The 57,671-nt window shown below is 37.0% G+C and carries 49 protein-coding genes and 1 other annotated feature; of the genes, 7 read left to right on the plus strand and 42 right to left on the minus strand.

What is annotated here, in order from left to right; translation table 11 throughout:
* From LBD46_00250 to LBD46_00310, 13 genes are all read right to left on the minus strand, one after another.
* Positions 1 to 106: hypothetical protein (locus tag LBD46_00250; protein MDR2425607.1), on the minus strand; the 106-nt coding region annotated here is incomplete at its 3' end.
* A 20-nt stretch (positions 107 to 126) separates the two neighbouring features.
* A complete protein-coding gene (gene fusA, locus LBD46_00255) occupies positions 127 to 2,208 on the minus strand; it encodes an elongation factor G (GenBank protein ID MDR2425608.1) in 2,082 nt (693 codons plus the stop codon).
* A 115-nt stretch (positions 2,209 to 2,323) separates the two neighbouring features.
* Positions 2,324 to 2,614 (minus strand): outer membrane protein assembly factor BamE, encoded by a 291-nt coding sequence (locus LBD46_00260; protein MDR2425609.1) that lies wholly within the window; start codon positions 2,612 to 2,614, stop codon positions 2,324 to 2,326.
* A gap of 94 nt (positions 2,615 to 2,708) precedes the next feature.
* The gene (gene rpsG, locus LBD46_00265; protein MDR2425610.1) at positions 2,709 to 3,188 is read right to left on the minus strand and encodes a 30S ribosomal protein S7; all 480 of its coding nucleotides are present in this window, start codon (positions 3,186 to 3,188) and stop codon (positions 2,709 to 2,711) included.
* 24 nt (positions 3,189 to 3,212) lie between these two features.
* Positions 3,213 to 3,596: a 30S ribosomal protein S12 gene (rpsL, locus tag LBD46_00270; protein ID MDR2425611.1), complete on the minus strand. Its 384-nt coding sequence runs from the start codon at positions 3,594 to 3,596 to the stop codon at positions 3,213 to 3,215.
* A 20-nt stretch (positions 3,597 to 3,616) separates the two neighbouring features.
* Positions 3,617 to 8,359, minus strand: coding sequence for a DNA-directed RNA polymerase subunit beta' (gene rpoC, locus LBD46_00275; GenBank protein ID MDR2425612.1), 4,743 nt, complete (start codon positions 8,357 to 8,359; stop codon positions 3,617 to 3,619).
* Positions 8,356 to 12,132, minus strand: coding sequence for a DNA-directed RNA polymerase subunit beta (gene rpoB / locus LBD46_00280; protein ID MDR2425613.1), 3,777 nt, complete (start codon positions 12,130 to 12,132; stop codon positions 8,356 to 8,358). Before rpoB ends, rpoC begins: the two co-directional genes overlap by 4 nt.
* A 167-nt stretch (positions 12,133 to 12,299) precedes the next feature.
* Positions 12,300 to 12,680: a 50S ribosomal protein L7/L12 gene (gene rplL, locus LBD46_00285; protein ID MDR2425614.1), complete on the minus strand. Its 381-nt coding sequence runs from the start codon at positions 12,678 to 12,680 to the stop codon at positions 12,300 to 12,302.
* A 241-nt stretch (positions 12,681 to 12,921) separates the two neighbouring features.
* Positions 12,922 to 13,437, minus strand: a complete 516-nt coding sequence (rplJ, locus tag LBD46_00290) for a 50S ribosomal protein L10 (GenBank protein MDR2425615.1) — start codon at positions 13,435 to 13,437, stop codon at positions 12,922 to 12,924.
* Positions 13,438 to 13,454: 17 nt separating this feature from the next.
* Positions 13,455 to 13,778 carry a hypothetical protein gene (locus LBD46_00295; protein MDR2425616.1) on the minus strand — a complete coding sequence of 108 codons (324 nt, stop codon included), beginning with the start codon at positions 13,776 to 13,778 and terminating at the stop codon, positions 13,455 to 13,457.
* Between the two features lie 12 nt (positions 13,779 to 13,790).
* Positions 13,791 to 13,913, minus strand: a sequence feature (ribosomal protein L10 leader region).
* A gap of 467 nt (positions 13,914 to 14,380) precedes the next feature.
* Positions 14,381 to 14,995 (minus strand): hypothetical protein, encoded by a 615-nt coding sequence (locus LBD46_00300; protein ID MDR2425617.1) that lies wholly within the window; start codon positions 14,993 to 14,995, stop codon positions 14,381 to 14,383.
* Between the two features lie 101 nt (positions 14,996 to 15,096).
* Entirely contained in the window at positions 15,097 to 18,888 is a 3,792-nt protein-coding gene (locus LBD46_00305; protein ID MDR2425618.1) for an autotransporter domain-containing protein, read from the minus strand.
* A gap of 367 nt (positions 18,889 to 19,255) precedes the next feature.
* A complete protein-coding gene (locus LBD46_00310; protein MDR2425619.1) occupies positions 19,256 to 19,924 on the minus strand; it encodes a SagB/ThcOx family dehydrogenase in 669 nt (222 codons plus the stop codon).
* A 225-nt stretch (positions 19,925 to 20,149) separates the two neighbouring features.
* Between LBD46_00310 and LBD46_00315 the strand changes: the two genes are divergently transcribed.
* On the plus strand, positions 20,150 to 23,929 hold the full coding sequence (locus tag LBD46_00315) for an autotransporter domain-containing protein (GenBank protein MDR2425620.1): 3,780 nt from the start codon (positions 20,150 to 20,152) through the stop codon (positions 23,927 to 23,929).
* Positions 23,930 to 23,948: 19 nt separating this feature from the next.
* Here the strand turns inward: LBD46_00315 and rsfS are convergent, their stop codons facing one another.
* The 8 genes from rsfS to LBD46_00355 all read right to left on the minus strand — a co-directional run bounded on the left by rsfS (position 23,949) and on the right by LBD46_00355 (position 32,014).
* A complete protein-coding gene (rsfS, locus tag LBD46_00320) occupies positions 23,949 to 24,437 on the minus strand; it encodes a ribosome silencing factor (GenBank protein MDR2425621.1) in 489 nt (162 codons plus the stop codon).
* On the minus strand, positions 24,424 to 25,521 hold the full coding sequence (locus tag LBD46_00325) for a LytR C-terminal domain-containing protein (GenBank protein ID MDR2425622.1): 1,098 nt from the start codon (positions 25,519 to 25,521) through the stop codon (positions 24,424 to 24,426). Before LBD46_00325 ends, rsfS begins: the two co-directional genes overlap by 14 nt.
* On the minus strand, positions 25,505 to 26,083 hold the full coding sequence (yqeK, locus tag LBD46_00330; GenBank protein ID MDR2425623.1) for a bis(5'-nucleosyl)-tetraphosphatase (symmetrical) YqeK: 579 nt from the start codon (positions 26,081 to 26,083) through the stop codon (positions 25,505 to 25,507). Before yqeK ends, LBD46_00325 begins: the two co-directional genes overlap by 17 nt.
* Positions 26,084 to 26,233: 150 nt before the next feature.
* Positions 26,234 to 26,980: an SH3 domain-containing protein gene (locus LBD46_00335; protein ID MDR2425624.1), complete on the minus strand. Its 747-nt coding sequence runs from the start codon at positions 26,978 to 26,980 to the stop codon at positions 26,234 to 26,236.
* Between the two features lies 1 nt (position 26,981).
* The gene (locus tag LBD46_00340; protein MDR2425625.1) at positions 26,982 to 28,763 is read right to left on the minus strand and encodes a BatD family protein; all 1,782 of its coding nucleotides are present in this window, start codon (positions 28,761 to 28,763) and stop codon (positions 26,982 to 26,984) included.
* A gap of 1 nt (position 28,764) precedes the next feature.
* Positions 28,765 to 30,030, minus strand: a complete 1,266-nt coding sequence (locus LBD46_00345) for a tetratricopeptide repeat protein (GenBank protein MDR2425626.1) — start codon at positions 30,028 to 30,030, stop codon at positions 28,765 to 28,767.
* The gene (locus LBD46_00350) at positions 30,027 to 31,031 is read right to left on the minus strand and encodes a VWA domain-containing protein (protein MDR2425627.1); all 1,005 of its coding nucleotides are present in this window, start codon (positions 31,029 to 31,031) and stop codon (positions 30,027 to 30,029) included. The genes LBD46_00345 and LBD46_00350 overlap by 4 nt, the downstream gene beginning before the upstream one ends.
* The gene (locus LBD46_00355) at positions 31,028 to 32,014 is read right to left on the minus strand and encodes a VWA domain-containing protein (GenBank protein ID MDR2425628.1); all 987 of its coding nucleotides are present in this window, start codon (positions 32,012 to 32,014) and stop codon (positions 31,028 to 31,030) included. Before LBD46_00355 ends, LBD46_00350 begins: the two co-directional genes overlap by 4 nt.
* 670 nt (positions 32,015 to 32,684) lie before the next feature.
* Between LBD46_00355 and LBD46_00360 the strand changes: the two genes are divergently transcribed.
* Positions 32,685 to 32,759: a hypothetical protein gene (locus LBD46_00360; GenBank protein ID MDR2425629.1), complete on the plus strand. Its 75-nt coding sequence runs from the start codon at positions 32,685 to 32,687 to the stop codon at positions 32,757 to 32,759.
* Between the two features lie 154 nt (positions 32,760 to 32,913).
* On the opposite strand, the gene LBD46_00365 is transcribed toward LBD46_00360, so the two are convergent.
* The 7 genes from LBD46_00365 to clpB all read right to left on the minus strand — a co-directional run bounded on the left by LBD46_00365 (position 32,914) and on the right by clpB (position 42,183).
* Positions 32,914 to 33,795 carry a DUF58 domain-containing protein gene (locus tag LBD46_00365; protein ID MDR2425630.1) on the minus strand — a complete coding sequence of 294 codons (882 nt, stop codon included), beginning with the start codon at positions 33,793 to 33,795 and terminating at the stop codon, positions 32,914 to 32,916.
* A gap of 86 nt (positions 33,796 to 33,881) precedes the next feature.
* Positions 33,882 to 34,874, minus strand: a complete 993-nt coding sequence (locus LBD46_00370) for an AAA family ATPase (protein ID MDR2425631.1) — start codon at positions 34,872 to 34,874, stop codon at positions 33,882 to 33,884.
* A gap of 22 nt (positions 34,875 to 34,896) precedes the next feature.
* On the minus strand, positions 34,897 to 36,162 hold the full coding sequence (locus LBD46_00375) for a glutamate-5-semialdehyde dehydrogenase (protein MDR2425632.1): 1,266 nt from the start codon (positions 36,160 to 36,162) through the stop codon (positions 34,897 to 34,899).
* Between the two features lie 25 nt (positions 36,163 to 36,187).
* Positions 36,188 to 36,643, minus strand: a complete 456-nt coding sequence (locus LBD46_00380) for a pyridoxamine 5'-phosphate oxidase family protein (protein MDR2425633.1) — start codon at positions 36,641 to 36,643, stop codon at positions 36,188 to 36,190.
* 50 nt (positions 36,644 to 36,693) lie between these two features.
* On the minus strand, positions 36,694 to 38,613 hold the full coding sequence (locus LBD46_00385; protein MDR2425634.1) for an aconitate hydratase: 1,920 nt from the start codon (positions 38,611 to 38,613) through the stop codon (positions 36,694 to 36,696).
* A 263-nt stretch (positions 38,614 to 38,876) separates the two neighbouring features.
* A complete protein-coding gene (locus LBD46_00390) occupies positions 38,877 to 39,431 on the minus strand; it encodes a hypothetical protein (protein MDR2425635.1) in 555 nt (184 codons plus the stop codon).
* Between the two features lie 145 nt (positions 39,432 to 39,576).
* Positions 39,577 to 42,183, minus strand: a complete 2,607-nt coding sequence (gene clpB / locus LBD46_00395) for an ATP-dependent chaperone ClpB (GenBank protein ID MDR2425636.1) — start codon at positions 42,181 to 42,183, stop codon at positions 39,577 to 39,579.
* A gap of 252 nt (positions 42,184 to 42,435) precedes the next feature.
* Between clpB and LBD46_00400 the strand changes: the two genes are divergently transcribed.
* The gene (locus tag LBD46_00400; GenBank protein ID MDR2425637.1) at positions 42,436 to 42,981 is read left to right on the plus strand and encodes a flavin reductase family protein; all 546 of its coding nucleotides are present in this window, start codon (positions 42,436 to 42,438) and stop codon (positions 42,979 to 42,981) included.
* A 4-nt stretch (positions 42,982 to 42,985) separates the two neighbouring features.
* Positions 42,986 to 43,207 (plus strand): DUF1232 domain-containing protein, encoded by a 222-nt coding sequence (locus LBD46_00405; GenBank protein ID MDR2425638.1) that lies wholly within the window; start codon positions 42,986 to 42,988, stop codon positions 43,205 to 43,207.
* Between the two features lie 182 nt (positions 43,208 to 43,389).
* On the opposite strand, the gene cysE is transcribed toward LBD46_00405, so the two are convergent.
* The 12 genes from cysE to LBD46_00465 all read right to left on the minus strand — a co-directional run bounded on the left by cysE (position 43,390) and on the right by LBD46_00465 (position 53,965).
* Positions 43,390 to 44,067 carry a serine O-acetyltransferase gene (gene cysE, locus LBD46_00410; protein ID MDR2425639.1) on the minus strand — a complete coding sequence of 226 codons (678 nt, stop codon included), beginning with the start codon at positions 44,065 to 44,067 and terminating at the stop codon, positions 43,390 to 43,392.
* A gap of 132 nt (positions 44,068 to 44,199) precedes the next feature.
* Entirely contained in the window at positions 44,200 to 44,541 is a 342-nt protein-coding gene (locus LBD46_00415) for a hypothetical protein (GenBank protein MDR2425640.1), read from the minus strand.
* A 33-nt stretch (positions 44,542 to 44,574) separates the two neighbouring features.
* Positions 44,575 to 44,835 carry a helix-turn-helix domain-containing protein gene (locus LBD46_00420; protein MDR2425641.1) on the minus strand — a complete coding sequence of 87 codons (261 nt, stop codon included), beginning with the start codon at positions 44,833 to 44,835 and terminating at the stop codon, positions 44,575 to 44,577.
* Between the two features lie 189 nt (positions 44,836 to 45,024).
* On the minus strand, positions 45,025 to 46,515 hold the full coding sequence (locus LBD46_00425) for a hypothetical protein (protein MDR2425642.1): 1,491 nt from the start codon (positions 46,513 to 46,515) through the stop codon (positions 45,025 to 45,027).
* A 103-nt stretch (positions 46,516 to 46,618) separates the two neighbouring features.
* Positions 46,619 to 47,218, minus strand: a complete 600-nt coding sequence (locus LBD46_00430; GenBank protein MDR2425643.1) for a 3'-5' exonuclease — start codon at positions 47,216 to 47,218, stop codon at positions 46,619 to 46,621.
* A 1-nt stretch (position 47,219) separates the two neighbouring features.
* Complete coding sequence (locus LBD46_00435; protein ID MDR2425644.1) at positions 47,220 to 47,546, minus strand: hypothetical protein; 327 nt, start codon at positions 47,544 to 47,546, stop codon at positions 47,220 to 47,222.
* A gap of 1 nt (position 47,547) precedes the next feature.
* The gene (locus LBD46_00440; GenBank protein MDR2425645.1) at positions 47,548 to 48,540 is read right to left on the minus strand and encodes a tetratricopeptide repeat protein; all 993 of its coding nucleotides are present in this window, start codon (positions 48,538 to 48,540) and stop codon (positions 47,548 to 47,550) included.
* Complete coding sequence (locus LBD46_00445) at positions 48,533 to 48,949, minus strand: archease (protein MDR2425646.1); 417 nt, start codon at positions 48,947 to 48,949, stop codon at positions 48,533 to 48,535. Before LBD46_00445 ends, LBD46_00440 begins: the two co-directional genes overlap by 8 nt.
* The gene (locus tag LBD46_00450) at positions 48,950 to 50,488 is read right to left on the minus strand and encodes an MBL fold metallo-hydrolase (protein MDR2425647.1); all 1,539 of its coding nucleotides are present in this window, start codon (positions 50,486 to 50,488) and stop codon (positions 48,950 to 48,952) included.
* A gap of 113 nt (positions 50,489 to 50,601) precedes the next feature.
* Positions 50,602 to 52,251: an arginine--tRNA ligase gene (argS, locus tag LBD46_00455; protein MDR2425648.1), complete on the minus strand. Its 1,650-nt coding sequence runs from the start codon at positions 52,249 to 52,251 to the stop codon at positions 50,602 to 50,604.
* Between the two features lie 10 nt (positions 52,252 to 52,261).
* Positions 52,262 to 52,762, minus strand: coding sequence for a nitroreductase family protein (locus LBD46_00460; protein ID MDR2425649.1), 501 nt, complete (start codon positions 52,760 to 52,762; stop codon positions 52,262 to 52,264).
* Positions 52,763 to 52,807: 45 nt separating this feature from the next.
* Complete coding sequence (locus LBD46_00465) at positions 52,808 to 53,965, minus strand: tetratricopeptide repeat protein (GenBank protein MDR2425650.1); 1,158 nt, start codon at positions 53,963 to 53,965, stop codon at positions 52,808 to 52,810.
* Between the two features lie 89 nt (positions 53,966 to 54,054).
* On the opposite strand from LBD46_00465, the gene LBD46_00470 reads away from it, so the two are divergent.
* The 3 genes from LBD46_00470 to LBD46_00480 all read left to right on the plus strand — a co-directional run bounded on the left by LBD46_00470 (position 54,055) and on the right by LBD46_00480 (position 54,886).
* Positions 54,055 to 54,249, plus strand: coding sequence for a hypothetical protein (locus LBD46_00470; GenBank protein ID MDR2425651.1), 195 nt, complete (start codon positions 54,055 to 54,057; stop codon positions 54,247 to 54,249).
* Positions 54,250 to 54,422: 173 nt separating this feature from the next.
* The gene (locus tag LBD46_00475; protein MDR2425652.1) at positions 54,423 to 54,713 is read left to right on the plus strand and encodes a hypothetical protein; all 291 of its coding nucleotides are present in this window, start codon (positions 54,423 to 54,425) and stop codon (positions 54,711 to 54,713) included.
* Positions 54,671 to 54,886, plus strand: coding sequence for an OmpA family protein (locus tag LBD46_00480; GenBank protein ID MDR2425653.1), 216 nt, complete (start codon positions 54,671 to 54,673; stop codon positions 54,884 to 54,886). The genes LBD46_00475 and LBD46_00480 overlap by 43 nt, the downstream gene beginning before the upstream one ends.
* Positions 54,887 to 55,053: 167 nt before the next feature.
* Here LBD46_00480 and LBD46_00485 read toward each other — a convergent pair whose 3' ends face one another.
* Together LBD46_00485 and amt are read right to left on the minus strand one after the other, a co-directional pair.
* On the minus strand, positions 55,054 to 55,596 hold the full coding sequence (locus tag LBD46_00485; protein MDR2425654.1) for a porin family protein: 543 nt from the start codon (positions 55,594 to 55,596) through the stop codon (positions 55,054 to 55,056).
* A gap of 139 nt (positions 55,597 to 55,735) precedes the next feature.
* Positions 55,736 to 57,409: an ammonium transporter gene (gene amt / locus LBD46_00490; GenBank protein MDR2425655.1), complete on the minus strand. Its 1,674-nt coding sequence runs from the start codon at positions 57,407 to 57,409 to the stop codon at positions 55,736 to 55,738.
* Positions 57,410 to 57,671: the final 262 nt, after the last annotated feature.

Consider the following 57,671-nt stretch of genomic DNA (forward strand, 5'->3'; position numbering starts at 1 on the left):
ACACCTTTGTTATCGCCGCCGTCAATGTCGTTTTCCCGTGATCTACATGCCCTATCGTCCCTATGTTTACATGCGGCTTGCTTCTGTCAAACTTTTCTTTTGCCATTTTCTGATCCTCCGGTTTAATTATGCTTTTGCCGTTTTTTCCAATATTTTGTCAGCAATCTGTTTGGGAACTTCTTCGTAGTGCGAAGGTTCCATGCTGTAATTTCCCCTGCCCTGTGTTAGAGAGCGCAAGGATGTTGAGTACCCAAACATTTCTGCAAGAGGAATATTGGCTTTTATATGTTGGACTTTATTTTTCGATTCCATATTCGAAATTTTTCCGCGTCTTGAATTTATATCTCCGATGACATCTCCCATATATTCTTCTGGAACGACAACTTCTGCTTTCATTATAGGCTCAAGTATTACCGGATTTGCTTTTTTACAGGCGTCTTTAAAAGCTATGGAACCAGCGATTTTAAACGCCATTTCCGAAGAGTCAACTTCGTGAAAAGAACCATCTATAAGATTTACTTTAAAATCAACAACGGGATAGCCCGCAAGAACGCCAGAAGTCATAGCTTCTCTGATACCTTTATCAACTGCAGGAATATATTCTCTGGGAATTACTCCGCCGACAATTTTGTTTACAAATTCATAACCTTTACCGGGATCCTGCGGCTCAACCGTAACAATAACATGTCCATATTGTCCACGTCCGCCGGTCTGTCTTATATATTTTGCCTCGGCTTCCTGCATTTTTTTGATAGTTTCACGGTAGGCCACCTGAGGTCTGCCGACGTTGGCTTGAACGTTAAATTCTCTTTTCATCCTATCAACAAGAATTTCAAGGTGAAGCTCACCCATGCCAGCAATAATCGTCTGATTGGTTTCCTCATTTGTTCTCACTCTGAAAGTCGGATCTTCTTCCGCAAGCCTATTGAGAGCATTGGCAAGTTTTTCTTCGTCAGCTTTTGATTTAGGTTCAATAGCGACATCTATAACCGGTTCTGGAAAATCCATAGATTCAAGCAAAATAGGTTTGTCTTCCGCACAAAGCGTATCGCCGGTTGTGGTATTTTTCAAACCTACTGCGGCGGCTATATCTCCGGCGTTTACCGATTTAATTTCTTCTCTGTTATTTGAATGCATACGGACTATGCGCGAAATCCTTTCTTTGGTGTTTTTGCCAGGGTTAAATACGTAGGAACCGCTTTCTAATGTACCTGAATATACTCTAAAATAGGTAAGTTTCCCTATGAAAGGATCCGCCTGAATTTTAAAAGCTAATGCGCTGAAAGGAGCTTTTTCGTCAACATCTCTGGTATCGGCTTCACCTGTTTCGGGGTTTATTCCTTTAAAAGCTGCTCTGTCAAGAGGGGATGGAAGATAATCACAAACCGCATCCAACATAGGCTGCACGCCTTTATTTTTAAAAGCCGTCCCGCAAAGACATGGGATTAATTTTATTTGGAGCGTCGCGTTTCTTATTGCTCTTTTAATTTGGGCTGCAGTCGGCTCTTTGCCTTCCATAAAAGCAAGCATAACTTCATCGTCGTAATCGGCTATCAATTCTATCATTTCGCCGCGCATATGATGCGCTTTTTCTTCAAGTTCTTTAGGTATATCGACAATGTCAAACGTTGCGCCCAATTCTTCGCCGCTCCAAATATAAGCTTTCATTTCGACCAAATCAATTATCCCCTGAAAAGAAGCCTCCGCGCCGATAGGAATTTGTATGGGAAGAGGAACCGCTCCGAGCTTTTCTCTGATATCGTTGACGACCATAAAAAAATCTGCGCCTATTTTGTCCATCTTATTTGAAAAAACTATTCTTGGAACTCCATATTTATCGGCTTGTCTCCAAACGGTTTCAGACTGAGGCTCAACGCCGTTTCCTGAGTCAAATACGACGACTGCTCCGTCAAGAACTCTTAAAGAGCGCTCGACTTCAACAGTAAAATCAACGTGTCCGGGGGTATCTATTATGTTAAACTGCATATCCTGCCATTTGCAATATGTTGCGGCTGAAGTAATAGTTATCCCTCTTTCTCTTTCCTGCTCCATCCAGTCCATAGTAGCGGCGCCTTCATGTACTTCTCCGATCTTATGAGTTCTGCCGGTATAGTAAAGAATTCTTTCCGTTGTTGTTGTTTTTCCTGCATCAATATGCGCTGCAATTCCAAAATTTCTAACCTTGTTTAATGAAAATTCTCTAGCCATTTTCTTCCCTTTTTTTCAATTTATAATTACACTTAATAGTGCCACAAACCATTTAGACGCTTCTATATTATTTAAGTTTTGCCATTTCACAACTTACCATCGGCGTATTACTTTTTTAATCAAACTCTCCTGCATTTTGTCTAGTAATTTGCCCATAAGCATTCACGGCACCATCCGTCAATTTAACAAAATATCTTTTTGTTCTACGAATCCACCAAACCCAATATGAATGATGATATTTGAGAATTTCCACATTCTCTCTTGCGGAAACCGTATCTGGTTTGCCTAAAATACGAAAGACCTGTGATTTCGTCATCCCCACATTTAAATTATTCATCTTAGTAGGAATACTTGCGCAAGAAACTATAAACAAAAAAGATAACAGAAAAAACGCGATTTTTTTCATATTTGTATCTTTTCAGCACAAAACCCTTATAAATATTAATTTCTATCCGACGTCTTCTAAACCCAAACAATCACTATTGCCGCAGCAACAAAAACTACCATCTGTAATGCGCAAAAGCTTTATTTGCCTCGGCCATTTTATGAGTGTCTTCTCTTTTTTTTATTGCTGCGCCTTCTTTTTTGCTGCCGTCAATTATTTCTTGAGCTAGCTTTTCGCACATAGGTTTGCCCGTTTTGCTTCTTGAAATTTCTATAAGCCAATTAATAGCAAGTGTGGTTGAGCGTACCATCGGAACTTCCATAGGAACCTGATATGTCGCTCCGCCTACTCTGCGCGGTCTTACTTCAAGAAGAGGCCGTATATTTTCTATGGCTCTGTTAAATACAGATACGGGATCTTCACCCGTTTTTTGACTTATTATATCGAACGAATCATACATAACAGTTTCTGCTGTACTTTTTTTGCCTTCAAAATTCAGTTTATTTATGAATCTTGCTATAAGAACCGAACCGTATTTTGAATCTCCATCGGGCAATCCTCTTTTTTCTCTTGGTTTTAACGCTTTGCGTGGCATTTTCTACCTCTTTTTCCTCTTTGTTTATTTTGCAACTGCCTTAGCTTTTTTGGCGCCATATTTACTTCTTGACTGCTTGCGACCTTCAACTCCTGTCGCGTCAAGAGTTCCTCTTACGATATGATAACGGACGCCAGGCAAATCTTTTACACGACCGCCGCGTATGAGAACAAGCGAATGTTCCTGAAGATTATGTCCAACACCCGGAATATATGAAGAAACTTCATATTGCGACGTAAGTCTTACCCTTGCGACTTTTCTTAAAGCCGAATTAGGTTTTTTCGGGGTTGTCGTATAAACTCTCGTACAAACTCCTCTTCTTTGAGGGCAGTTTTTGAGAGCAGGTGCTTTTGTTTTTTTTATGGCATCTTTTCTTCCATCTGCAATCAACTGATTAATCGTTGGCATTTTTGTTCCTCTAATAAATTTTATTTATCTTTATCTGCAATCATCAATTTAAGTCCAGTTCCCGCAGGTATCAGATGTCCTATAGAAACGTTTTCTTTCAATCCTCTCAGCGTATCAATCTGCCCTGACACTGCGGCTTCCGTCAGTATTCTGGTAGTCTCCTGAAAAGACGCCGCAGAAATAAACGAATCCGAAGATAACGACGCTTTTGTTATACCTAAAAGAATAGGGTGTGCGACCGGCGGTTTTCCGCCTCTTGCCTTAACTTCTTTTCTGTCCATTTCATATTTGTATCTTGAAACGATTTCTCCGTTAAGGAATTTGCTGTCACCTGAATCCATTATTCTCACATTGGACAACATCTGTCTCACTATTATTTCTATGTGTTTATCGTTAATCGTAACACCCTGCAGCCTGTAAACCTGCTGTATTTCGTTGACCAGATATTCCTGAACTTCTTTAGGACCTTTAACTTTAAGAATATCGTGTGGATTTACAGCTCCATCCGACAAAGCCTCTCCTTCTTTTACCCTGTCTCCTTCGTACACAACTAAATGCCTTCCGGCGGGTATGAGATAATCTTTTTTCATTTTCGTTTCGGGGTTTTCCACTTCGACCTTCACACTGCCTTTCGCCGTAGGCCCGCCCAGATGAACGATACCGTCAATTTCGGAAACAACAGCCGCGTTTCTAGGTCTTCTTCCTTCAAAAAGTTCCGCTACTCTGGGCAAACCGCCAGTAATGTCTCTCGACTTTGAAACTTCCTGAGGAATTTTTGCTAAAATGTCGCCGACTTTTATCTTATCGCCGTCATGAGCGACAAGAGTCGTTTCGACCGGCAGCGGATATTCCGCAACCGTTTTGCCTGCTTTTTTAACAACAATTCTCGGGCTTTTCCTGTCTGAAGGGTGCTCTATAACAACTCTTTCAATCTGCCCGGTAATCTTGGATTTTTCTTTCTGTAAAGTTACACCGTCTTTGATATCTATAAACTGAACGGTTCCGTCAAATTCTGAAATAATAGGTTTTGAATGCGGGTCCCATTTTGCTATAAGAACATACTTTTTCATTCCTGTAGCGGAATCGACTTTCACTTCAACTTTTTGTCCGTCCTGAACTTCAATTATTGCTCCATAAGGAATCTGATAAACATGTCTTCTGTGTACTGGAAATTCTGTATATGCAAGCTCAGTATTTCTGCTTAAAATTATCGTCTCGCCATCTCTGTTTTTAACAGTTTTTAAATTGTAGTAATCCGCCGTGCCATTATTTTCGGCATAAATCTCAGAACGCTGAACGACGCGGCTTGCAGCTCCTCCGATATGAAACGTGCGAAGCGTAAGCTGTGTACCGGGTTCTCCAATAGACTGCGCTGCTATAATTCCTACGGCTTCTCCAACTTCAACCATTTTGCCGGTGGCGGGATTTACTCCGTAACATTTCGCACAAACTCCGTGCTCGGATTCGCAAGTCAAAACACTTCTGATACCGATTTTATCGATACCAGCTTCCACAAGTTTTTGAGCTTTTTCCGGCGTAATTAATTCGCCCCTTCTTACAATCAGTTCGTCGTGAACAATATCTACAACGTTATCAAGCGCAATTCTTCCGACAACGCGCTCGTCAATTTTTTCAACGACTTCATCGCCGCTTTGCAATGTTCCGATAAACACTCCGTTAACAGTTTTGCAGTCGGCATCTCTTACGACAACGTCATGAGCCACATCAACAAGTCTTCTGGTGAGATATCCCGCATCTGCCGTCTTCAATGCTGTATCTGCCAAACCTTTACGCCCGCCGTGAGTAGAAATAAAGTATTCCAAAACCGTCAACCCTTCTCTGAAATTTGAAATAATAGGCGTTTCGATAATCTCGCCGACTCCTCCAGTAAGTTTTTTCTGCGGTTTAGCCATAAGACCGCGCATTCCGGCAAGCTGTCTTACTTGCTGCCTTGAACCTCTGGCGCCGGAATCCGCCATCATAAATATTGAATTGAATCGATTTTCGCCTTTTTTTAAAGTCTCCGTTTCTTCTTTTCTCATCTCATCAAACATTATATCCGCGACTTCATCGGTAACTCTTGTCCAGATATCTATGATTTTATTATAACGCTCGGATTCAGTTATAAGTCCAAGTTTTGCCTGTTTTTCGATTTCTTTAATTTTTGCTTTCGCGTCTTTAACCATTTTTTCCTTTTTAGGCGGAATTTTCATTTCATCTATAGAAATCGAAACACCGGCAAGCGTGGCGTACCTGTAACCCATTTTTTTTATTTCATCCAGAAGAACTACAGTTCTGTACTGGCCGAACTCTTTATAACATCTGTCGACCAAACCGCCGAGCTCTTTTTTTGTCATACTTTTATTCTGGTAACCCAAAGCGTAAGAACCATCTTCATTTTTTGGCAGATTCTCATTGAATATAACTCTCCCAACGGTAGTATAGTTCATAATCTCTCTGCCGTCTTCGGCTTTATAATTTTTCCATTTCGTTATATCTGACTGCTCGTTATCTTTAAGTTTTTCGTCTCTTATATTCGTAAGTCCGACGACTTTAATTCTCGCGTGCAAATCTATCTTCTTGGACTGATAAGCACTTATGACTTCGTCAACCGAAGAAAATATTTTTCCCTCTCCGGAAACTCCGGGTTTTTCTTTCGTCAAGAAACAGCTTCCCAAAACCATATCCTGCGAAGGAACGGCAATAGGTTTTCCTGAAGCAGGAGAAAGAATATTTCTCGTAGCCATCATTAAAACTTTGGCTTCAAGCTGCGCTTCAACTGAAATCGGAAGATGTACTGCCATTTGATCGCCGTCAAAGTCCGCGTTAAATGCCGCGCATGTCAAAGGGTGAAGCTGTATGGACTTACCTTCGACCAAAACAGGTTCAAAAGCCTGAATTCCCAGCCTGTGAAGCGTAGGCGCTCTGTTTAAAAGAACAGGATGATTTTTTGTAACTTTTTCAAGTATGTTCCAAACTTTCGCATCTCCCCTTTCAAGCATTCTTCTGGCAGATTTCAGTGTAGCATTTTCCTGTTTTATCAATTCTCTTATAATAAAAGGCTTAAACAACTCCAAAGCCATTTCTTTAGGCAAACCACATTGATGAAGTTTCAGATTTGGACCAACGACTATAACACTTCTTCCTGAATAGTCGACTCTTTTGCCGAGTAAATTCTGTCTGAAGCGACCCTGTTTTCCTTTAAGTGTATCCGATAAAGATTTTAGCGGCCTGTTTCCAGCGCCGGTTACGGGTCTTGTTCTTGAATCGTTGTCTATCAACGCATCAACGGCTTCCTGTAAAAGTCTTTTTTCATTATTTATCATAACGGCCGGAGCTTTCAACTGTTCAATATGCCGAAGCCTATTGTTTCTGTTAATGATTCTTCTGTAGAGATCGTTTAAATCAGACGTGGCAAACCTTCCGCCGTCCAAAGCGACCAAAGGTCTTAAATCCGGAGGTATTACGGGAAGAGCCGTAAGAATCATCCACTCAGGTCTCGTCTCAGAATTTAAAAATCCTTCAATGACTCTGAGTTTTCTGATAAGTCTGGCTCTTTCTGCATCAGACTTTGTTTTTTTGACTTCTATATGAATATTTTTTGCTTCTTCTTCAAGCTGAATCTCTTCCAAAAGTTTTCTGACGGCGGCTGCGCCTATATCAACTTTAAGATTATCGCCAAAACCATTTTGAAGATTTTTTATGTCGCTTTCTTCAAGAAGAATAAAATTTTCAGGTTTGGAAAAGTTTTTCATGAAAGGAATATCGTTCCTCGATATTTCTACTCTTAAATGCCCTTCATACTTTTTCAGAGCTTCGGGGGTTTTTCTGAGATCGTTAAAAACTTTGTCTTTTTCTATGTCAAAAAATTCTATTCTTATCTTTTTATCCGGTTCCGTAATTGAAACAGTTTCTCCTTTTTTAAAAGAATCAGAAAGCAGTTTCTTAATTTCACCGCGCTGTGAAGAATCCAAATCACCATAAAAATAAACGCTGTGCGGTTTAAAATAACATTTATAATAAGTGTCCCCTTTTTCAATATTTGCTGCTATCTTTTTCGCCACTTCATCAGCAGACATGCCGAATTGGTCAGCCTGATGTTTAACCAAAGCTTTAAGCTGCTTTAAAACTTTATTTGAATCTTCATCCAAAATCACTTCTTCAAAAATGATTCCGTCAAATACGTTTTTGAATTCTTCTTTAACTACGGGACTGCTGATGCCATATTTAAAAAGATCGAACTCTTCTTCTTTCAAAAGCATGCCTTTTTCCACAAAAGAAGACACCTGTGCACGGTCTTTAAGATTATCTGTTACCACATATTTCGTATAATAAATCACTTTTTCCAAATCGGAAATTTTCATATTAAGAAGAATTCCAATTCTTGAAGGCGGCTTTCTTAAAAACCATAAATGTGCCACGGGAACGGCCAAATTTATATGTCCGAACCTTTCTCGCCTGACTTTAGATTCTGTAACTTCGACTCCGCATCTGTCGCAGATTGTCCCTTTATGTTTAATATATTTGTATTTTCCACAATGGCATTCCCAATCTTTTGTAGGTCCGAAAATTCTGTCGCAGAACAATCCGTCTCTCTCCGGTTTGAAAGTTCTGTAATTTATAGTTTCCGGCTTTTTGACTTCTCCGTATGACCATGCTTTTATTTGATCAGGGCTGGCTACGGTAACTTTAACCGAGTTAAAATTCGAGTAATTGAGATTACTTGGTTTTTTCTTTTGGTTTTGAAAATTTATTTTAGTCATTTCTTGCTTACACCTTTAGTTTTTTCCTGTTTTTCTTGAGAAACGGATTCCGCTAAAAGTTCTACATTTAAGCCGAGAGCTTTAAGCTCGCTGACCAAAACTTTAAACGATTCGGGAACTCCAGGTTCTGATATCGATTCTCCTCTGATAATTGAATCGTACATTTTCACTCTGCCGTCAACATCATCAGATTTAACAGTCAAAAACTCCTGTAAAATATGCGCTGCACCATATCCTTCAACTGCCCAAACTTCCATTTCTCCGAATCTCTGTCCTCCGAACTGAGCTTTCCCACCCAAAGGCTGGCGTGTAATCAGTGAATAAGGGCCAGTAGATCTGGCATGCATCTTATCTTCAACCAAATGATTAAGTTTTAACACGTACATGACGCCGACCGTAACTTTTTCCATAAACGGTTCGCCGCTCCTTCCATCATAAAGAGTAACCTTGCAATCGTTGGTAGGCAGAGCTTCTTTTGCGTATTTGTCAAGAGCTTCTTCAAGCTCTTTGCCCTTTAATCCTCTTGCCGTTAACTCTTTTTTCTTTTCGTTTAAAATTTGAGCTTTCGCTTTTTCAACATATTCTTTTATCTGCTCTTCGCTTGCTCCGTCAAATACTGGAGTTACCATTTGAGTGTCAAGCGTTTTTCCCGCCCAGCCCAACATCACTTCCAAAAGCTGTCCCACATTCATACGGGAAGGAATTGCCAGAGGAGAAAGAACACAGTCGACAGGAGTTCCATCCGGTAGTCTAGGCATGTCTTCAACAGGAAGAATCCTTGCGACAATACCTTTATTTCCGTGCCTTCCCGCAAGTTTATCGCCGACTTGGACTTTCGTTTTTGAAGCGATATATACTTTAACTATTTTATTTACTGATACCGGCAGCTCGTCGCCCTTTTTAAATCTTTCTTTGTCATTTTCATAATTCTTTTTAAGAATTTCTTCTTTCTTTTTATATACGTCTTCTATTTTTGCCGCTTCGGACTTATTTGCTTTTGCCAACAGCTCTTTTTTATCCTTACGAAGCTTCTGTTTAGCGGCATCGTAAGCATCATGCATGTCTTCTTGTTTTTTCTTTTTTTCTTTTTCCGTAAGTTTTTCTAATCTTACAAAAGTTCTTACTGCAATGACTTTACCCGATATTCCAGGAGGAACTCTTAAAGAAGCATCTTGAACATCTTCGGCCTTTTTGCCAAACAACACTCTGAGAAGTCTTTCTTCTGGAGTTGTTTGCTGTTCGCCTTTAGGAGCGGTTTTTCCGACCAAAATATCGCCTCTTTGAACCATCGAGCCGACTTTTATGACTCCATCTTCATCAAGATTAAGCAAATCTTCCGAACCGACATTAGGAATATCTTTCGTTATTTCTTCAGGACGACCTTTCGTTTCTCTGGCTTCCGTTTGAAACTCTCTTATATGTACCGATGTGAATTTATCATCTTGAATCAGTTTTTCCGACAACAGCATGGCGTCTTCAAAATTATATCCGTCCCATGGCATAAAAGCTATGAGAAGATTTTGTCCGAGCGCAATCTGTCCGTTTTTCGTAGCAGGTCCGTCAGCGATAATCTGCCCCTTTTTTACTGTGTCGCCCAAATTGACCAAAGGTCTCTGGTTAATGCACGTATCCTGATTAGAACGCGCATATTTTCTTAAATTATAAACATCCGTTTCGCCGCTATTTTTCGAATAAATCATTATTTCATCTGACGATACAGAAACGACTTCACCTTCGGATTTCGCCACCACTACGACTACGGAATCTCTTGCGACTTTTTCTTCTATACCGGTAGCGACCAAAGGAACTTCCGTAACAAGCAAAGGAACGCCCTGCCGCTGCATATTGCAGCCCATTAAAGCACGGTTAGCATCATCGTGTTCCAAAAACGGAATCAATGCAGCAGAAATTGATATGACCTGCATCGGAGATATATCCATATAATCTACTTTTGCCGGCGGCTGAAATAAAAAATCATCCCATTTGCGTCCCTGAACCGAATCAATCAAAATCTTGCCTTTATTGTCAACAGGGGTGTTTGCTTGAGCAACAAAAAATTCATCTTCTTTATCTGCAGTTAAATATTCGATTTTATCGGTCGCTATGCCATTTTTGACTTTTTTATATGGAGTTTCTATCAAGCCGTAAGGGTTTACCCTTGCAAAAGTCGAAAGCGATGTTATCAAACCTATATTAGGACCTTCAGGCGTTTCAATGGGACAAACGCGGCCGTAATGCGTATGATGAACATCTCTGACTTCAAAGCCCGCCCTCTTTCTATTTAATCCACCTGGACCTAAAGCGGAAAGTCTTCTTTTATGTGTAAGCTCGGCCAAAGGATTAATCTGATCCATGAACTGCGAAAGCTGTGACGTTCCAAAAAATTTCCTTATCTGCGCGACAAACTGCGTAATATTCGTAAGCGAACGGGGCGTCACATTGGCTTTATCCTGATTGTTCATATGCTCTTTTACAAGCCTTGCCATCTGAACAAGCCCGATTCTTATCTGATTTTCCAAAAGTTCTCCGACAGACCTTACGCGTCTGTTACCCAGATGATCTATATCATCCAATCCTATTTTAATAGACTGTTTTCCTTCTGTAAATTCACTCTCTCCGTTATAAAGCATCAAAAGATATTTTAACGTAGCAACAACGTCTTCCCTTGTTAAAGTTCTTTTGTTGTCTGCCGGAATGGTGAGTTTAAAGTTTTTTGCGTAATATTCAAAAATTGGAACAAGTTTTTTTAATATTTTATATCTGCCGACCGTAGTCAAATCATATCTTCTTACCGATTTAAAAAGAAGCTCTTCCAAAAATCCCTGAGCTCTTTCCTGCATTATGAATTCCTGCGTTTTTAGTACTCTATATATATGATTAACTGCTTCTTTTTGACTTTTTATAACGTCTTTTTTCAATGTCAGAAGAATCGTAGAATCTTTAAAAACATTTACCGAAGTAAAGCCTTTTCCCTGCAGTTTTTTTACTAGCTCTTCTTTCAACTCTTTTCCCGAATCAGCAATAATTTCACCTGTAGCTTTATCGTAAATGTCTTCTGAAAGATATTCGTTGGCGAGATTAGAAGAAGGAGCATCAAGCTGAACTTCTTTGGATTCTCTGAAAAGACTTAAAATTTCTTCATCGGTTTCAAAACCCAAAGCACGCAAAAACGTGGTAGCAAAGATTTTTCTTTTGCGGTCAATTCTGACAAAAAGTATGCCGTTTTGGTCAAACTCAAATTCAACCCATGCACCTCTATAAGGAATTATTCTCGAAAAATATAAGGGCTTGCCTAAAACAGTAACCCTTTTTTCTTCGTCTTCTTCGAATATGACACCAGGTGAACGGTGAATCTGACTGACAACTACGCGTTCCGCTCCGTTTATTATAAATGTAGCAGTATCCGTCATCAAAGGAACATCTCCGAAGTATACATCTTGTTCGGATAATTCTTTTTCTTTTCCATCTTCTTTTTTATGCAGCAATCTCAGTTTAACTTTTAGAGGAAGCGCGTAAGTGGCATCTCTAGCTATAGATTCTTCGACCGAATATTTGGGCTCGCCAAAAGAGTAAGAAACATATTCCAATATCAAGCTTCCATCGGAATTCGTTAAAGGAAATATGTCTTTAAAAGCACCTTCAAGTCCTTGGAATTTCCTCTTTTCCGCAGAAACATCTTTTTGTAAAAATTCTGCGAAAGAATCTTTCTGCATCTTCAAAAGAAGAGGCGGCTCTATCGGTGCGCCAATCTGTCCGAAGTTTACTTTATTCATTGTATTTAAACCTATTAGAAATTATTGTTCATAAATTACAAATAAATATTTATTATACATAATAAATATCATTTGTCAACTGCTATATAAACCGATGCAACAAGCACATCAGCCTAGAAATCAAAACTACCATTCGGGAACAAATGCTCTTATGCATATTGTTAGGTTTACTTGAGTTCAACTGTTGCGCCCGCTTCGGCAAATTTTTTCTTCAATTCTTCCGCTTCGGCTTTTGCAACATTTTCTTTTACTGTTTTAGGAGCACCCTCAACCAAATCTTTAGCTTCTTTCAAGCCTAAACCACTAACTTCTCTTACCACTTTAATAACATTTATTTTATTTGCACCTGCGCTTGTAAGTACAACATTAAATTCGGTTTTTTCTTCTGCCGCCGGAGCAGCCGCTGCTGACACGGGGGCCGCTGCTGCCACGGGGACCGCTGCCGATACGCCAAATTTCTCTTCCAAAGCTTTTACCAATTCAGAAATTTCGATTAACGACATTCCTGAAATTGCTTCAATCAACTGTTCTTTTGATAATGCTGACATTTTACTATCCTCCATTAACGTCCCAGACGTTTTTTATTAAATTTATTCAAGTAATTTCTATCCTGTGGCATAACATTAACTGAGCCGCATTTTGGATATTTTTTCTTTCCATAAACAGACCTCAATTAAACAAACGAAATGCTGCCTCTTAACCCTCTATTACCACCTTTTTTCACAATTAGTACAAGTTGTACATCTCTCTAACATACCTGAAACTGTCCACTATCTTTTATTTGCCGAGTTATGCCATCTGCTTTTTTGCTATTGCATCTAAAACGGTTACCAGTCCTCTTATGTTTGCGGCCAACACGTTTACAAAACCCGTTATCGGCGCATTCAAGCTGCCAAGCATTTTAGCGATAAGAATTTCTTTTGAAGGAAGCGAGGAGAGTTGTGACACTACAGAAGGTTCTACGAATTTACCATCAAAAAAAGCCGCTTTAATCTTGAGTTTATCGTTGGCTTTTGCAAACTCAACCACGACTTTTGCTGGAGAAACGACATCTCCATTTTCAATTACAAGCGCCGTGGGACCTGTGAAATTATCGCCAGCGTCAATTCCCGCTTCTTTAAGCGCGATTTCGCTTAAAGTGTTTTTTACAACAGCATATTCACTGTTTAAAGGGCGGAGCTTGGAACGAAGTTCGGAAATTTTTTCTACGGTGAGTCCGTGATATTCAGTCAATATCATGCCCTTCATGCTCTTGAACTTCTTGGTTAAGTTCTTAACCTCCTGCTGATTTTTTAAATTTGGCATTTTTGTTCTCCAAACATCTAATATTGTTTATTTTCAAATTCTTTTACTACGGCTTCGGCCTTATCTGCGGCTTCTTGTAGAACTCTTATATATTCTTTTACATAAACGTCGGCGCTGTCAAAATAAGCTTCTCTGTTGCTGCCTTCGACTTTTTTGTACTTGAACTTAATGGATTCTGTCAGCCTGTTTGAAAGTTTTGATAATTTTGAACTTACTTTATTCAATTTAGAACTGTTATCTTTCATAGCTTTGTTAAAACTGCCTACAGACATAGAATATGAGCTAGTCACCATTATCGCAACCAACAAAACTACAACAAATGTTGACTGTACTATTTTCATAAAATTATCCCCATTAGAAATAAAAAACTTCTCTCAAAGACCGTAAAGAGAAGCATAAATAAAAATCTATTTATTTGTCTCGGCAAGATGGGAATAAGTTCCCTTTTTAATGTCTTTGACATCTTGCTGTCTTTGAACGTACAACACTGTGTGGCAGCCAAAAAAACTAAATATTTTAGGATTATATCACAAACTCAAAAATTTGTCAAACAAAAACAATTTGATTATAATTATTTAAAGCTTCACAGGGCTTTAATTTTTAATAACCGACTGTTTTCCCCTATGGAATTCTTTAACCTAAAAAGTGCCAAAGTGGCTTGCCCCTAACGATACCTATCTGGAGACTTCCTATCTTAAAAAAAGGAGATTTTCTCCCAAGTATCCTATGCGGCCCTTTTGGAAAAAGAAGAATTAACGGCACAGACTTTAAAACAAAGTTCTTTTAATTAGCCAATGACGTAAGTTGTTAAAGCTGTTGGAATTCCTTTTGCGCATCTGTTGTATCTAAGCTCAGATTTTTTTGGATTTGACAATATAAAAGCGCGATTTTTGTCTATTTTCACCAAATAAAAAACAAGCTTTGTTCACACTCTATTTTTTAGTTAGTTTCTTCTTAGTCTGCCGAATTTATAACCCACGCCAATACCGAGTCTGCTGTAGGTAAAGTCGCTTTCTTTAGTAGCATAAAAAGATCTTTCTTGCTTAATATTGCCATTATAAAAAGCATAAGTTATATCAAGAAACAGCCCAAACTGAAATTCCCAGCCCGTAACAAAAGCATAGTATAATCCGCCTGTATAGGTCTCGTTCCACCCCGAAACGTCATAGTTTGTGTCAATGTAAAACAAGTTATAACCTAAATTAAATCTAAAAAATAATTCAGGCACAGGTCTGATAGGGTTTGTTTGAATTGAAAGATAAAGAGGAAAAAACCAAAAAACATCGTCAACTTCAACTGAGTTGTATTTATATAATCTTGGAATTAATACTTCAAAACCGCCGCCGATTTTTAAATAGTCACCCAAACCGCCTATGCTTCTAAGATAATCGCCTGAAAAAGTGGCTGAAGTTTCAGCATCAAACGTTCTAACATCCTTTTGCTTATACTCCCCTTGAAAATCAATGCTCGTCCTTAAATTGAACTCTGCAAAAGCCGTTCCTGCCATAAAAGCTGCTACTGCTGCCAAAACAAATTTTGAAACAAAAAGATTCTTCATTTATACCTCCCATTTTAAATTAACTGCCATTATTTATAGAAATCTCCAATATTTTATATTCAAAAAAATTATTTCCAAGTATTTTGTTAAGGTCAAAAATGTTACTCTACAAATATTTCGACACGTCTGTTATTTGCTCTTCCTTCTGCGGTTACATTTGTGTCTCTGGGCATTGTAGGACCGAATCCTATATACATCATTTTTTCTTCAGCAATTCCGTATAATACAAATTCATCATATACGGCTTTTGCTCTTGCTTTTGACAACTCTTTATTAAGCAGATTTCCGCCTGTGGAATCCGTATGACCTTCTATTATTATGCGTTTATAATTAAATTGCTTGATTTCTTCCGCTTCTCTGGCAATGTCTTTTTTTGCTTCGTCGGTTAGCTCCGATTTTCCTACAGCAAAACTCGCCATGTTCAAACTATAAGATTTCAGTATGGGTTTTTCTCTTCTTTTTATTGCTTCTATTTTTTGTTCTTCAACAACTTTTTCATCCATCATATCAATATCTTCTGATCTCTGAACCGCCGGCTCGGGTGTCAGTATTGGTATCGACACCTGTGCAGGCTCAGGTTCATGGTAAGGTTCGCTATATTGTTGTACTCTATCGCTGCGGTCTGTCGGTTTGCAGAAAGTGTATCTCAAACCTACATTTCCATATAAATTTTGGTATCTGGCTGCGCCGTAATAATTTGCGTTGACAAATATTTTTAAGCCTTCAGTAAGTCTTAAAGAAACGCCTGCACCACCGCCAAGTTCAAGATCACCTTCTTTTGCACCTCTGGTTTTAAATGAGGCATTTGTTCCTTCAAAAACATTGTTAATTTCAGGCTCTGTCCCACTAAATAAATATTTAGCTTCAACATTGGCATAAAAATCTAAAATATCCTCTTCATATTGCAGACCGGCTCCTATTCTTCCCGCCGTCCTTAAATAATTTCCGCCTTTAACATCAAGATTGCAAATTCCGGCTGCATTTTCTTTGAAAGCACCGTAACTTGCATTGGCGAACTCAAATCCTGCATACGGTCTAAACTTTGTATTAAATGTAACATCGAGTTTAAAAGCTCCTTCAAGGTCAAAATTCAAAGTAGTAGTTTTAATTTCGGCATCTGCTGCAGCATTTATATAAGGTATATACCTTTTTGTCTCAAAGGAATCAAAGCTGAGTAAAGACAAAGCTTTTAATTCCCAATCTTTTTTTATGTAGCCTCCGTAAATTCCAGCACCGGTTTTTGTTCCGTCGGCTCTATTTTTTCCCTGTTCTATGGAATCATTACCGAATCTTCCGTATATGCCGAGCATTAAATTGCTGTCTTTCATAAATCTGTCATATCCAGCCATAAAACCTGTAGAAATATCTTTATAATCTCCCGGAGAATTGTCATTTTCATAGAAAGTTTCAATTCCGTGTTTTGCCTGCACCCATAAAGCGTTGCTTATAGTATGTTCTTCGCGGCAATGATTTTTTATTCTGTCGTATATCTCATTATTCGGACTGTCCGTCGCTGCATTTCTGATTACGTTTGGAAGAAAATATCCTGCTAAATATGTAAGTATTTCTTTTATGGTTTCATCCCCGCGCGATTCAATATCGGACAAAACAATATCCCACGGATCGTTGCTGTTTACTGTTTCCGATATTTTATCTAAAGCATCTGCCGCTTCTTGCTGATTAAAAGTTTCTCCTTCTATTTTTCCAAAATCAGTGGCATTTTTATTACCCAGTACTGCCAATGTAACCCAATTTAAATAAGCTCCGCCATAACTGACTTCAGGTGTTTTTGTTAAAACCGCGGGAGATAAAACATTTACCGCGCTGAAACTTCCTGTATAAGTTTCATAATTTATAAGTCTGTAGATTTTTTTCCTGAATTCCTCGTTGGTTATATGATCGGCCTTTACTTCCAGAACGCTTGATGTTTCGTTATCTAAATTTCCAGATATGATTATTGTATCGTTTGAACCTTGAAAAATATCTATAGCAAGCGTTCCCTTGTTATTCAATGTTTTCATATAAGCCGTATCGCTTATTTCGTTCTGCATATTAAATCTAGCGCCTATGTCATTATTTACTGTGCTTGCGTCCATAAGAGAACCTGCTTTAAGATTAAAATTCCCTTTTGAATTTAAATCCAAAGTGTCAAAAGTGCCGTAAAGATTAAAATCACCGGCTCCAGAAATTTCAAAGTATGTAGCCGCATTTGTGCTCCCTGAGACGCCGTCAACCATTTCAACCGATGTTCCCGCATCAGTATAGAAAAATGCTCTGCTATAGTTGTCAAGATATATGGCATTGCTTACTCCGTCTGCGGAATTGCCGCGAAATATGGTTTTAGCAGCGGCAGACGGCAGAGTACTTGAACGAAATACAGAGAAATCCGTGTCGTTTCCTTTTATATACACGGCTCCGCCTGAAATATTTGCATGGTTGCTTACAAATTCTCCATTTACTACCATGACTTCACTGCCGGCTTCAATGCTTATTGCACCTCCCAAAAGTGCGGCATTGCCATAAAAATATCCACCGGGAGTATTAAATATTACCGATGAATTATTTACCGCAACAGCACCTCCTTTGCCTCCAGCGGTATTATTCATAAATGTGGCGGAAGAAGAAGTCGTAAAGGTAACTACCGAGCCAGTCGTGACATATAACCCACCGCCATCGCGTCCAGCTCTGTTATTTCTGAATATCATATTGGCGCCGTTAAAATTCATTGTGCTCAAATTACCGGCATAAATCCCACCTCCATAATAAGCGACATTACCTTCATCGGCATTAGCTCCACCGACAAGAATATCTCCAAAGAAAACAGTACTGCTGTCTGCCCACAAAAAACCGCCCCAGCCGGTCGCCCCGGCGTTGTTGCCTTGAGCTGTCACCTTTGTTCGAGTAAAATCAGCATATGCATTATATGCTATATCCACGGCACCTGTGCCGTATCTGTTATTTGTCATAAAATTATCTTTAAATACGGTATTGTCTCCACGAAAAAAAATTCTAGCGCCATTTCTTACAAGCAAGGCGCCTACCGCATCTGAACTTTGGTTATCTTGAAACACCGTATTAGTTCCGGAAAAAGTAACCTCAGAGCTGTCTGTTACATACATTGCACCTGCTGAAAATGATGCATTATTTATAAAACTCGTATTTCCCGTAAAATTTATTATGGTTGAACCTCCGCTGGAAAATATAACTCCTCCAAAACCACTTGTGTTTGTTACCGAAAGTGCGGTATTTCCCGTAAACGTTGCCGTGGCAAAATTAATCGTGCCGGCAGAAACTGCCGATAAAAAACCTCCGTTTCCTACTGACGTATGATTGCCTAAAGCTTCCAATTCGCTGCCCAAAAAATCGGCTGAAGCACCAGCGGTAAGAGATATGGAGCCGCCGTTTTGCTCTGTGGAATTATTTGAAAAAATTATTTTTCCCGTAAAATTGAGAGATGAGTTATTTGAAGCATATATTGCTCCTCCTTCATTTGAAGCAGAGTTATTGTTAAAAATTGTGCTTCCGCTGACGTTTAATCTTGAATTTGTTCCTGTTATACTTATTGCTCCACCTGCACCTGTATAGTTTCCGTTGCGTACAGCTGCAGAAGTCAGCGTAACATTTATGCTGTTAGCAGCAATGGTCATCATATTCCCGATTCTATTCATATCAATATTTCGACCGTTTCCGGTAATTGTCAGCGAAGACGGAACGTTAACTGTCAGGGAATTTGAATTGGCTTTAATAATATCGCTTTGAATAAGTGATATATCATTTCCTATTAATAGATTTGTTTGCAACCCATTATAATCAATAACATCAACCGCAAAACCATCTGAATAAAGCAAAAAACATGCCACCCCAACAAAAAAATAAGAAATTATCCGTTTCATTTCATACCTCTTTATATATTTAAGTTTTTCCATAAAAATTACCAAAAACGCACAACCAAACGCATTGTGATTTTGAACTTGTATAATCTATTCTATGTTTTACCCAACTTAGAATTAAAATATAGCTAACTTGCTTTAAATCCGCACAATTTCTTTTTCTAAACAAATTTTTCGCTCTTTCATCATAACAATAGAACAAATTCATCATGCGCTTGATTGTAGCAAAATCCCTGATGGCTTTTTGTGCCGTTTGAAACGATCTTTTCAATTTTTAAACAGCCTTTTTCAACGATTGAAACAAAAGTTTCCACAATCTTGGCATATTATATTTAAATAAATATATTACAGAGATTTTCGGATTTTTCACTTATTTTTTATATCCTACCGATTGCGATAATATAACTTTCTGAGAATCTTTAAGATTTAAAAGTTTTGAAATTGCACCGGCATCCACATACGCCCTTACAACACATGCCAAATCCACAGAAGCACAATATAAATAAACGTTTTCTGAAACGTGTCCCGTGTCAACCGCTATCATCATCATTTTGTGTTCTTCATCTTCACCTTTCATTTTTTCCATATCGGAAACATAAACAAGATTTACGGCGGCTTCCGCAACAAAACTCTGTACTCCAGCAACAGCCCTTTTATCGCCTTCAATTACCAAAATAAGTTTATTTTCTTTAGGCGCATAGAGATATACTCCGTCTTTTAAAAATGCATATACCTCTATTTCCTGACAGTTCATGGCCGTCGGAGCAGTTCTTCCGCCTGAATCTTCCCTATTTATGCCGCCGGCGGCCCACAGCAGCTGCGACAAAGCCTGCATATCAAGCGGCCTGTCAGCAAATTCTCTTGAAGAATGTCTGTCTTTCATTGCCTGCAAAACGGTTTTACCTTTTGAAAAATCTATTTTTTGTAAAATTATTTCCTTTGCCGATTTGGTTTTCGCGGCTTTTTCCTTTGCCTCAACCGCTGAAAATATGCCTGCTGCAACAAACAGTGAAACGGTTAAAATAAACGCTTTCTTCATTTATTGGTTCCTCCTTTTGATACTTTGCCTTTTGATATTATACTCTTTTTTTGCGCTGCTATGAAACAAAATATTTAACAAGCAGAAAGTTTTATTGTACATTTTGAGTATTTTTGAGCATTTAAAGCATTTTTCATTTGCTTTTTTTTTTCTTCTATTATAGACTATTTATATGTATCTATTGCATTTATAATTGTTAGTTGTTTATTCTAAATGGATTTAAATATGAAAAAATTAATCTTTTTTATTTTTCTTTTAGTTTCTGTGTCTTTTGCGAATAAAAATGTCGATGCCGCAGATGCCATCGATTATTCAAGCCTGAACAGCACGATAGTATCGGCGCCAGGCAATCCTTTTATAAGTGATATAAATCTATCGACCGCGTCAATCACTTTGGAAGGAAACCTGTCCGTTATTTCAAGTAAAACAATAGTTTTTAAAAGTTCGGATATTTCCGGAAAAACTATAATCGACGGAGATAACGCTTACAGAGGAATTGTCGCAAATTCTTCTTCTAATTTGTCTTTTATGAATATAAATTTTCAAAATGCCTATAATCCATCAAATGACGGAGGATTTTTACGAATTACAGCCTCAAGCATTTCTTTTGGCGGCTCAGAAACATCATTTAAAAACGGTTTGGCATACAGCGGCGGCGCTTTTGCCGCTGTGGGAAATTCTTCACTACATTTTTCAAGCGCAGCAATCTTTAATTCAAATTCCGCCATTGAATATGGCGGCGCTTTTTATTCCAATAGAACCGTTTTGGTATTCGATGAGGAAACCCGATTTATAAACAATATTGCCGAATACAGCGGTGGAGCCTTTGCAGCGGACACAAATTCAAATATAACTTTTAACGGATACACGCTTTTTGAAGGCAATAAAACCATAGACAATAACGGCGCCGGATTTTTCGCTCATAGGTCTGACATAAATTTTGTAACGTCTAGATTCGAAAATAACGCAAGCTTTGATATGGGAGGTGGCTTTTACTCGGTACAATCTAATATAGTATTTTCTGGCAGTGCAGTGTTTGTAGGCAATTCGGCAAAGTTTTCCGGAGGCGCTTCGGCCATAGGCAGTTATTCCGACATACGTTTTGAAGACAATGCATTCTTCTCGTCAAATACGGCAGTAAACGGCGGCGGCGCAATTTTTATATCCACGTCAAATTTGTCTTTTGCAAAAAATACTATTTTTGAAGATAACGTGTCTTTATTAAGCGGTGGTGCAATTGCCGTGGATCATTATGCAACTGTGCTGTTTAACGGCGAATCTTATTTCAGAAATAACAAAACCGATGAAAACGGAGGCGCGATTGCAAATATAAATGCAGCTGTAATTTTAAGTTCAGCTTCGCATTTTGAAAACAATTCGGCAAAATATGGAGGGGCTATCTATATTTCTTCGGGAAATTTAAGTTTAAGCGATACTGTTTTTGACGGAAATACCGCTTCTAATACCGGCGGCGCAATTTATCTGGCAGGCATTTCGGCTTTGGAAAAAGCTGTTCTTACGGTAAACACAAGCAGCGAAACGTCTTTTATCAACAATAAAGCCGGCAATGTCAGCAATGCCTTATATCTTGGCGACTACAGTTTAGCCGAATTTAATACGGCAGCTCAAGCAGCAGTGCAAATGCATGACGCAATATCCGGCAGCGGATACAATTCCGAACTCATTTTGTCAGGCGCAGGTGAGTTCAATCTTTACAATAGTTTAGACTCTGTTGACATTACACTGGCCGCATCATCAGCCGTATCTTTTAATCTCAAAAACAATGCAAGAATAAATGCAGGAAAACTTACGATTGGTGATACTTCAACATTTAATATGGTAAACAATGCAGCCGATACCGTAAGAGTTTCCACAGCTGACATTGACGGAACTCTATCAATGGAAATTTTAAAAACGGGAAACCACGACCAAATAATATCTTCTGGCAAAATAAATATCAGTTCTTCTTCATCGTTTGAAATTACAACTAATATTACGGATAAGGCTTTCAGAAAAAAAACATATTTGTTGATCAATACGGCTGAAAGCATAAACGGGGTATTTGGAAGCGTTTCTATTACCACACCTACTTTTATATACACTCCGCTGATTAGCTACGGAGATCTTTTTAAAAATTGGATAACAATTACTTTACGCGGAGATAATTTTATCACAGATTTTGCTTCTTCTTTATCCGGACTCTCGTTTAATCAAAGGCAGACGGCAAAAACATACGACTCGCTTTCTTCGACAAGTTCCGGCGATTTGGACATCGTAATTTCACTCATAGACGGCATGGACGATAATGGTAAAAAATCAGCTTTGGCGCAGGCTTCTGGATATTTTCTTGCAAACGTTATCAGAAGCATAGCGGTTGACGTAGAAAACAATGAAATATATGACAGGATAAAAAACCACTGCATCTACGAAAATTCAGAAAACGGCATTTGGGCTCAGCTTAGGGGTGCGGCAGCGACATATTCTAAAGATAAAAATTCGATTAACGATTTTAATGATATTTCAAGCGGCGTAATGATAGGTTTTGACAGATTCATGGAAGATAAGAAGATTATGCTCGGAGCATATGGAAAGTACAATAATCATGATATCAAACAAGGTTCCAATGAAGCCGAAATAACGAATACAGGTCTTGGAATTTACGGAGGACTTATAGAAAAGAAATGGGAAGTTAAAGCTTTGATTTCTGGAGGGTATGACAGTTATAATACCAAAAGATATATCCCTTTTGCCGACAGAAAAACCAAAGCAGAATTTGATGGAACGACTTTTGGCGCAGACATAGAAGGAGCAATAAAGTTCAGAATTGACAAATATTTTAATATTAGACCATATATAGGAGTTGAAGCAAAAAACTCACATTACAACGGATTTAAAGAAAGGGATGGGGAAAGCTTAAGTTTAGAAGTTCATGGAAATTCTTATGTACGTTCCGCTTCCAGATTAGGCAGCGGAGTTGTATATGACAATAATATTTTCAGTTGGCATATAAACGCAGAAGCAAAATATCTTATGAGCGGAGAAGCTCCCGAAATCGAAAGCATTTTTGAAGGAAGCGACATAATATTCAGAAGCAGAGGTTCTACTGAAGGCAGTATAATTTTCGGAGCAGTTGCAGGAGTGTCTATAAGAGTTACAAAAAAACTTAAACTTTTCGTAAACGGAAGTTATTACGGAGCAGACCATTTCCAAAATTTATACGGTAATATAGGTTTGAGATGGACTTTCTGCTCTGAAAAGAAGGAAAAAATTATTAAAACTGAAAAGAAGAATAGTAGAAATAACAATTATGATCCGGCATTATATTTATTGTCTCCGGTTCCTGAAGAGCCTAAAGAAATGGACGCTATAATAACTTTTGAAGACACAACGACTGCATCGACAAAAGAAGATGAATATGACCCTGCCATCGAACTTCTGGCCGCACAGAAAGAAGTTCAGCCAAAAGAAGAAGATGAGTATGACCCTGCTCTTGAACTTCTTTCTGCACAGAAAGAAACTCAGCCGAAAGAAGAAGATGAGTATGATGCCGCTCTTGTTTTACTACAGCTTTCCAAAGAAGCAGAACAGCAGCAGCCTGACATGGAAGATGCAAAAGTTGTAGAACAGCAGCAAAGAGAAGCCGCTTTAAGAAGAAGCAAACCGATGCTTAAATCGTTCAGTCTGAATATGGCGAATTTTGCCGTAGGGAAAGCTGTATTAACCAAAAAAGCAAAAGAAAACATAAGACTTCAATCGGATGAAATAAAGAAATTTAAGTTTAAAAAAATAACAATCGAAGGACATACCGATTCAACTGGAAATGCGAATTTGAACAAAAAATTGTCAAGAGAAAGAGCAAAAGCTGTATTTAACGTATTTGTCAAAGAAGGTATTCCCGCCAGGAAAATGTCGTATATAGGATTTTCTTCACTGCTTCCCGTAGCTACAAATAGCACAAAAGAAGGAAGAGCACAGAACAGAAGAGTGGAAATATTCGTTGAATAAATAAGTGTCGGGCATTAAATCATTTTGTATGGTTTTGTTTTTTTTTCTTTATGGCTTTCACTGCATTTTTTGCAACTTTTCTGCCTTTGCACACGTTTTCGCTAAAGTTTTTTTCTATCTTTTTGGCTATTTTGGGCTTATTCACTTTGATAACCGGTATTTTCATTTTAACAATTTTAGCGTCACTCCAAAGTCTTTCGAGATTATATAACTGCCTGCTTTGTTCAGACATAATATGAACGACAAGCCCTCCATAATCCAATACTCTCCACGCGGCTGAGGGAGTTCCATCTCTCCTTAAAATCTTCATATCTTTTTCTTTAAATATTTTTTCTATTTCCATGCAAACAGCATTAATCTGCGGAATGGAGTGTGCAGTAGTAATGACAAAATAATTAGTTATTTCTGTCAAACTTCTCACATCAAGTATAATGGTGTTTAAGGCCTTTTTATCATCGGCAATTTCGGCGGCTTTTTTAGCCAGCGCGAGAAAATCAATTTTTGCCATTTATGTCCTCCTTTTTATCAAACTTATCATATATTTCACAATCTTTACCTATAAAAACGCTTATGGCAAAAGAATTTTTATTGTCATAGGAATTTATTATCTGACCGTTTCCAAGAATCTTGGCTATTTTTTTTGAAGCTCCGTAATTTCCTTTATAATTTTTTATTAAAGTTTTATTGTAAAAAGTTTTATTGTTGCTCCATTCTAAAACGTCAAATTTATTCTCCCTTAGTTTCCATGCGGCTTTTTCCGCCATTCTTGGTTTTCCTGACGCGTTTTTAATCTCTATAAGACCGTCTATTTTCGGTTCGGTATTTGTCAAAGGATAATATATTGTATAAAGCATGTCTGCGATATTATTTTTATCCGTTTCCATTCTTGCTTTGGCATACTTTAGCGGCAAATCGAAAAACATTATTTCAGCGTTATGTATTCTAAAATACATAATCATATTGGTAAAGGCAAGTTTTGAGATATTCGTATCGAGCAAATCATAATTTTTTCTTAAACATCCTATGCTTGAAAATAGCGAAGTTTTAAATGAGTTTAATATCGTTTGCGCAAATTCTATTTGGTTTAAGCATTGCAAATTTCTGTCTGTAAAATTCTTATTTGAGAGTAAATCTTTAGCCTTTTGATTATTTTGCGCCAGTTTAATCAAAGATTCAAAGCTTGCCGTAACGTAAAAGTCCGGCACAAAACTGTTATTTGCCATCTCAAATATATCCTGATAAAAGTTTGTCAGCGCAAGATTTAAATCTTTTTCAGAAGTTGCATAAAACGAGTGTTTAAGGCTTCTGGCTTTTACATTTTTCTTAAAAACTACTGCTTCGGGGTTTATCGAAAGAATTTTTAAAAGTTTGTTTTCCCTTTCATATAACACGAAATAAGATTCTATGGTTTCCGGAAGAAATTTTTCTGTCCCATAAAAAGTCAAAACAAACTTTATAGGCTTGTTTCCTATAAGAGCGCTTGTAAGAGGATGCGTTAACGAAAAATAGATAAACAAAAAAACAATCGTAAGGAATGCGCTTATTACAGCAAAGTTGCTTATAAGCAATACTCTTTTAATCTTTTTGCGCATAATAATTCCATGTCTCGATTGTCTGCGGGCACAGCCATTTGCCGCAGCCGATGACATACTTTATTTTATTTGACAGAACCCGCATAAACGCCGCGTCAATATCCATCTTGGCAAGACTTCTTAGTTCGTCGACGCCTTTATATTTTCTGTCATACGATACGGCGTCCGATACGAACAATATTTTTTCTGCAATGCTCATCGACGGTCTGCCGAGTGTATGGTATTTAACCGCATTGAGTATTTCTTTATCTTTTATTTTAATTCTGTCTTTTATAATCTGTTCTCCGGCGAAAGAATGCAAAAGCTGCGGAGAATATTTTGCCATCTCTTTAAAGTATTTTATTTCTTTGCCGCGCTGTTTTAAAAATTTTACCAACTCTTTATCGTTCATAGACTTCGCACAATCGTGCAGCAAAGCCGCAGTCTGAATTTTTAAAACATTTGCTTTTTTTATTGAGGCAAGTTCAACAGCAAATTTAGAAACATAATAGGAATGTTCAAAACGTTCAGGAGTTAAATTGCCAGACAAATATTCAAAAATCTTTTTTTCAAGGTTTTTCATTTATATAATTTGTTCTCTCTTTAGAATTGCAGGTATTTTGATTAAAGCTTTTATTTTATCATTAGCTGCTTGACTTTGACAGATATGTTTGGATTTATTTTATAGATTATTTGGCAAAATAATATAAGTCATACGCAAAAGCTGCGACTCTTAACCATTTATTTTTTCTATGCTTCCGCTTTCCGCCCAGCCTGACAATTCTTCTGATTTGGATTTTGTGCTTATATAAGTCCATCCGTTATTTTCTCCTAAAACATAAACTTTGTGACCCTGCAATAAGTTGAAAATTTCAGGATTATTAATTCCGGGACCACTTCTTACAGAAGTATCTTTTAAAGACACAGCCGTTATATTGAATATTTCATTTTTTATTTTTACGGATATTATCACGACAGATAAAATCAGAAACGGAAAAATGCATAATATTACGGTTTTAAATATTTTTCTTTTATTTATAATATAGAGTGCCGCCAAAGATAAAATAATAACGAAAAAAACGGCAGTAATAACGGTAAAATCATTTAATGAGCTTATATTTACAATACCGTTTAAAAATCCGTACAAACCTCGTTCTTCCTGCACGCCGGCCTTTATGCTCAAAAACCGCTTGTTATGTTTAATATCTTTATCACATGGTTTTAAAAGAAAAGCTTTTTCAATATTTACAACCGCCTTGCCAAGCTGCCCGTTTCTGTAATAGGCGTTTGACAAATTATAATAGACAGAAGGGTCGTTAACTTTTTCGATTTGGACAAGCGTTTCATATAATTCTATCACTTTGGCGTAATCTCCGTCGACAAAAGCGTTTTCAGCCGTTTCAAGCAGCTGCGAATATTTGTCTGCACCGAAACACGCCGCCGGCAAAAGTAAAAATAATAAAACTGCAAGTTTTTTCATATCACTGTTTCCTTAAAACGTTTAATATTTCTTTCGTTTGTTCTAAAACTTTTCTCATGGATTTTTCATCCGATTGAACGGAAGCAAACCTGTAAAAATTTATCAAATTTAAAATTTCTTCGACTGCTTTGATTTTATCATCGTCAAATCCGAAATTCTTGAGATTTTCCGAAATTTCCGAAACTGATAATTTATCGGAAGGTATTGCAGTAGCAGCGGTAATTGCCGACAACAGCCCTTCATATATGCTTTCGTAAAAATCGCGGGATTTTTCTTTGCTTATTTTCCCTTCGGCGCTCAGAATACATTTTTGTGAATATTCGTACGCTTGCATTCTCAATCTTGCCAACGGATTATTGTTTTTCTTTTCAATATAAAATTTAAAAAACAGCGCAAATGCAAAAAACAAAACAAAAGGAGCAAGAATTATCCAAAAAAGCCCAGTTTTGACAAAATAATATCTTTTAGAGAATTTTATCTTTTTTATCTGCTTATTATAATTAATGTCATTTTGAATTTTTAAAATTCCCGAACTGCCGCTTGCATCTATATTTTCCGGATTTACCACTGCGGCACCTTCAACTTTAATTTTTAGCGACTGCGTCTGCGCAGAAGAATAAGTTTTTTTTGCAGGGTCAAAAAATGAAAGTTTTAAAGGTTCAATAGTTTTTTCACCCGGGGTAAGCGGCAAAAGTAAAATTTGAAACTCTCTGGAATCTTCCGCGACATTGGAAGAGACAGTATCGTAAACTTTAAAATCTTTTGTCGGCTTGAAATCAATGCCGCTTACACTTTTCATATTGCCTTTCCCTGTAACCTTTACCGTCAAAGTAACAGGTTCATCAGTATGGACTTCGGTTTTATCAGACGCAATGGAAATCGTAAAATTGCCGACAGCACCTTTAAAATTCAACGGAACGTTTTCTTTAGGAAGAGGCAAAACGTTTAATGTAACCGCATCCGATTCAAGCATTTTTTCTCTGCGCTGCCCCATATTGATAAACAAGCTAAAAAAATCATCTATGTTTCCAGGAGAAGAAAAATCCATAACTGCAATTTTAAGTTTTGCTGGGCTTATCGTAATTTTTCCGCTTTCTATAGGATAAATAGTAGTTTCGATTTCGTTTACCAGATAGTTTACGCCGTCAATATTTTCATAACGGTTGGAAGGTTTTGAAGAATCGTTCCAGAACCCTTTGAAGTCCGGCGGGAAATATTCTGGATTTGAAACTAAATCCATATTTGTATAAAAGCTGAATTTATATGTTACCTTTTCATTTACGTAAACAATTTTTTTGTTTGTCGAAGCTTTTACAAAAACATTTCCTTTTATATTTTCAGCGATTCGGCTTGATGGACTTGCCTGCTGTCTTGCGGTCTGCTGCACCTGTGCGGATTGTATTTTAGCAGCCTCGGTAACTTCAATATTTATAGATTCGGTAAAATAAGTTTTTTTATCATATTCTATTTTTGCGGGCGGGATAGTAAAATTACCTATTTTTTTCGGGGCAAGAGTGTAAGTATATGTTATTTTACCACTTCTTTTGCCGTTAATAGAAGAGATAGTTTGCGATTGCCCGCGTCCATAGCTGTTAAAATCGGCAAGCTCTTCAAATGTAGGTTGTGGAAGTTTTGCATCTTCGCCACTTACCATAAGCGAATAAACCAAATACTCGTTTAACGCTATTTTATTTTTGTCTACGCTTGCGGTAAAAGTTATGTCACCCGCATATACATATGCGCAGCTTAACATCAAAAAAATAGATAAAAGGGGTTTTAACATTTTACCAGTCCTGTTCTCCTCGTTCGATTACGGGAGTTAAAGTTTTGTGTCTCATTTTATCAGATTTTTTATCGGATTCATTATAATAATTTAATATTGTATCAATATGAGTGTAATCTGTTTTATCTTCTGGCAGTTTTTCGTCTTTTTTTTGCTGCGCCATAGTCCCGCGTTCTTTTTGGGCTTCTAGTTCGAGCTTTTCTTTTTCTTTCTCCAGCTCTTTTTTCTCCGCTTCTAAAGATTTGCTTTTTTGCTGCTGCTGAGATATCTTCTCATCATTGCGCTGTTGTTGTTTTTGAATTTCTTTTTGAAACTCTTTTTCTTTTTCTATTTCTTTTTTAAGCTCCTCTTTCTTTTTTCTGTTTTCTTCGCTGCCACCCTTTTTGTCCAAATCTTTCAGCTGCTGTTCAAGTTCTCTTTGTTTAAGCTGCGATGAGGCTTTTTGCCGCGACAATTCTTCGTTTTGTTGTTTTGTATTCATTTCATTATATTTATTTTCTTCTCTTTTTAATTCATTTTCTTTTTGTTTACGGGCATTTTCTTCTGTTTTTTCTTTTGTACTCATATTCTTATTTTTATCCGCTGCCTGTTGTAGTTGCCTTTCACGCTTTTGCGCATCTTTTAGCTGTCTCTCAAGGTTTTTCTCTTCCTCCTGCAGCTGCTTCATTTCATTCACAAGTTCCTGCTGATTCTGCTGCTCCTGTTGTTTTTGTCCGCCGCTCTCTTTTTCCTGCAAATTTTTGGACTTGGCTTTATTTTCTTCCTGCTTTTGCTTATTTTTATTCAAATTCTTCTTAATATCTTCTGAATTTTGCTGTTGATTCTTCTGTTCTTTCATCATGTTGGCGATAAATTCAAGATTGTATTTTGCGTCTCCATCATTAGGATTGATTTTTAATGCTTCTTTATAAGCTTTTTCTGCTTGTGCATATTCGCCTTCTTTAAATTTGACATTGCCCATATTGTAAAAAATTTCAGATTTATCTTTATCGGGAAGATCACTTCTTTCAAACAAACTGTCATAGAATTTTTTTGACTGCTCAAAATTTCCGTTTTTATACGACGCTCCTGCTGCGTTTTTTATCATATCGATATTGTCCGGATATTTTTTTGTTTCATTGTCCAAAATTTCTGACGCTTTATCAAATTTCCCTTTGTTAAAAGCGTCAACAGCCGTATTATTCTTTTTTATACTTTTGAAAGATATAAAAAATAAAAGCAGTAAAGTCAATAATAAAATGATAAGAACAGCTATTTTAGTTTTCATTTTCTATTTTTTACGGTTTTAGGATAAAACATCTCTATAACAAATGCCGCCAAAGCCAGAAACAGAAATATCTGAAACCTACTGCGTTTAGCGTTCTCTTTGATTTTACCCTGAATATTTTTATCAAGCCCTTTAATTTCGTTTATAACTGCCGGCGCAATATCTCTACCGTCAGAAATTTCATAGTAGTTGCCACCGGTTTCCAAAGATATTTTTTTCAGCAGTTCCGAGTTTAATTTGCTGATAACCGTTTTACCGCGTTTATCGGACATATATTTCACAAGCGTACCGGAATCCGTTTTTACGGGTATAGGCGCACCTTGATACGTTCCTATTCCTACTGATATTATCCTCAATTCGGATTTTTTCGCCAACTCAACGGCTTCTTTCGTTTTTTTATCGTGATCTTCACCGTCCGTAATCAAAATCATAACTCTTGAATTTGAAGAATTCTCACCAAGAGTTTTAACCACAAGATTTATGGGAGAACTGAACTCCGTTCCTCCGAATGGCAGAGAATCCGTATTTACTCCCTGCAAAAACATTTTTATCGCTTCGACGTCATAAGTCATCGGACACTGCCACATTGCCCCTGCCGAAAATACCATTACACCGATTTTATCGCCTTCGCATTCTTCCACGATTCTCGATATAAGCATTTTCGCTTTTTCTATTCTGGATGGTTTTATATCTTCGGCAAGCATGCTTTTTGAAACGTCCAAAACCGCTATAATCTCAGAACTCATTTTTTCCACTTCTATTTTTTCATCCCCGTACTTAGGCTCAGCTGTCGCAGCAATAAGAAATACAAAACCCGCCAGCAAAAAAACATTCTTAATCACATAAGCTTTAAAATTCACATTGCTTAAAATCGCAAGATTGTTTTTGCTTATCAGAAATCCCAAATCCTTTTTCCTTTTTTTCAGAGAAAAAGCCAAAAATAAGGCGGCCAAAGGGATAAGCAGCAGCAATAATAAAAAGCCTTTATCTGCAAAAATCATGGGAGTTTCCTCAATACCGTGTTTTCCAATAACATAATCAAAAACAATAATGCCAGAGCTGCAAGAGCCAAATTTTTATAAAGTTCTTCATAACTTGTAAATTTTCGTACTTTTATATCGGTTTTTTCGAGATCATCTATTTGTTTCATGCTTTCTTTAAACGATTGTATATCAGTCGCTCTGAAATAGTTTCCTCCTGTATTTTCGGCAATTTCTTTTAAAGCATTTTCATTTAAACCAGAGCGGTTATCCCTTATCTGCCTTTTTCCAAAAAAACCGTCGTCAATTTCATAAATCGCTCCTTCAAGGCTTCCTACGCCTATTGCGTAAATCTTTATGCCGTAATTTGCCGCAATTCTAGAAGCCGTAACTGGATCTACTTCGCCCATATTATTGTTTCCGTCAGTTATCAGAATAACTGTTTTCCCTTTAGCTTTGCTGTCTTTTAACCTATTTACCGAAGTTACTATCGCGGAGCCTATTGCCGTGCCGTCAAGATGTATATCTTCCATACTGATTTTTTTTATAAAATTTAAAAGAGACTCTTTATCTGTAGTAAGCGGACATTGTGTAAACGCAAGTCCTGAAAAAACCACAAGCCCTATTCTGTCGTATTTTCTTTCTTTTATAAAATCAGCTGCTGTATTTTTGGCGGCTTCAAGCCTGTTTAAAGGTTTGAAATCAATCGACCTCATGCTACTTGAAATATCTAAAGCTATCATAATGTCTATGCCCTGCTCTTTGCTGTCTTCAAAGTTTATTCCTTTCTGCGGTCTTGCCAGAGCCGCAATTATAAGAGCAAACGATAGATATTTTAAAATTTTTAATGTTTTATAAAAAAGAGCTTTTTTTGACGGTTTTTCTTTTTCAAAAATTATTCCGCGCGTAAAACGCACAAAGGTCTGCATACTTCCTTTGCCAAAAACCGAAGGAAGCAGAAATAACAAAAATAAAAGTAAAAATTCTGGATTTGCAAATCTCATATCTTTCTTATAAATTCCTTTGTTTTTTCTAGACTTTCAATCATGTCATCTTTTGAAAGTTTCAGTCCTGCATATCTCGCAAGATCAAATATGCCTAAATAATGCTTTATATCTCTCTTAGTCATTGAAATAGCGACTATCTCTTCAAGCTTTTTTAGCAGTTCAGCGGAAGTCATCTCCATGGCATTAAATTTGTATTTTACAGATATATATTTTCTCAATATCTCTGCCGCTCTATAATAAAAAATTCTTGCTTCGCCGTTTTCTATTATTCCACAATGAAGCAGCTCATCAAGAAGATTGAGCGCTTCAAGCTGCGGATTGAACTCAGCGTTTTCTTTGGCAGATTTTTTCAAAACATCTTCTATGATAAAAAATAATAAAATACCGATAAAGATTATCATCACGGCAATTCCAGCGGCATACGCTGGTTTTATCGCAAGTTTCTTAAGAGGTTTTATATCTTTTATATCTTTTCCCCCATCATTAAGCATGCTGTTTATAATGACCTGCGATTGTGGCGTAAAAAACATTCTTTTACTTCCTGATGCATTTATATATGTTATTCCCACAGGCTCTATGTGCAAAGTGCCGGTTTTATAAGCTGCTATATCAAAAGTTATAAGATATATGTTCGGTTTTTCAGAAATATGTTCAACGGAGAATCCTAATATGTCAAAATTTTCAAAAATTATCTCTTTATTTGTGGCTATGTAAGCGTTTTCCGGTAGTTCGGCTTTTATAGTAAATTTTATAATATCTCCGATATATGACTCCTGCTTGTTTAAAGACGCGCTGACAACAGGCTCCAAAACTGACGCAAAAACGTCTGCTTGCGATAAAAATAAAATAAATAAAAATATTTTAAATAATGTGAACAATGTTTTTTTCATTTATCTCTATCCCAAAGTGCTGCGGCGTTCCCTTTCTTTAAAAAATTTTATTAGAGGTCTAATATATGATGTTGCCGTGTTTAAATTTATTACGTCTAGTTTGGCTTTTTTAAATATAGTTTCCGCGGCTTTGTCTAGAGCGGCGCTTTTTTCTTTTAATAGATTGTTGTCATAAAAAGTGTCTATGGTAAAATATTTTTCACTTTCGGGATCGTACATTTCAACAAGCCCGACATCCGGCAAAGCGCTTTCTTTATCATCGTTTATTTTTATGCATATCAAATCATGCCTTTTGGCTGTTATGACCAAATCTCTTTCATAGCCTGTATCATGAAAATCGGATATAAGAAAAACAACGGCTTTTTTGCGCCAGATTTCATTTATGGCTTTTAGCGCCACAGAAAGAGAAGTTTTGCGTCCTGAAGGTTCAAAGTCGAGAATTTCCTTTATTATTCTTAAAATATTGTTTTTCCCTTTTTTTGGCGTGACTATCTTTTCGACTTTATCTGTAAAAGAAAGCATTCCAGCTCTGTCATTGTTTTTTAATGCAGCAAACGCCAGCACCGCGGCTGCTTCGGCCGCAATTTCCGATTTAAGTTTATCGGTGCTTCCAAAATGCTGTGACGCCGAAAAATCTATAAGAAAAATTACAGTAAGTTCCCTTTCTTCTGAGAAAAGTTTTATATATGGCTTTCCATGACGTGCGGTAACATTGCGGTCGATATTTCTTATGTCATCGCCGACTTGATACTCTCTGACCTCCGCAAACTCAATTCCCTGCCCTTTAAATACACTTTGATATTGCCCGGCAAAAACTTCATTTACCAATTTATTCGATCTTATTTCAAGTTTACGGATTTGCTGTTTTAAAATTTCTTTGTCTATCATAATTTTTTAATGTATATTTTCGATATTCAGGATACTTTTTAATTTTAAAAATACCGGCAAACCGTCATAGCCATAATCTTACTAACTTAAGGAACCTCGACGCCACCAAAAATTTTTTCAATTATATCATCAGAACTTACAGAATCGGCTTCTGCTTCGTAGGTTACAAGAATTCTGTGCCTTAAAACATCCGGACCGATAATTTTTATATCTTCCGGCATTACGTATGCTCTTCCCTGTAGAAATGCATAAGCTTTTGCCGCAAGCGTAAGATTTATAGTAGCTCTTGGGGAAGCGCCATAAGCAATCAGATTTTTTAATTCGTCAAGTTTATATTCCTGCGGTTTTCTCGAAGCAAAAACTATATCTATAATATAATTTTTGACTTTATCATCAACATAAATACGTTCTATAAGATTTTTAGCTTCCTGAATTTCAGCTATTGAAACTATCGGTTTTATATCGTCAAGTTTATGCGTCATCCTTTCAAGTATCACTTTTTCATCTTTTTTATTTGGATATTCAACTTTCAGCTTAAGCATGAATCTGTCGACCTGTGCTTCAGGCAGAGGATACGTTCCTTCTTGTTCTATCGGGTTTTGTGTGGCCATTACAAGAAAAGGGGCAGGCAGCGCAAAAGTCGTATCGCCGATGGTAACTTGTTTTTCCTGCATGGCTTCAAGCAAAGCACTTTGAACTTTCGCAGGAGCGCGGTTAATTTCGTCGGCAAGAATGATATTTGCAAAGACAGGTCCTTTTTTTATGTTGAAATCCCTGCTTTGCGGATTATAAATTAAAGTTCCCGTTATGTCCGCCGGAAGCAAATCCGGCGTGAACTGTATTCTTTTGTATGAAGCCTTAACCGCCAAGGCCATACTTTTTACGGCTAAAGTTTTTGCCAGACCCGGAAGTCCTTCCAAAAGTATATGCCCATCGGAAAGAAGTCCTATAAGCATTCTTTCAAGAACATATTTCTGTCCTACAACGGTATTTGAGATTTCGTCAAGAAGCTTTGAAGCAAAAATGCTTTTGCCTCGCACTTTTTCGTTTAAAGCATTTATGTCAGTTAAATCTGCCATTTATCCCTCCAAATAAAAATAATTAATTACGTACCGTCCCGTTTCCTCTTACAATGTATTTTGTAGTGGTGAGTTCCTTTATTCCCATTGTCCCGCGGGCGTGAAGTTTCATCGTGGAAATTCCTATTTCGCATCCCAGCCCAAAAATGCTGCCATCATGAAGCCTTGTAGATGCATTATGAAAAACCGCAGACGAATCCGTTTCCGCCAGAAATTTGTCCGCCGTTTCTTTATTGTTGGTTACTATAGCATCAGAATGCATGGATCCATATTTATTAATGTGCCCAATCGCTTCTTCTACGGAACCCACTACTTTAATCGAAAGTTCAAGGTCGTGATACTCTTTACTCCAGCTTTCTTGCGAGGCTTCGTTTACAGACGGCACTATGGATTTTGTTACAGTACAGCCGTTTATTTTTACTCCTGCGTCAAAATAATTTTGGCATATCAGAGGCAAAAATTTTTTGGCAATATCTTTATGCACTAAAAGTGTCTCCATAGCATTACAGACTCCAGGTCTCTGGCATTTAGCGTTAAAAGCTATTTTTAAAGCAATATCCATGTCCGCGTCCTCATCCACATAGGTGTGGCATAATCCTTTTCCGTGAGAAAGCACAGGTATGGACGAATTGTGATTGATGAAGTTCACCAGAGCTTCGCTTCCTCTTGGTATGAGCAGATCGATAAAATTATTGAGTTTTATCATTTCAAGCACCGCGGTCCTGTCTGTCGTATCGATGAACTGTACGGAGCCGGCGGGCATACCCGCTTTTATACCGGCTTCGCTTATTATTTTAGCAAGTATCCTGTTAGAGTTTATTGCCTCGGAACCGCCTTTAAGAACGACCGCGTTACCGGCTTTAAGACAAAGAGTGGCTGCATCCACGGTCACATTGGGTCTCGATTCATATATCATCGAGATAACGCCTAAAGGTACTCTTATTTTTTTCACGTCAATTTCTATTGAAGGAGTGCATTTTTCGACCGTTGTACCTACAGGATCCTCAAGAAGTATCACATCTTTGATGCCTTTTATCATATCGTCTATTCTTTTTTCATTTAATGTCAGCCTGTCTATCAAGGCGGAAGACAGACCTGACTCTTTTGCCGCTTCGACATCTATCTCATTATGGAACAGTATCTCTTTTGCGTTCTGTGCAAGAGCGTCCGCCATCGCGGCAAGCATATTGTTCTTATGCTGAGTCGTCATTATGGCCAAAGCCCTTGAGGCGCCTTTTGCCGCCGAGGCCTTCATCATCACTCTTTGTTTTATTTCATTATTATCCATTTTCTACTCCGTATCCGCTTTCTTTTTAAAATGCGCCCGAACTTACCTTAAAGTCCCCGTTATAATATTTATATTCAGCCGGAGTGAACTTTAAAAGAGAATAATCCGGGTCGTCTATGCCGCCCTTATAGTACATTGTCCAGTTATCCTGCCAGAAATCGTTCTTAAGGGCTTTGTCTTTTATGATCTCAAGTTTTCCTTTAAGCAGCAGCCCTTCAAATGTTTTCGGATTCACGTAATATACGGACGCTTTATCGCTGTAAAGGATCTGATTGAGTTTCTGCGAAGCAGTATTTGAGGAAAAATAACATATAAAGTCGTCTGCGAAATACACTTGCAGATTCGGGAACATCTCTTTATTACGTAAATTGAGCATCGCGCGCGTTTCCGGGAAATCATCTTCATTTATAGTTGACAGTAATACAAACTCAGCCTGTTCGCTCAAAATCCTGAGCTTGTTAAACAGAATCGACTTATCCATAATAACTCTCCCGTTCTTAATTTTTGATGCAGCTATCGCTCCCTATTATCTTATTTTGAATTCAATTTTATCCAGTTAAGCAATCCGCCGGCAAAAAGTATGTCTTTCTGTCTTTTTGTCAGGTTATAATTCACTTTTATTTCTTTTCCGTTGACCGAAGCAAAAAGATCTCTGTCCTCTTCAAGAACGCTTTTTATGTTTTTGAAGGAGATATCATCATTGAGATTTACGGATTCATAGTCGGCTGCATCGGAGAACGTCAAAGGAATTATACCGAAATTTATCAGATTCGCAAGATGTATTCTCGCGAAAGACTTCACCAGAACTGCCTTTATTCCGAGATATCTCGGGGCCAGCGCCGCATGTTCTCTTGAAGATCCCTGTCCATAATTCTCGCCGCCTATAATTACTCCGTTCTTTATAGTTTTTGCCCTTGAGGCAAAATCTTTATCTACCGCTGCAAAAGTATATTCCGATATAGCGGGAAGATTTGACCTCAAAGGAAGTATCTTCGCGCCTGCGGGAAGTATATGGTCCGTCGATATATTGTCGCCTACCTTCAGTGCCACTCTACCTTCAATGCTTGCTTCCATAGGAGTGAAATCCGGCAAGGATTTTATATTTGGCCCTTTTATAACTTCTACTTTTGAGCCGTCAGCATCAGGCATCTGGAATTGTTTATCGTTGACATAGAACTTTTCCGGCATTTTTATCTGCGGTTTTTTTCCGAAATATTCCATGGGATCGGTTATTTCACCGGTCAGGACCGCCGCCAAAGCGACCTCTGGAGAACAGAGATAAACTTGAGCGTCTTTTGTACCGCTTCTTCCTTCAAAATTTCTGTTAAAAGTTCTCAAAGAAACGGCGCCGCTTTTAGGTGATTGTCCCATTCCTATACAAGGTCCGCAGGCGCTTTCGATCACCCTCGCTCCGCTTTCAATAACGCTTGTAAGCGCGCCTGACTCTGAGAGCATGGCCATTACCTGCCTTGATCCCGGAGAGATCACAAGGCTTACATTCTTATCTATCATTTTACCTTTCAGTGTTTCAGATGTCAGAAGCATATCTGAAAGAGAAGAGTTCGTGCATGAGCCTATCCCGACCTGATCCACTTTTATTCCCTTTATATCTTTAACTTTCTTCACGTTGTCAGGCATATGAGGCGCAGCTATCAATGGTTCCAGCGTATTTAGGTCTATCACTATTTCCTGATCGTACTCTGTGCCTTCGTCAGCGGTTATTTCGGTCCAGCTTTCGCCTCTGCCCTGTCTTTCCAGAAAATCTTTCGTTATTTCATCGGAAGGAAAAACGCTTGTCGTAGCTCCGAGTTCGGTGCCCATATTCGTTATTGTCGCTCTTTCTGGAACTGACAATGTCTTTACACCTTCACCCGCGAATTCATATATTTTGCCCCTGCCGCCTTTAACAGTTTCTATTCTGAGAAGTTCAAGAATAATATCTTTTGCACTTACCCAATCCCTTAGTTTTCCTTTGAGATTTACTTTGATAATTTTAGGCATTGTTATGTAGAAAGGCTGCCCCGCCATAGCGCATGCCACATCAAGTCCTCCCGCCCCAAAAGCAAGCATTCCTATGCCTCCTCCCGTTGGGGTATGCGAATCAGAACCGATAAGCGTCATTGACGGTACGCCAAATCTTTCCAGATGTACCTGATGACATATACCGTTTCCCGCAGGAGAAAAGACTATGCCATATTTTGCCGCTACAGTCTGCAAAAATTTGTGATCGTCCGCATTTTCAAAGCCACACTGCAATGTGTTGTGGTCTGCATAACTTACAGAAAGTTTAGTTTTAACTTTGGCAATCCCCATTGCCTCAAATTGAAGATATGCCATAGTTCCCGTAGCGTCCTGAGTTAAAGTTTGATCGATTCGCAAACTTATCTCTTCGCCCACTTTCATTTCTCCGCTTAATAAATGATTTTTTAAAATTTTTTTTGCAACACTCACTTTTTTCCTCTTCTATATATAAAAATTTTTATAGTCAAATTTTGATATTATTTTATAAAAGTTACAAGATATGTTTTGAAAATTTAAGACAAATTTTAACCTCAGAACATAATCACCACATCTCCCTTAATATCTTATCGATCAAGCATTTTGCCAGAATTTTTTTCGCTACTTTATCCGTATAGTGCATATGCAAGGCTCTTATGTCCTTTATTTTATCTGAATAGTTTTTATAATTTTTCATATATCCACACTGCAGTTTATTATTTTTTTATTTCATCGTCAGTTATTGATTCGACTTTTTCTTTTTTAACCGTTTTATATGCAGAATCATTTTCCATCATGACCTTTACAAATATTTTTGACAGTTTAGGAACATCCATAATAATCAAAAAGTCATCTTTTGCCGATAAAGCTGCATAATAATTCCCATAAGCCAAATACGCTTCTCCGAGTTTTTTCTCCTCGCCTTCAAATTTTGGCCAATCCTGCGAATTATGCATCTCATAATATTTTTTGCTTGCTTGCCTATTATTTTCAAACTCCGTATTTTTTATTTCAGACGGAATAATGTCTTTATAATTTTCGGTTTCCTGCCGGGCTATATCTATATTAGCATCCAAAAATGCCGTATATTCTCTTATCTCTTCATCGGCAGCTGACGCCTTTTTTAAAGTCTCAATATTTTCTGGATTTGAAACCAATTTGTATATACATGAACCTATGCTCAATATAGCAAGAAAAATAATCGCCGCCGTAACAGCCAAAATTATTTTGAATGCTTTATTATTTGGCTTGTTTTTAGTTCTATTTTCCATTTTTTACTCCCCCTTTTTTTTTAATAATATAATTTATTTTATAATATTTTTTAAAAAAGCGATAAATTTTATGCTAAATTGCAAATCGACTGATCGATAAAATTACAAATTTTTTATGCTTCTTGTATATATTGGATGCATATTGTTATGTAATTTTGTTAAATTCCAGTTCTTCTCCGGTTTTTGATTTCGGAGCCTCTATTTTTATGGTATCGCCTTCTTTAAATTCTCCATCTATAAGTTTTGAAGACAAAGGATTTAACAAATATGTTTGTATGGCTCTTTTTAAAGGTCTTGCGCCAAAAGCTGGTTCGTATCCTTTGTGAGAAATAAAATCTTTGGCTTTATCAGTGAGCTCAACGTAAATATTTCTTCCTGCAAGACGTTTTTCAAAAGCGCTTATCTGTATGTCAATAATTTTGCTTAATTCTTTTTCGCTGAGTTTTCTGAAAATTATAATATCATCAATTCTGTTTAAAAATTCCGGACGGAAATAATTGTGCAATTCATTATGGACCTTTTCTTTCATCTTTTCATAATTATCGTTTTCCTGAATATGTTGTGAACCTGTATTTGAAGTCATTATTACAACGGTATTTTTAAAATCTACAGTTCTACTCTGTCCATCAGTAAGCCTGCCGTCATCAAGAAGCTGAAGCATGACATTAAAAACTTCAGGATTAGCTTTTTCAATTTCATCAAACAAAACAACTGAATACGGCCTTCTCTTTACAGCTTCCGTAAGTTGTCCGCCTTCTTCAAAACCCACATATCCAGGAGGTGCTCCTATAAGACGTGAAACGCTGTGCTTTTCCATATATTCAGACATGTCTATTCTTACGATATTTCTTTCATCGTTAAAAAGAAAAGCCGCCAAAGCTTTTGCAAGTTCCGTTTTTCCGACTCCCGTCGGACCTAGAAATAAAAATGAACCTATAGGTCTGTTGGGATCGGATAGACCGGCGCGGGAGCGCCTTACCGCGTTTGAAATTGCCGATATCGCTTCATCCTGACCGACAATGCGTTCATGCAGTTTGTCTTCCATTTTTATAAGCTTCTGCATTTCACTTTCCATCATACGTGTTACGGGAATGCCCGTCCATTTACTCACAACTTCGGCTATATCTTCTTCATCGACTTCTTCTTTAAGCATTTTTTTGTTTATTTGCAGAAGTTCTAGTTTTTTGTTTTCTTCTTCAATCTTTTTCTGCATCTGAGGAATTTTTCCGTAACGTATTTCCGCGACGGTATTCAAATCCCCAGCTCTTTCCGCTTTCTGTTCTTCAACTTTCATCTCTTCTAGTTTTTCTTTAATGCTTCTTATCTGTGAAATGGAGTTTTTTTCTTTCTCCCACTGCACTTTCATTTCAGCCGATTCATGCTTAAGTCTGTCGATTTCTTTTTCCATATTGACCAGACGTTCTTTTGAAGCCGTATCTGTTTCTTTTTTTATTGCCTGCTTTTCAATTTCAAGCTGCATAAGTCTGCGTTCTACAACATCCAATTCTACAGGCATCGAATCTATTTCAATTCTGAGCCTGCTTGCCGTTTCATCAATTAAATCTATGGCTTTGTCAGGAAGGTATCTGTCGGTTATGTAACGTGCCGAAAGAGTTGCCGCCGCAACCAAAGCAGAATCTTTTATTTCTACGCCGTGATGTATTTCATATTTTTCCTGCAATCCCCTGAGTATTGCGATGGTATCTTCAATAGAAGGCTCTCCGACAAAAACCGGCTGGAAACGGCGTTCTAAAGCGGCGTCTTTTTCGATATATTTTCTATACTCATCAAGAGTAGTTGCACCGACCATTTTAAGTTCACCTCTCGCAAGCATGGGTTTCAACATATTAGCAGCGTCAACGGCGCCTTCGGAAGAACCTGCCCCGACAATTGTGTGTAGTTCATCTATAAAAAGTATTATTTTTCCACCGGCAGACTGAATTTCTTTTAACACGGCTTTAAGCCTGTCTTCAAATTCTCCTCTGTATTTTGCGCCGGCTATAAGCGCTCCCAAATCAAGAGCTATGACTTTTTTATCTTTTAAAGTTTCTGGAATGTCTCCGGAAACGATTCTCTGCGACAAACCTTCTACAATCGCCGTCTTCCCGACACCCGGTTCTCCTATTATTACCGGATTATTTTTTGTTCTACGCGATAAAACCTGAACGCAGCGGCGTATTTCTTCATCGCGTCCTATCACAGGATCGAGTTTTGCACGTCTTGCAAGATCTGTCAAATCTCTTCCGTACTTTTCCAAAGCCTGATATTTGTCTTCAGGATTTTGGTCGGTAACACGCTGGTCTCCTCTGATGCTGATGAGAATTTTTAAAATCGAATCTTTTGTCAACCCGTATTTTTTGAGAATTTTTGAAGCGTCTACGGAAGCTTCATCGGAAATTGCAATCAAAATATGTTCGGTTGAAATATAATCATCTTTTAAATTTTTTGCTGTTTTTTCGCAGTCGGCAAGAATTTTATTTAAACTTTGCGATAAGTGTAAGTTTCCACCTGAAACTTTCGGTCTTTTTTCTATTTCTTTAATCAAATCTTTTAAAATATTTGCAAGCACAAGTTCTTCCTGCCCTGCAGCCGCAGATTTTTTTATTATGGCTTTGACCGTTCCCTCATCTTGCTTTACCAGTGCATAAAGAAGATGCTCTTCAGTAATTTCCTGATTGCCATATTCCAAAGCTATATTTTGTGCCTCAGCCAAAGCTTCCTGAGATTTTATTGTCCATTTATTTAAATTCATAATATGCCTCCGTTAAAACAAATATTCAAACGCCTTATCATTTAAGAAACTTTAAATGCTCATGCTAAAATAGCACTCGATTAATTTGAGTGCTATTTTAGCACTAAATAAGTTTTTTGTCAATAAAAATGGAATTTCATCATCTTATGGTTTTATTATAGCTGCTTGTTCTATTTTACTAAAAATATCCGACATAATGCCAATTTGCTATAATCTTTTTACAATAATTTATTTTTTAAACGGAGGAAAATTATGATGAAAAACCTGCCTTTGGAAAAAGCGTTTCTTTATGTAGAACGGGGTCCTATAGTTTTGGTAACTACTTTTGACGGCAAAAAAAATAATGTTATGACTATTTCATGGACAATGGTTATGGATTTCAACGCACAGTTTGCTTTGCTTACGGGAGCGTGGAACCATTCTTTTGCGGCAATGATGAAAACTAAAGAATGTGTTATCGCAATACCTGCCGCAGATATTGCAAAAAAAGCCATTCAAATAGGAACTTGTTCTGGATCCGAAATCGATAAATTTAAAAAATTTAAACTTACTCTGCTGAAGTCAAAAGATATAAAAGCGCCGCTGATTAAAGAATGTTACATAAACATAGAATGTAAAATTACGGATTATGTAAAAAAGTATGGAATATTTATTCTTCAGGGACTAAGCGCTTACATAGATTCTAACAAAAAAGATAGGAGGCTTATACATGCAATAGGAGACGGCACTTTTGTTCTTGACGGAACAAAACTAAATTACAGGAAAATAATGAAAGAAAAACTTCCCACAGGAGTATGACAAAATGGACAATCAAAAAAAAGATATTGCAAAGGCCGTACCCGTAAAAATTAAAAGAACAAAACTTGCATGGATAATTTTAATTTTTGCGGCAATTTACACGATAAGCCCGATAGATATTATCCCAGACGCTCCAGTCATCGGATGGGTAGACGATGCTTTTGTAGATATCATTGCGATTTTAAATTTAATAATCAAATACAGAAAAAACTATCAGCAAAAATAAAAATGAAAGCCTTGTCTTTGTATAATTGTATAAGTTAAGTATTATTTAAATGTTTTGAAAGATGTGAACAGTTTCAGTTTTTATAATTTTTTGGATTTTCTTATCTATGTTTATTGGTAAGTAGAATTTTTTAAGTTTTTATATCTTTATAAATTATATTGTAGATTTGCAGACAATAAATCTTATTTCTCGCGTTTTTCGTTGAGTTCTATGCACTCTCTGATTTTTTCCAATGCAGCGTTTAGCTTTCTTTCAGATTTAAGCTGTTCCTCTAAAACAAATTTCATCGCTTCGGCTATAGGGTCTGGGAGTTTATTGTGTTCAAGTTTTGTTATCTCTTCCGCGCTGTACCCCATGCTTATTCTTGCAGGAACGCCTACTGCCGTAGCATTTGCTGGAACGTCATGCGTTACTACAGAGGCGGCGCCCACGCGCGCATTGTCGCCAACGGTAATCGCTCCAAGTATAATCGCATTGGAGCCAAGCACTACGTTATTTCCTATTGTCGGATGCCTTTTTTTCCTTTCGAGAGAAGTTCCACCAAGCAAAACACCTTTATATATGAGAACATCATCACCAACTTCAGCTGTTTCACCTATTACCACGCCCATACCGTGATCAATAAAAATCCGCCTTCCGAGCTTTGCTCCAGGATGAATTTCTATTCCAGTAAGAAATCTCGCTATATGAGAACTGCATCTTGCAAGAAAATATAATCTGTGTTTCCAAAGCCAATGTGAAAACCTGTGAATAATGACAGCATGCAGTCCGGGATAACAAAAAAGAACTTCAAGCCACGAACGCGCGGCAGGATCTTCATCAAAAATATTTTTTATATCTTCTCTAAGTAGTTTAAACATATAGCTAAACATTCCTTATAAAAATTAATAAGATATTATACTAAAAAAGATTTTCCACGTCATATTAAAATTTTACAAAACAAAAAAAGCCCCGAAAAGACAGCGGGGCTTTTCAAGTTATAAAAGATAAATTTATTTCTTTTTAGCTTTTTTCACGGGCTTTTTTACGATTTTTTTCGCTACTTTTTTCACAGCTTTTTTAGCAATTTTTTTTACAGCTTTTTTTACCACTTTCTTTTTCGCTTTTTTCTTCCCGCCTCTGCTCATGACGGATCTTGAAATATTGCCCTGTTTATCAATAAAATACAAGAAACCCGATTCTTTCTTAAGTCCGACTTTTTCTACTTTTGAAGGTTTTCCACCTTTTTTTCCACCTCTTGCCATCAATGCTCTGGAAATATCACCCTGTTTATCGATGAAGTATAGGTACCCTGACTCTCTTTTTACGCCTACTTTCTGTACTAATTGTGCCATTTTTACACACCTCCTGTTTTTGTATAGTACGGCTTATTTACTTTCACCGGTTTCTGCCGGATCCTTTTTATTTTTAACTGCCTGCACATCTTCTTTTTTTGTTATTATTTTATCTTTCAGCCAACTGTCTACGATATCTTTTGAAAATCTGTACTGCCTTCCTATCTTTGAAGCGGGAATCTTTTTCATTCTTATCAAACTATATATTTTTGATTTTCCTATTCCCAAATATTCAGAAAGTTCTTTTATGTCCATTATCTGTTTGTTATTTATATTTGTATTTTTATTTTCCATTTTTTATCTTTTTCTTTTTTTTATTTTTATTAGTTTTTAAAATTATATATATTCTATTAAATTTTGTCAACTAGTATTTTTTAGCCATAAGAAATAGCAAATAACAGTATTTAGTTTTATTTACTATTAAGAAGCATTGTTTTTTATTTTTTAATATTTGAAACTATTAGATAATATGATTTAATATCATTATTTACCGTTTATTTTATCAAAGCAGTACTTAAGATAGCGGAAATATTCAGAATTTTCATGCTGTAGTTTAAATGCTTTTTTTATATTTATCAGCGCTTCTTCATATCTTCTTTCGTTCATAAAAATATTCGCAAGGGCTCCATATGTTTGATGTATTAAAGTATTTTTTTCAGCAGCGATAGTGAGATATTTTTTTGCTTCTTTTATGTCTCCCCTCTGCCATGCAAATATTCCGATAAAAGCTGCATTTGATGGTTCTTTTTGTTTAAATTTCATCGGCATTTTCTCATAATTTTTTTTCATAAAATATGCGCCTGTCTGAAATGTACCATTATCTAAAAATCTTCTTCCGTATAGAAAGGCGGTTTTCACATTATCCGGTGTTTCCGTTACAGCGGCACAAGCAAAAACAAGTTTGTTTGCGAATTTGATATTGTTGGTAAAAGAAACCGATATAAAAAATATAAAATATAAAAACATAAAATAAGGCAAAATCACTTGAACTTTACCGTTTAATTTTATTTCATTAAGAATAATAATTAATCCGACAAGCGCAATATACACCCTGTGCTCAAGAATGAAATAACTGTTTTGAAAATACGGCAAAACTAGAAACATTACAAACCACAAAATACCAAAAAGAATATTTGATGTATTTACTTTTTTTGATATATAAATCAGCGCAGCAATGAAAACCGAAATTAAAAATCCTAAAACTGTGTCAAAAACCGAAAGAAGGGGCATAACTTTAAGATTTACAGGAAAAAATATTTTAGAAACATATTGAAGGGTTGCTGGAAAAAATTTGAACGTCGCAGCCTTTATATAACTTATTATATGAAAGATGCTTATCTCTTTTGTGCTTGTAAAAGAATTTTTCATTAAATACCATATTAAACAACAAACCAGCATGGAAAATACCAAAATAAACGTTTTCTTTAAGAAATCTTTTTCTTTTATGTCCAAAAGCATATAAGCAGGGAAAACGACAAACGAAGCTAAAGCCGTTTCTTTTGTAAAAAGAGAAACCATAAATAACAGCGAAGTAAAAAAGACATGTTTTAAATTGCCGGATTTTTTATATTTAACCATAAACATGAAAGAGCCAAATACAAATATGGCAAGAATAGAATCGTTTCTTCCCGGTATCCATGAAACCGCCTGGTTAAGCAGTGGAATAATGGCAAAAAAAGAAGAGAAGACCAAAGATCTGTTTCGGGAAAAATTTAAATTTTTAAGAAGATTAAAAAGCATGCACACGGCAACAAAATGATAAAACACATTGGAAAGATGATATACCCAAATTTTCCCACCGCCGACAATTGTGTCGATTATCCAGCTTATGACAAGAATAGGCCTGTAAAAAGTGTCATCGGTTTCATTAAAAACGCTTTTAAAAAACGAAGCTATTATATTGTACGGATCTCGCAGATATTCGTATCTTGATGTCACAAGAGTCACATCATCAAGTTCTGTAACATCGAACATTATACTTCCTGCATACACTATAAATATTATTATGATAAAAAAAGCGTATGGAAAAATTTTGTAATTAAAAATATTTTGCAGGGATTGATAAAAGATATTGTTGTCAGTTTTTTGAATTGTATTCATATAGAACGGGTTCAATCATATCTATTCCTTTACGATACATATTTGAAAACAAATATTTGGACACAGAAAACATCGTTAAAACATCAGCCATTGCCCTGTGCTTCAATTCAACTTCCACACCGATGGAGGCTGCTATATTGCAGAGAACGTTCGATTCAAAAGAAAAGTATTGCCTTGCAAGTTTTAAAGTATCTATATAATATATTCCGCTTGTTCTTACGCCACTTTCAGAAAGTTCTTTATGAACAAAAGCCAAATCAAACTGCGCATTGTGACAGACGACCGTGCTTGTGCCTATAAATTCCGCGATACTGCCAGCAATATTTTTAAATTTCGGAGAAGCACTAACCATATTGTCGTAAATAGAATGAATTTTAGAACATTCAAGAGGAATAGGCTGCTGCGGATTTATGAGAGTTTCAAAACGTTCTTCTTTGCCGTTTTGAGTTTTAAGCATTGCGATTTCGACGATTTTATCACCTTTAAGATAATTAAGCCCTGTAGTTTCTATATCCAAATAAACCAAATCGTCGGGAGCATTAGTTTTTAAAGTTTTAGTAAATAAATTATCAAGCATGTCAGTATTCTATCATTTTTAAAAAAATAATAAACGCTGCCGCATAACTTAAAATCGTAAAAATAGTCCAGCATGTCTGCGGAAGCATTTGTCCGGGCTTTATTTTACATATTCCACATCCGACAATATAACAATATTTTGAAAATAAAGCCGCAAGCAGTGAAGTCAAAAAAGAAATCAAAATAATAACTCCATACAATATAAGCGAGCCAAGCAAAAAACCTGCAATAAATCCGGTAAGCATTATCTGTTTATTTATAAAATAATATAAAACGGAACATATCCCGTAAAAAATAATAAAAAATATTAATTTGTAATTATAAAACATTTTACCTCAAATCTATTCCGATATTGCGCAGTTCATAAATGGCTTCATCGCTTCCGTGGTATGCTGCTGTTTTAAGATATTCTACCGCTTCACCGCTTTTTCCTATCTTTTTATAAGCCATGCCGAGCAAATAATTCACTTTATCATTATCGGGGTTAATCTGCAAAGCCCGCAAATAAAAAGGTATGGCTTCGTCATAATTGTTTTGTCCTGCGTAAACCGAGCCTATTTTTAAATACGAAGTTATATACTCAGGATTGATATCTGCCGCTTTTTCATAATTTGCAAGAGCAGTGTTGGCATTGTTCATTTTAAGATACATATCACCCAAATTGCAGTATGCAGCCACAAATCCTATATCCGAATCTATCGCTCTTTTATAATAATTTGCCGCTTCTTTATATCGCTCCTCTTCCCTGAATGTGTGACCTATAAGATTATAAAATCCAGACTGGCTAAAATTTCCCGAAAGCAAAGCGCGTCTGTACCAAGCTCTTGCATTTTCCTGCATTCCGACGCTTCTGTAACAGAGTCCTATAAGAAGGTATGCCCGTTCCATCTCAGGAGAAAGCGTAGCGGCTTTTTCAAGATATTCTGTGGCCTGCAAAAATTTTTCCGAACTGTTTGATATTTGCGCTTTTAAAAATAAAGCATTGCCCAGATGATAATAAGTGTCGGCATTGTAAGGATCAAGTTCAGAAGATATTTTTAAATGTTTTGCAGCTGAGTCGTAATTTGAAAGCTTTGTCAGAGCTATCGCATAATTTCTATATGTTTCAGCGCTGCCGGCATTGAGTTCGACAGCTTTGGCATAGTATTTTGCAGCCATAAAATATTGTTCATTTATATAATAGGTATTCGCTTTTTGAAGTATAACTTCTTTTGAGTATCCCGAATTTCTATAAAAGTACACTCCTGCGCCTGCTAGAAGAAAACAAACCGTAAATATAATACTGAATTTGAGATTGTTGTCGATTTTATTTTTTTTAGACATCGGCTATTACCACAGTTTCATATAAATTATTTTTCTTTTCTATTTTGACATTTCCATAAGTAACGGCTTTAATTTCTAAATTTGTCTTAAAATCTTTTATTGCGACAAAATCCGCTTTAACATTTAAGCTGCAGTCATCTAAGGTTATATTGTCAAATTCCCCTCTTTGCAATCTTTTTTTTATATAAAACATATATAACAGCTCGTTTAAAAATTTTACCAGCAGTTCTTCCATGCTTTCTCCCATAATGGAAAAAGATATTTTTTCTACTTTTGCACCTAAAGATATTTCCTCGAAAACATTACTTAATAATCCTTGAGCGGCAGCTTCAAAAAGCCCCCCCAAAGTATCGGATTTTACTTTTAGGCAGAAATCTGCGGTATGTTCTAAAAATTCATAGTTTTTCATTTAGGGTTCTAAAACAACTTTTTCTTTATACGACGCTTTTGAAATATTTGTTCTGCCGTCTTTTTTTAAAAGCATTTCCATTTTTTCAGCGATTTTCTTTTCCGAATGTACTATGTAAAGAGACGTTTCTTTATACTGATTTGAAAGCCATTTCCGTATCATCTCAAAACCCGCATGGTCTGAAAACACATCATATTTTTTGACGGAAGCGCTGCTTTTAACGCCGTTAATTTTATTTTTGCCCGATAAAAGCATTCCTGCCGTACTTTTAGGTTTCACGTAATTTACAAGCATAATCATCAAATCCTTTCTGGGCAAAAGTTTAGAAACAAAATGTGCGGACATGCCTTTATCAAGATCACCGCTTGAAGAAATAAGTATCAGTGGATTATCAAATTTCACGTTTTTTTTCAGATTTATTTTTTCCGGAAGAATAGTTTTTTCTTTATAAATTTCTTCAGTAAACCAAATGCCTCTTTCATTTTTTTTCAACTCTTTTTGATATATTTCCGTTATATTGTTAGCACTGGGAGAAACACTGTAAATCGGAAAATCTTTAGGAAGTTTTCCGTTTTTTTGCATAAGTCGAAGTTCATATAAAACTTTTTGCGTTCTGTTAAAAGATAAAGCGGGAATCCATACGGTTTTACCTTTTTTTAAAGCTTTTGACAAATCATTTTGAAAAACCTCATAATCCAAAAAAGAAAGCTTTGATTTATCATCCGCATACGTAGCTTCGACAAAAATCATATCCGCTTTTTCCGGTACTGAAAATTCTCCGTTAAATCTTGAATAGCCGCTTCCCAAATCTCCAGAAAATAGAATTTTCTTACCGTTTATGTCAAAAATGACACTTGCCGAACCCGGAATATGTCCCGCATCTATAAGTTTTACTTTTATGTTTTTCGAAATTTCTTCCCATTCATTATAATTTAAAGTCACAAAAAGTTTCTCTATTTCTGCGCTGTCTTTAGCGCAACAATTTTTGCAGGCTAAAAATTTGATTTTAGTATTTTTGCGCAATTCTTCAAGAGTTATCGGCAGAGGTGGCTCTTCGACATTTTTAATACTTTCTTTGCAGTCTTCATGCCAATGAGCAATAGCAGTAGCTCTGTTAGCTTCGGCTTTCTCTCTTTGAACTTTTGACCAGTACCATTTTCTTTCGATTATTTCAAAGCCGTTCCTGTCTTTAAACAGCAAAAGCGCAAGCTCTTTAGTCACAGATGTCGAATATATTTTGCCCCGAAACCCTTTTGCTATAAGCAAAGGAACTCTGCCGATATGATCAAGATGAGCATGAGTTAAAACCAAATATTTTGCATCAATAAGCTCCTGCGGCATATCGGAATTCAAATAAAGTTCGCTGTCATCTCCTATAAAAAGACCGCAGTCTATTAAAACTTTTTCGTCTTCGGCATTTAAAAGAAAACAACTGCCAGAAACCACCTGCGCTGCCCCGTAAGGAGTAACCGAAATTTCGGCATAAACAAAATTTATAGAGAAAAAAAATAAAATAAACAGTAAAAATATTTTTTTCATTTTTCGCATCCTTGATAAATGAAAGTTTGGCATATTAAAAGATTAGAAGCTTGCCAATATCTTCCAAATATCGTCTTTATAACTTGCCACGGCTAGTATATGTCCGCTAGGACTTACATTTGTTCTGGAGCGGAAACACCCAGTAATCCCAAACCGTTATTGATGACAATCGTCACCGCTTCGATAAGTTTCAGCCTAGATGCAGTAAGTTTAGGGTCATCACTTAAAACGCGGTGCTTTTCATAGAATTTATGATAAATGTCGGCAAGCTCCATCAAATACGCAGTAAAATGATGAGGACTCATAGTTTGTTCACAAAGAAACAGCGTATCGCAAAAAGCCGAAAGCTGTTTTATAAGTTCTTTTTCTTCTTTTGCATTTAAAAGACTATAATCGATTTTCGAAGGCAGATCTTTTCTGTTTTTGCTTTCTCTGACTATTGAATTGCATCTTGCGTTTACGTACTGAACGTAAAACACCGGATTTTCGTTTGACTGTTTTTTTGCCAAATCCAAATCGAATTCAAGCTGCGAATCCGGATCACGCAGAAGAAAAAAAAACCTACATGCATCTTTTCCGACTTCATCTATGACTTCTTTCAGCGTTATAAATTCGCCGCTTCTTGTGGACATTACCACCGGCCGGCCGTCTTTTATCAGAGAAACAAGCTGATATAAAATAACTTTTAATGCTTCTTTTGGAAAATCCAGCATTTGTACGCAGGCATTTATTCGAGCGACATAACCGTGATGATCCGCCCCCCAAAGATTTACGAGTTTTGTAAAACCTCTTTCAAATTTATTTTTATGGTATGCCGCGTCTGAAGCAAGATAAGTATATCTTCCGTCGGAACGCTTTAAAACTCTGTCTTTATCATCTCCGAATTTTGCGGACGCAAGCCATAGCGCGTCATCTTGAACGTAAGCGTCGCCTTTACTTTTAAGATAATCGCAGGTTTTATCCACTTCCGTTTTCCCTTCACAATCTTTATCAAAAGCTATTTTTCCTTCGGAAAACCAATTGTCAAAAATTACCGCAAAATCTTTCAAATCGTTTTCTATCATTGCAAGAATATCTTTTACCGCTTCTTTTTTAAAATCTATTTCATCGGCATTTTTCTCTTTATCTAAGAGCCTTCTTGCAATATCGGCAATATATTCCCCTTTGTAACCATCTTCGGGAAAAGGAATGTTTTCACCTTTTAGCTGAGCATACTTTGCCTTAACCGAAGCGGCAAGTGCAAGCATTTGATTTCCGACGTCGTTAAGATAATATTCTTTTGTGACATTATATCCAAGATGCTTCAACACCCTTGAAAGCGAATCGCCAATTGCCGCGCCGCGTCCATGCCCTATATGCAGAGGACCTGTAGGATTAGCCGAAACAAACTCTACCATTATTTTTTCTTTGCCCTTTGAAGAAAGAGTTCCGTACTTTTCTTTTTGTTTAAGAATTACTCGAAGTTCTTTATAAAGAATTTCATTTTTAACACTAAGATTTATAAATCCTGTACCTGCGATTTCTGCCTTGCTTATGTAATCATCCATTTCTTTTAGAATTATGTCTATAAGCTCCCGAGCTATGACCGCGGGATTTGTTTTCAACTTTTTCGCCATTATCATTGCAGCGTTCACGGCATAATCAGCATCTATGTTTTTAGGCGGAATCTCTACAGAAAAAGAAATACTTTCTTCTAACCCTTTTTCTTCTGCGTATTTTCTCATTATCGCATTAAGCTTCTTCGTTATATGCCGTTTAATCATACTCTTCCTCTTATTTCCAAGCTTCGTATTTAATTTTTTCAGGACTCCACCTTTCTTTTTGTGTAGGTTTTATCGCAGATTTGCCGATTACGGCAAGTCCGAAAGGTTTTATATTTGCAGGCAGGTCAAACAATTTAGTGAAAGCGTCCATTCTTTCTTCATTTCCATATATTCCACACCAAACGGAACCATACCCTTTTTCCGCAGCAGCAAGAAGTATATTTTGAATAGCTGCGGCACAATCCTGCGGCAAATATTTTTCATAGGCCAAATCTTCGTCACCTGTAACGAGTATCGCGAGGGGCGCTTCCAAAACCATCTGCGCAGCTTTGTGAACTTGAGCGATTTTTTTATGCGTTTCTTTATTTTTTATAACAATAAAACTCCAGCAGCGCGTATTTCTTGCGGTAGGCGCAGACATTGCCGCTTTTAAGATAAAATTTAAATCTTCATCTTTAACTTCTTCCAACAAATATTTTCTTACACTTGTCCTGTCAAACAAAATGCTCATTTCTTTTCTCCCAAATTTTATAATTTAATTTTTTTCCTGCAAAAATCATTCCATTTCAAAAGGTATTTCATTTACGTTTACATAACCCAGCTTAATGCCTAGAGAATCGGCTTTATTTAAATCTTTGCGCGCACTTTTATAATCTTTCTGACTTTCTTTGACAAGCCCTCTGAGAAGATAAGCTTTTCCATTATCAGGCTGCATTTCTATGACTTTATTCAAATCTTTTTGCGCTTTTTCGTAATCATTAATTCTGTTTTCCGCTATTGCGCGCAAAAACCGCAGATTCGCATTTTTATGGTTAAGCTTTATCGCTTTTGTAAAATTTTCGACCGCATTTTCAAAATTTCCGACATTATATTCTATTATCGCGATATATTCATACAATCTGTAATCTTCCGTCCGCAATTTGGCAAGTTTGTTCAAATCATTTAAAGCGCTTTCATAATTCTTCATTTTATATTTGATGCGTGCGCGTTTTAGATATGACTCTTCATATTTGAAAACATAATTTTCATATTTCTCATACTCTTTTGTAAAACCATCTTTTTTAAGTTTTCTCATGAGAACTTCGCAGTTTTCATATGCTTCCGTAAACTCAGGATCCAAATCAACCGCCGTTAAATAATCTTCTATTGCAAGCTCCACATCACCGGCCAGTTCTCTGGCATAGCCTCTGCTGAAATAAATATTTGCGTTTGTGGGATCAATTTTCAGCGCTTTATTAAAATCTTTTACAGCAGATTTAGCTTTCCCGATATATATTTTGGAGTTCCCAGCGGTGAGATATGCAGCTGAAATATAAGGATTGTATTTTAGGGCTTTTTCACTGTCTTTAAGAGCGCCTTTATAGTCTTCAAGCATATACTTTATTGCCGCTCTGTTAGCATATGCGGCTTCATTTTTTTTGTCAAGTTTTATCGAATAATCATAATCTTCCATTGCGCCTTTATAATCCTGCAAAGCAGCTTTTATATATGCGCGCATAGCATAAAGGTTTGAAGAACCTGGGTCTATTTCAACAGCTTTATCAATATTAGATTTCGCTTCGGGATATTTTTCGGATGCCATAAATTCGTTCGCGGCAGACATATATTGCACAACTTTGGCGGCAGTTTCATCATGTCCCTGCGCTGCATTATCACAAAAAGTATCGGCAATAAACAAAGTAAAAATTAAAGTTAGAAACAATAATTTTTTCATCAAAAAAAACCTCTCCATTTCATGTAAGATTTAATTATTATACCTAATTACAACAGATTTTATAAGAGGTCGTTAAGGTCAAAATAGAAATGGTCTTTTTTATTTTCTGCAGCCAATTTAAAGCTGATTTTGAACATTTTTATCAATTTTTAAATATCCCTCTTTTTGTCTTGCCACAAAAAACCCCTGATTTAAATGCAGGTGTTGGAAGCTTAACAGCCGCACGTTTTCGAATAGGGACATATCTTCTTGCCCCTAACGATAAACATAAATTTGAACTTTAAAGCTGAAAAATCTTTCCTTTTATAAAGATATTATAAACTATCTTTACAATCCATTTTTATCTTTGCATTAACAAAAATAAAAATTTTACGTATTAGTGGATTTTTATATAATATAAACTGCTAAAAATTTTGAGACAGTTTTAAACATAAACAAATTAAAATGAGGTTTTTAAATGGTAATCAAAAATATTTTAATTATGCTTATCATATTGTTTTCAGCGGTTTATGCTCCAGCCTCGCAAGATGGAGAGATAGAATTTCTTTCGGACTCCATAAATGCGATAAACAGTATTGCGTATGGCAGGAAGACGGTAATTGCGGGATTTTATTTTGATCCGGGCAGCTCTTCAGTAAATGCAAGCCTGCAGGATTATCTTAAAAAGTTTGCAGATGAGATAAAAAAATTAAATATAGTGCGGTCATTGTTGAAGCGTATACCGATAACAGCGGGGATGTCAAAATGAACAAACTGCTTTCAAGAGACAGGGCTAAAGAGGTTAGCGAGGAATTGAAAAAAAACGGTATTCCGGGCAAAAAAATTATGTATTTCGGCAGAGGACAGATAAACCCCATCGCAGACAACAATACTAAAAATGGAAGAATACAAAACAGAAGAGTTGAAATAACTGTAAAGTAAAACACAATGTACTATGTTCGGCTTCATGGAACAGATTTCAAAGAAAAAATGGAATTTTTGCACCGCAACGACGGTAAAGTTGTTCCTTGCAGACAGCTCACCGGTCATGTTAATAAGTAGAAAACGGGCGGATAAAATTTTATTCGCCCGTTTTTTTACCTATAAAATTAAAAATTTACTGCAAAACCAAAAGTAAGCGCATTCATATCCAAATCAAGTCCGAAATCACTGACTGAATTGTCCCCGCTTGACACAGTCGTATAGGACAACGCTCCAAAACTTGTCCAGAGAGTAAACCTGTCGGAAATGGCATATTCGACTACAGGCAATGCCGCAACTCCGAAAGTATCAATTGACTCATCCTCTCCGTCTACTTTTGAACTTCCATAGCTAAGCTGTAATCTTGCATAAAAAGCAAAACTTCCGGCTGCAAAAGCTTTATAACGGACAAAAGGAATAACCGACCACGTGTCAGTTTTTACAGAAGTAGCATTATACTTGTCATCGGATTCATAGCCAAATCCTACTCCCGCGTCGATTTTATCCGAAAAAATATAGCCGATTTCCGGAGCTATTGCAAAATATGAACCTTCCGCATCGTCTCCAGAAAGCGTGTGAAAATTCAGAGACGTTCCCGCATACCAATCAAAGGCCAAAACGTTTACAGCCGCTACTGCTGTCATTAATACTGCCGCTAAAATCTTTTTCATTTTACTACCCCCTTTTTATGACAAAATCCGTAGAACGCACAAGGTGCCAACATCATTTTCATATTCCACGCCGTATACCGGCACGTTGTTCAATTTTGTCTTTTATTTTTTTCTAAAATTTAAATCTTTTCAGCTTTTTTTAATTTGTTTCATCTTGCAAAGCATCGTACCCTTCCTCGCTTGTGCGCACTTTTATTACATTTTCGACATTGTAAACAAATATTTTTCCATCTCCGATATTTCCTGTATGAAGTGTTTTCTTTATAGTGTCCACCAAAGTTTGTACAGGAATTTTTGCTACTACTATTTCTAGTTTTACTTTAGGCAGCAAAGCGGTTTCAATAACAGAACCTCTGTAATATTCCGCATGACCTCTTTGCATACCGCGGCCCAAAACCTGAGTTATCGTAATGCCCGTAATGCCCAAACCGTCCAAAGCCGCTTTAAGTTTTTCAAATTTATTCTGGTTGATAATCACTACGACTTTAGTAAGTTTAGTGCCGGTATGTGTGGGAACAGGCGGCGACGGAACGTCGCTTGTCTTCACTTCGCCTGTCTCGCTGTCAACAGTAGAAGAAAACAAAGAAGGCATAAAATCCGCGTACCCTATGAGATTATGTTCGACTATATCAAGCCCCGTTATCTCTTCTTCTTTATCGACTCTGATTCCGATAGTCTTTTTGATAGCGAAAAAAGTGATTGCCATTGTAACTGCAATCCATATGCCAACCGTTATCACTCCCAAAGTCTGAATTCCCAGCATTCTAAGACCGCCGCCATAAAGCAGACCTCCGTCCAGTGCAAAAACTCCGGTTAAAAGCGTTCCCAGCGCTCCGCAGACTCCGTGAACGGCGACAGCTCCTACGGGATCGTCAACTTTCAAAATTTTATCTATGAATTCTACCGCAAGCACAACGACTATTCCTGCAGTACCACCTATTATTGCAGCTCCCAAAGGCGAAACCGCGTCGCATCCGGCAGTAATGGCTACAAGTCCTGCCAGAACTCCGTTTAAAGTCATCGAAACGTCAGGCTTCTTGTAACGTATCCACGTGAAAAACAAAGTTACCGCAGCTCCTGCAGCTGCCGCAAGATTTGTAGTGACAAAAATACTTGATGCGGAAACTATGCCGTCACCCGTCATTGAAACGGTAGAAGCTCCGTTAAATCCAAACCAGCCGAACCACAATATAAATACGCCCAAAGCGCCGAGCGTTATGCTGTGTCCGGGTATAGCCTGCGAAACTCCATTTTTAGAATATTTTCCGATACGAGGACCCAGTATGGCCGCACCTACAAAAGCCGCAACGCCGCCTACCATATGTACTGTAGTCGAACCTGCAAAATCGTGAAATCCAAGTTCTCCAAGCCAGCCACCGCCCCAAATCCAATGTCCCGAAATCGGATAGACTATCGCGCTTATCACTATACTGTAAACTATGTAAGCAGTAAATTTTGTTCTTTCCGCCATAGCGCCTGAAACTATTGTTGCAGCCGTAGCGCAAAAAACCGTTTGAAAAATCAAAAAAGCGTGAGAAGGATAGCTTCCTCCATATGTGTCAGCTTTGCTGAACAAATCAAACGACCCGAAAAAGCCGCTGCCCGCTCCGAACATTATTCCAAACCCTATAATCCAAAAAAACAAGGAACCTAAACTGAGATCCATAAGATTTTTCAAAACTATATTGCCTGCATTTTTGGCTCTTGTAAATCCGGCTTCAAGCATTGCAAATCCTGGCTGCATAAAAAATACCAAAGTCGCTCCGAACAATACCCATAAAGTATCCACAGATACAAATACTGTTTGTTCCATGATATTCCTCCTTACAAAAATTTATAACTTCCGCGACAAACTTTTATTTTCCTCCTTTTTTATTTATGGAGTTTTAGCAGTACGCTTTTATTCTAATTTCAAAGAACAAGGCGCCGGAGATTTTTTTCTCCGGCGCCTTTGCCGTACCAATCATTAAAATGCTGAAAACAAAACGGAGCCGAAGAAAAGTTTTCTTCGGCTCCGTTGCCATTTTGTATTAAATTAGCAATAATCTACAAACTTATTTTATTTTTGTCAAGTG

Source organism: Candidatus Endomicrobium procryptotermitis (genome assembly GCA_031279415.1).
Lineage (GTDB): Bacteria > Elusimicrobiota > Endomicrobiia > Endomicrobiales > Endomicrobiaceae > Endomicrobium_B > Endomicrobium_B procryptotermitis.

What these genes read in the sequence shown, in the direction of transcription:
- argS (MDR2425648.1), bottom strand. Translation starts at nt 52,251, where the DNA reads ATGATTAAACGGCATATAACGAAGAAGCTTAATGCGATAATGAGAAAA.
- LBD46_00375 (MDR2425632.1), bottom strand. Translation starts at nt 36,162, where the DNA reads ATGGATAATAATGAAATAAAACAAAGAGTGATGATGAAGGCCTCGGCG.
- LBD46_00345 (MDR2425626.1), bottom strand. Translation starts at nt 30,030, where the DNA reads ATGAAAACTAAAATAGCTGTTCTTATCATTTTATTATTGACTTTACTG.
- LBD46_00305 (MDR2425618.1), bottom strand. Translation starts at nt 18,888, where the DNA reads ATGAAACGGATAATTTCTTATTTTTTTGTTGGGGTGGCATGTTTTTTG.
- LBD46_00440 (MDR2425645.1), bottom strand. Translation starts at nt 48,540, where the DNA reads ATGTCTAAAAAAAATAAAATCGACAACAATCTCAAATTCAGTATTATA.
- clpB (MDR2425636.1), bottom strand. Translation starts at nt 42,183, where the DNA reads ATGAATTTAAATAAATGGACAATAAAATCTCAGGAAGCTTTGGCTGAG.
- LBD46_00365 (MDR2425630.1), bottom strand. Translation starts at nt 33,795, where the DNA reads ATGATAGACAAAGAAATTTTAAAACAGCAAATCCGTAAACTTGAAATA.
- LBD46_00460 (MDR2425649.1), bottom strand. Translation starts at nt 52,762, where the DNA reads ATGAGCATTTTGTTTGACAGGACAAGTGTAAGAAAATATTTGTTGGAA.
- amt (MDR2425655.1), bottom strand. Translation starts at nt 57,409, where the DNA reads ATGGAACAAACAGTATTTGTATCTGTGGATACTTTATGGGTATTGTTC.
- rsfS (MDR2425621.1), bottom strand. Translation starts at nt 24,437, where the DNA reads ATGGCAAAAATTGATTTTCTCGCGCTGGCTAAAAAAGCCGCCGAAATT.
- LBD46_00350 (MDR2425627.1), bottom strand. Translation starts at nt 31,031, where the DNA reads ATGATTTTTGCAGATAAAGGCTTTTTATTATTGCTGCTGCTTATCCCT.
- LBD46_00315 (MDR2425620.1), top strand. Translation starts at nt 20,150, where the DNA reads ATGAAAAAATTAATCTTTTTTATTTTTCTTTTAGTTTCTGTGTCTTTT.
- LBD46_00380 (MDR2425633.1), bottom strand. Translation starts at nt 36,643, where the DNA reads ATGGATAAGTCGATTCTGTTTAACAAGCTCAGGATTTTGAGCGAACAG.
- LBD46_00430 (MDR2425643.1), bottom strand. Translation starts at nt 47,218, where the DNA reads ATGCTTGATAATTTATTTACTAAAACTTTAAAAACTAATGCTCCCGAC.
- LBD46_00475 (MDR2425652.1), top strand. Translation starts at nt 54,423, where the DNA reads ATGGTAATCAAAAATATTTTAATTATGCTTATCATATTGTTTTCAGCG.
- cysE (MDR2425639.1), bottom strand. Translation starts at nt 44,067, where the DNA reads ATGTTTAAACTACTTAGAGAAGATATAAAAAATATTTTTGATGAAGAT.
- LBD46_00295 (MDR2425616.1), bottom strand. Translation starts at nt 13,778, where the DNA reads ATGAAAATAGTACAGTCAACATTTGTTGTAGTTTTGTTGGTTGCGATA.
- LBD46_00445 (MDR2425646.1), bottom strand. Translation starts at nt 48,949, where the DNA reads ATGAAAAACTATGAATTTTTAGAACATACCGCAGATTTCTGCCTAAAA.
- LBD46_00415 (MDR2425640.1), bottom strand. Translation starts at nt 44,541, where the DNA reads ATGGCACAATTAGTACAGAAAGTAGGCGTAAAAAGAGAGTCAGGGTAC.
- LBD46_00335 (MDR2425624.1), bottom strand. Translation starts at nt 26,980, where the DNA reads ATGAAAAAACTTGCAGTTTTATTATTTTTACTTTTGCCGGCGGCGTGT.
- LBD46_00405 (MDR2425638.1), top strand. Translation starts at nt 42,986, where the DNA reads ATGGACAATCAAAAAAAAGATATTGCAAAGGCCGTACCCGTAAAAATT.
- LBD46_00370 (MDR2425631.1), bottom strand. Translation starts at nt 34,874, where the DNA reads ATGGCAGATTTAACTGACATAAATGCTTTAAACGAAAAAGTGCGAGGC.
- LBD46_00390 (MDR2425635.1), bottom strand. Translation starts at nt 39,431, where the DNA reads ATGGAAAATAGAACTAAAAACAAGCCAAATAATAAAGCATTCAAAATA.
- rpoB (MDR2425613.1), bottom strand. Translation starts at nt 12,132, where the DNA reads ATGAATAAAGTAAACTTCGGACAGATTGGCGCACCGATAGAGCCGCCT.
- rpsG (MDR2425610.1), bottom strand. Translation starts at nt 3,188, where the DNA reads ATGCCACGCAAAGCGTTAAAACCAAGAGAAAAAAGAGGATTGCCCGAT.
- rpsL (MDR2425611.1), bottom strand. Translation starts at nt 3,596, where the DNA reads ATGCCAACGATTAATCAGTTGATTGCAGATGGAAGAAAAGATGCCATA.
- fusA (MDR2425608.1), bottom strand. Translation starts at nt 2,208, where the DNA reads ATGGCTAGAGAATTTTCATTAAACAAGGTTAGAAATTTTGGAATTGCA.
- LBD46_00260 (MDR2425609.1), bottom strand. Translation starts at nt 2,614, where the DNA reads ATGAAAAAAATCGCGTTTTTTCTGTTATCTTTTTTGTTTATAGTTTCT.
- LBD46_00340 (MDR2425625.1), bottom strand. Translation starts at nt 28,763, where the DNA reads ATGTTAAAACCCCTTTTATCTATTTTTTTGATGTTAAGCTGCGCATAT.
- yqeK (MDR2425623.1), bottom strand. Translation starts at nt 26,083, where the DNA reads ATGAAAAACCTTGAAAAAAAGATTTTTGAATATTTGTCTGGCAATTTA.
- LBD46_00425 (MDR2425642.1), bottom strand. Translation starts at nt 46,515, where the DNA reads ATGTTCGATGTTACAGAACTTGATGATGTGACTCTTGTGACATCAAGA.
- LBD46_00310 (MDR2425619.1), bottom strand. Translation starts at nt 19,924, where the DNA reads ATGAAGAAAGCGTTTATTTTAACCGTTTCACTGTTTGTTGCAGCAGGC.
- rplL (MDR2425614.1), bottom strand. Translation starts at nt 12,680, where the DNA reads ATGTCAGCATTATCAAAAGAACAGTTGATTGAAGCAATTTCAGGAATG.
- LBD46_00325 (MDR2425622.1), bottom strand. Translation starts at nt 25,521, where the DNA reads ATGCGCAAAAAGATTAAAAGAGTATTGCTTATAAGCAACTTTGCTGTA.
- rplJ (MDR2425615.1), bottom strand. Translation starts at nt 13,437, where the DNA reads ATGCCAAATTTAAAAAATCAGCAGGAGGTTAAGAACTTAACCAAGAAG.
- LBD46_00435 (MDR2425644.1), bottom strand. Translation starts at nt 47,546, where the DNA reads ATGTTTTATAATTACAAATTAATATTTTTTATTATTTTTTACGGGATA.
- LBD46_00485 (MDR2425654.1), bottom strand. Translation starts at nt 55,596, where the DNA reads ATGAAAAAGATTTTAGCGGCAGTATTAATGACAGCAGTAGCGGCTGTA.
- LBD46_00355 (MDR2425628.1), bottom strand. Translation starts at nt 32,014, where the DNA reads ATGAGATTTGCAAATCCAGAATTTTTACTTTTATTTTTGTTATTTCTG.
- LBD46_00450 (MDR2425647.1), bottom strand. Translation starts at nt 50,488, where the DNA reads ATGAAAAAAATATTTTTACTGTTTATTTTATTTTTTTTCTCTATAAAT.
- rpoC (MDR2425612.1), bottom strand. Translation starts at nt 8,359, where the DNA reads ATGACTAAAATAAATTTTCAAAACCAAAAGAAAAAACCAAGTAATCTC.
- LBD46_00465 (MDR2425650.1), bottom strand. Translation starts at nt 53,965, where the DNA reads ATGAAAAAATTATTGTTTCTAACTTTAATTTTTACTTTGTTTATTGCC.
- LBD46_00300 (MDR2425617.1), bottom strand. Translation starts at nt 14,995, where the DNA reads ATGAAGAATCTTTTTGTTTCAAAATTTGTTTTGGCAGCAGTAGCAGCT.
- LBD46_00470 (MDR2425651.1), top strand. Translation starts at nt 54,055, where the DNA reads ATGGTCTTTTTTATTTTCTGCAGCCAATTTAAAGCTGATTTTGAACAT.
- LBD46_00400 (MDR2425637.1), top strand. Translation starts at nt 42,436, where the DNA reads ATGATGAAAAACCTGCCTTTGGAAAAAGCGTTTCTTTATGTAGAACGG.
- LBD46_00420 (MDR2425641.1), bottom strand. Translation starts at nt 44,835, where the DNA reads ATGGAAAATAAAAATACAAATATAAATAACAAACAGATAATGGACATA.